Annotated in this window: 52 protein-coding genes, 5 pseudogenes and 2 riboswitches (1 of these 59 only partly in view); of the genes and pseudogenes, 34 read left to right on the top strand and 23 right to left on the bottom strand. The window is 71.0% G+C overall.

The window, feature by feature from the left end; all coding sequences use genetic code 11:
* The 3 genes from P3T34_RS34645 to P3T34_RS34635 form a co-directional block, all read left to right on the top strand.
* A protein-coding gene (locus tag P3T34_RS34645; RefSeq protein WP_280670008.1) for a HAMP domain-containing sensor histidine kinase crosses the window boundary here: on the top strand, positions 1-964 show its 3' portion. It extends 62 nt beyond the left edge of the window; 964 of the gene's 1026 nt are visible here — the last part of the coding sequence; its start codon lies off the left edge, out of view; the stop codon is at positions 962-964.
* A 213-nt stretch (positions 965-1177) separates the two neighbouring features.
* Positions 1178-1414: a hypothetical protein gene (locus P3T34_RS34640; RefSeq protein ID WP_280670007.1), complete on the top strand. Its 237-nt coding sequence runs from the start codon at positions 1178-1180 to the stop codon at positions 1412-1414.
* Complete coding sequence (locus P3T34_RS34635; RefSeq protein ID WP_280670006.1) at positions 1411-1839, top strand: WhiB family transcriptional regulator; 429 nt, start codon at positions 1411-1413, stop codon at positions 1837-1839. Before P3T34_RS34640 ends, P3T34_RS34635 begins: the two co-directional genes overlap by 4 nt.
* A gap of 40 nt (positions 1840-1879) precedes the next feature.
* Here P3T34_RS34635 and P3T34_RS34630 read toward each other — a convergent pair whose 3' ends face one another.
* Positions 1880-2941 carry an IS630 family transposase gene (locus tag P3T34_RS34630; RefSeq protein WP_280670005.1) on the bottom strand — a complete coding sequence of 354 codons (1062 nt, stop codon included), beginning with the start codon at positions 2939-2941 and terminating at the stop codon, positions 1880-1882.
* Positions 2942-3019: 78 nt separating this feature from the next.
* Between P3T34_RS34630 and P3T34_RS34625 the strand changes: the two genes are divergently transcribed.
* Positions 3020-3352, top strand: coding sequence for a hypothetical protein (locus tag P3T34_RS34625; protein ID WP_280670004.1), 333 nt, complete (start codon positions 3020-3022; stop codon positions 3350-3352).
* 788 nt (positions 3353-4140) lie between these two features.
* On the top strand, positions 4141-4560 hold the full coding sequence (locus P3T34_RS34620; RefSeq protein WP_280670003.1) for an RICIN domain-containing protein: 420 nt from the start codon (positions 4141-4143) through the stop codon (positions 4558-4560).
* A 118-nt stretch (positions 4561-4678) separates the two neighbouring features.
* On the opposite strand, the gene P3T34_RS34615 is transcribed toward P3T34_RS34620, so the two are convergent.
* Both P3T34_RS34615 and P3T34_RS34610 read right to left on the bottom strand, forming a co-directional pair.
* Positions 4679-5959, bottom strand: coding sequence for a hypothetical protein (locus P3T34_RS34615; RefSeq protein ID WP_280670002.1), 1281 nt, complete (start codon positions 5957-5959; stop codon positions 4679-4681).
* Between the two features lie 182 nt (positions 5960-6141).
* Complete coding sequence (locus tag P3T34_RS34610) at positions 6142-7482, bottom strand: hypothetical protein (protein WP_280670001.1); 1341 nt, start codon at positions 7480-7482, stop codon at positions 6142-6144.
* A gap of 497 nt (positions 7483-7979) precedes the next feature.
* Here P3T34_RS34610 and P3T34_RS34605 point away from each other — a divergent pair, with 497 nt between their 5' ends.
* The 6 genes and pseudogenes from P3T34_RS34605 to P3T34_RS34580 form a co-directional block, all read left to right on the top strand.
* The gene (locus tag P3T34_RS34605) at positions 7980-8363 is read left to right on the top strand and encodes a hypothetical protein (protein ID WP_280670000.1); all 384 of its coding nucleotides are present in this window, start codon (positions 7980-7982) and stop codon (positions 8361-8363) included.
* Positions 8364-8595: 232 nt separating this feature from the next.
* Positions 8596-9318 carry a response regulator transcription factor gene (locus P3T34_RS34600; RefSeq protein ID WP_280669999.1) on the top strand — a complete coding sequence of 241 codons (723 nt, stop codon included), beginning with the start codon at positions 8596-8598 and terminating at the stop codon, positions 9316-9318.
* On the top strand, positions 9315-10733 hold the full coding sequence (locus tag P3T34_RS34595; RefSeq protein ID WP_280669998.1) for a HAMP domain-containing sensor histidine kinase: 1419 nt from the start codon (positions 9315-9317) through the stop codon (positions 10731-10733). Before P3T34_RS34600 ends, P3T34_RS34595 begins: the two co-directional genes overlap by 4 nt.
* Positions 10734-12386: 1653 nt before the next feature.
* Positions 12387-12920 carry an RICIN domain-containing protein gene (locus tag P3T34_RS34590; RefSeq protein ID WP_280669997.1) on the top strand — a complete coding sequence of 178 codons (534 nt, stop codon included), beginning with the start codon at positions 12387-12389 and terminating at the stop codon, positions 12918-12920.
* Between the two features lie 674 nt (positions 12921-13594).
* The gene (locus P3T34_RS34585; RefSeq protein WP_348534765.1) at positions 13595-15580 is read left to right on the top strand and encodes a putative Ig domain-containing protein; all 1986 of its coding nucleotides are present in this window, start codon (positions 13595-13597) and stop codon (positions 15578-15580) included.
* 30 nt (positions 15581-15610) lie between these two features.
* Positions 15611-15748 (top strand): annotated as a pseudogene (locus P3T34_RS34580) (exodeoxyribonuclease III); the annotation flags it as partial.
* Positions 15749-16026: 278 nt separating this feature from the next.
* Here P3T34_RS34580 and P3T34_RS34575 read toward each other — a convergent pair.
* Positions 16027-16875: a LysR family transcriptional regulator gene (locus P3T34_RS34575; protein ID WP_280669995.1), complete on the bottom strand. Its 849-nt coding sequence runs from the start codon at positions 16873-16875 to the stop codon at positions 16027-16029.
* Positions 16876-16977: 102 nt separating this feature from the next.
* Between P3T34_RS34575 and P3T34_RS34570 the strand changes: the two are divergent.
* Both P3T34_RS34570 and P3T34_RS34565 read left to right on the top strand, forming a co-directional pair.
* Positions 16978-17208, top strand: a pseudogene (locus P3T34_RS34570) (SDR family NAD(P)-dependent oxidoreductase); the annotation flags it as partial.
* Positions 17209-17485: 277 nt separating this feature from the next.
* Positions 17486-18391: an SDR family oxidoreductase gene (locus tag P3T34_RS34565; protein ID WP_280669994.1), complete on the top strand. Its 906-nt coding sequence runs from the start codon at positions 17486-17488 to the stop codon at positions 18389-18391.
* A gap of 217 nt (positions 18392-18608) precedes the next feature.
* Here the strand turns inward: P3T34_RS34565 and P3T34_RS34560 are convergent, their stop codons facing one another.
* Together P3T34_RS34560 and P3T34_RS34555 are read right to left on the bottom strand one after the other, a co-directional pair.
* The gene (locus P3T34_RS34560; RefSeq protein ID WP_280669993.1) at positions 18609-19253 is read right to left on the bottom strand and encodes a response regulator transcription factor; all 645 of its coding nucleotides are present in this window, start codon (positions 19251-19253) and stop codon (positions 18609-18611) included.
* Positions 19238-20590 (bottom strand): sensor histidine kinase, encoded by a 1353-nt coding sequence (locus tag P3T34_RS34555; protein WP_280669992.1) that lies wholly within the window; start codon positions 20588-20590, stop codon positions 19238-19240. The genes P3T34_RS34560 and P3T34_RS34555 overlap by 16 nt, the downstream gene beginning before the upstream one ends.
* A gap of 283 nt (positions 20591-20873) precedes the next feature.
* Between P3T34_RS34555 and P3T34_RS34550 the strand changes: the two genes are divergently transcribed.
* Positions 20874-22217, top strand: a complete 1344-nt coding sequence (locus P3T34_RS34550; RefSeq protein ID WP_280669991.1) for a serine hydrolase domain-containing protein — start codon at positions 20874-20876, stop codon at positions 22215-22217.
* A gap of 47 nt (positions 22218-22264) precedes the next feature.
* Here P3T34_RS34550 and P3T34_RS34545 read toward each other — a convergent pair whose 3' ends face one another.
* The 6 genes from P3T34_RS34545 to P3T34_RS34520 form a co-directional block, all read right to left on the bottom strand.
* Positions 22265-22582, bottom strand: coding sequence for an arylsulfotransferase family protein (locus P3T34_RS34545; protein ID WP_280669990.1), 318 nt, complete (start codon positions 22580-22582; stop codon positions 22265-22267).
* Between the two features lie 226 nt (positions 22583-22808).
* Positions 22809-23009: a hypothetical protein gene (locus P3T34_RS34540; RefSeq protein ID WP_280669989.1), complete on the bottom strand. Its 201-nt coding sequence runs from the start codon at positions 23007-23009 to the stop codon at positions 22809-22811.
* A 149-nt stretch (positions 23010-23158) separates the two neighbouring features.
* Positions 23159-23848, bottom strand: coding sequence for a GNAT family N-acetyltransferase (locus P3T34_RS34535; protein WP_280669988.1), 690 nt, complete (start codon positions 23846-23848; stop codon positions 23159-23161).
* A gap of 74 nt (positions 23849-23922) precedes the next feature.
* Entirely contained in the window at positions 23923-24942 is a 1020-nt protein-coding gene (locus P3T34_RS34530; protein ID WP_280669987.1) for an ABC transporter substrate-binding protein, read from the bottom strand.
* Between the two features lie 87 nt (positions 24943-25029).
* Complete coding sequence (locus tag P3T34_RS34525; protein ID WP_280669986.1) at positions 25030-25887, bottom strand: amino acid ABC transporter ATP-binding protein; 858 nt, start codon at positions 25885-25887, stop codon at positions 25030-25032.
* Positions 25884-26861: an amino acid ABC transporter permease gene (locus tag P3T34_RS34520; RefSeq protein WP_280672564.1), complete on the bottom strand. Its 978-nt coding sequence runs from the start codon at positions 26859-26861 to the stop codon at positions 25884-25886. Before P3T34_RS34520 ends, P3T34_RS34525 begins: the two co-directional genes overlap by 4 nt.
* Positions 26862-27276: 415 nt before the next feature.
* Positions 27277-27384, bottom strand: a riboswitch (SAM riboswitch).
* Positions 27385-27648: 264 nt separating this feature from the next.
* A riboswitch (SAM riboswitch) is annotated at positions 27649-27761 on the top strand.
* Positions 27762-27798: 37 nt separating this feature from the next.
* On the opposite strand from P3T34_RS34520, the gene P3T34_RS34515 reads away from it, so the two are divergent.
* The 7 genes and pseudogenes from P3T34_RS34515 to P3T34_RS40010 all read left to right on the top strand — a co-directional run.
* Positions 27799-27984, top strand: a complete 186-nt coding sequence (locus P3T34_RS34515) for a putative leader peptide (RefSeq protein WP_280669985.1) — start codon at positions 27799-27801, stop codon at positions 27982-27984.
* Positions 27985-28107: 123 nt separating this feature from the next.
* Entirely contained in the window at positions 28108-29313 is a 1206-nt protein-coding gene (locus P3T34_RS34510) for an LLM class flavin-dependent oxidoreductase (RefSeq protein WP_280669984.1), read from the top strand.
* 21 nt (positions 29314-29334) lie between these two features.
* Entirely contained in the window at positions 29335-30714 is a 1380-nt protein-coding gene (locus P3T34_RS34505) for an NtaA/DmoA family FMN-dependent monooxygenase (protein WP_280669983.1), read from the top strand.
* Positions 30711-31394, top strand: a complete 684-nt coding sequence (locus tag P3T34_RS34500; protein ID WP_280669982.1) for an LLM class flavin-dependent oxidoreductase — start codon at positions 30711-30713, stop codon at positions 31392-31394. The genes P3T34_RS34505 and P3T34_RS34500 overlap by 4 nt, the downstream gene beginning before the upstream one ends.
* A 21-nt stretch (positions 31395-31415) precedes the next feature.
* A complete protein-coding gene (locus P3T34_RS34495; protein ID WP_280669981.1) occupies positions 31416-32546 on the top strand; it encodes an LLM class flavin-dependent oxidoreductase in 1131 nt (376 codons plus the stop codon).
* On the top strand, positions 32543-33112 hold the full coding sequence (locus P3T34_RS34490; RefSeq protein ID WP_280669980.1) for a flavin reductase family protein: 570 nt from the start codon (positions 32543-32545) through the stop codon (positions 33110-33112). Before P3T34_RS34495 ends, P3T34_RS34490 begins: the two co-directional genes overlap by 4 nt.
* 316 nt (positions 33113-33428) lie before the next feature.
* A pseudogene (locus tag P3T34_RS40010) lies at positions 33429-33544 on the top strand (citrate/2-methylcitrate synthase); the annotation flags it as partial.
* Here the strand turns inward: P3T34_RS40010 and P3T34_RS34485 are convergent.
* Together P3T34_RS34485 and P3T34_RS34480 are read right to left on the bottom strand one after the other, a co-directional pair.
* Positions 33542-33730: pseudogene (locus P3T34_RS34485) on the bottom strand (response regulator); the annotation flags it as partial. The pseudogenes P3T34_RS40010 and P3T34_RS34485 sit on opposite strands and share 3 nt — an antisense overlap.
* A 25-nt stretch (positions 33731-33755) precedes the next feature.
* Positions 33756-35024, bottom strand: a complete 1269-nt coding sequence (locus tag P3T34_RS34480; RefSeq protein ID WP_280672563.1) for an acetylhydrolase — start codon at positions 35022-35024, stop codon at positions 33756-33758.
* A gap of 523 nt (positions 35025-35547) precedes the next feature.
* On the opposite strand from P3T34_RS34480, the gene tuf reads away from it, so the two are divergent.
* Both tuf and P3T34_RS34470 read left to right on the top strand, forming a co-directional pair.
* Complete coding sequence (tuf, locus tag P3T34_RS34475; protein ID WP_280669979.1) at positions 35548-36729, top strand: elongation factor Tu; 1182 nt, start codon at positions 35548-35550, stop codon at positions 36727-36729.
* 223 nt (positions 36730-36952) lie between these two features.
* Positions 36953-37093: pseudogene (locus tag P3T34_RS34470) on the top strand (exodeoxyribonuclease III); the annotation flags it as partial.
* 85 nt (positions 37094-37178) lie between these two features.
* On the opposite strand, the gene P3T34_RS34465 reads toward P3T34_RS34470, so the two are convergent.
* Entirely contained in the window at positions 37179-37850 is a 672-nt protein-coding gene (locus P3T34_RS34465) for a helix-turn-helix domain-containing protein (protein WP_280669978.1), read from the bottom strand.
* An 85-nt stretch (positions 37851-37935) separates the two neighbouring features.
* On the opposite strand from P3T34_RS34465, the gene P3T34_RS34460 reads away from it, so the two are divergent.
* From P3T34_RS34460 to P3T34_RS34450, 3 genes are all read left to right on the top strand, one after another.
* Positions 37936-38610 (top strand): methyltransferase domain-containing protein, encoded by a 675-nt coding sequence (locus tag P3T34_RS34460; protein ID WP_280669977.1) that lies wholly within the window; start codon positions 37936-37938, stop codon positions 38608-38610.
* Positions 38607-38825 (top strand): hypothetical protein, encoded by a 219-nt coding sequence (locus P3T34_RS34455; protein ID WP_280669976.1) that lies wholly within the window; start codon positions 38607-38609, stop codon positions 38823-38825. The genes P3T34_RS34460 and P3T34_RS34455 overlap by 4 nt, the downstream gene beginning before the upstream one ends.
* A 280-nt stretch (positions 38826-39105) precedes the next feature.
* Positions 39106-39645 (top strand): hypothetical protein, encoded by a 540-nt coding sequence (locus tag P3T34_RS34450; protein ID WP_280669975.1) that lies wholly within the window; start codon positions 39106-39108, stop codon positions 39643-39645.
* Between the two features lie 246 nt (positions 39646-39891).
* Here P3T34_RS34450 and P3T34_RS34445 read toward each other — a convergent pair whose 3' ends face one another.
* From P3T34_RS34445 to P3T34_RS34435, 3 genes are read right to left on the bottom strand one after another with little or no spacing between them, the layout of a single operon-like run.
* Positions 39892-41262 carry an aspartate aminotransferase family protein gene (locus P3T34_RS34445; RefSeq protein WP_280669974.1) on the bottom strand — a complete coding sequence of 457 codons (1371 nt, stop codon included), beginning with the start codon at positions 41260-41262 and terminating at the stop codon, positions 39892-39894.
* A complete protein-coding gene (locus P3T34_RS34440; RefSeq protein ID WP_280669973.1) occupies positions 41259-41918 on the bottom strand; it encodes a cytochrome b N-terminal domain-containing protein in 660 nt (219 codons plus the stop codon). Before P3T34_RS34440 ends, P3T34_RS34445 begins: the two co-directional genes overlap by 4 nt.
* Complete coding sequence (locus tag P3T34_RS34435) at positions 41915-42103, bottom strand: hypothetical protein (protein ID WP_280669972.1); 189 nt, start codon at positions 42101-42103, stop codon at positions 41915-41917. Before P3T34_RS34435 ends, P3T34_RS34440 begins: the two co-directional genes overlap by 4 nt.
* 303 nt (positions 42104-42406) lie before the next feature.
* On the opposite strand from P3T34_RS34435, the gene P3T34_RS34430 reads away from it, so the two are divergent.
* On the top strand, positions 42407-43411 hold the full coding sequence (locus tag P3T34_RS34430) for a hypothetical protein (protein WP_280669971.1): 1005 nt from the start codon (positions 42407-42409) through the stop codon (positions 43409-43411).
* Positions 43412-43435: 24 nt separating this feature from the next.
* Here P3T34_RS34430 and P3T34_RS34425 read toward each other — a convergent pair whose 3' ends face one another.
* The 5 genes from P3T34_RS34425 to P3T34_RS34405 form a co-directional block, all read right to left on the bottom strand.
* Positions 43436-44131, bottom strand: coding sequence for a pyridoxamine 5'-phosphate oxidase family protein (locus P3T34_RS34425; protein WP_280669970.1), 696 nt, complete (start codon positions 44129-44131; stop codon positions 43436-43438).
* Between the two features lie 243 nt (positions 44132-44374).
* On the bottom strand, positions 44375-46693 hold the full coding sequence (locus P3T34_RS34420) for a hypothetical protein (protein ID WP_280669969.1): 2319 nt from the start codon (positions 46691-46693) through the stop codon (positions 44375-44377).
* Positions 46694-46782: 89 nt separating this feature from the next.
* Positions 46783-47823, bottom strand: a complete 1041-nt coding sequence (locus P3T34_RS34415) for an ABC transporter permease (RefSeq protein WP_280669968.1) — start codon at positions 47821-47823, stop codon at positions 46783-46785.
* Complete coding sequence (locus P3T34_RS34410; RefSeq protein WP_280669967.1) at positions 47820-49415, bottom strand: sugar ABC transporter ATP-binding protein; 1596 nt, start codon at positions 49413-49415, stop codon at positions 47820-47822. Before P3T34_RS34410 ends, P3T34_RS34415 begins: the two co-directional genes overlap by 4 nt.
* 4 nt (positions 49416-49419) lie before the next feature.
* Entirely contained in the window at positions 49420-50466 is a 1047-nt protein-coding gene (locus P3T34_RS34405; RefSeq protein WP_280669966.1) for a substrate-binding domain-containing protein, read from the bottom strand.
* A gap of 175 nt (positions 50467-50641) precedes the next feature.
* Here P3T34_RS34405 and P3T34_RS34400 point away from each other — a divergent pair, with 175 nt between their 5' ends.
* From P3T34_RS34400 to P3T34_RS34370, 7 genes are all read left to right on the top strand, one after another.
* Positions 50642-51409, top strand: coding sequence for an SDR family oxidoreductase (locus P3T34_RS34400; RefSeq protein WP_280669965.1), 768 nt, complete (start codon positions 50642-50644; stop codon positions 51407-51409).
* A 61-nt stretch (positions 51410-51470) separates the two neighbouring features.
* The gene (locus P3T34_RS34395) at positions 51471-52187 is read left to right on the top strand and encodes a FadR/GntR family transcriptional regulator (protein WP_280669964.1); all 717 of its coding nucleotides are present in this window, start codon (positions 51471-51473) and stop codon (positions 52185-52187) included.
* The gene (dgoD, locus tag P3T34_RS34390; protein ID WP_280669963.1) at positions 52184-53329 is read left to right on the top strand and encodes a galactonate dehydratase; all 1146 of its coding nucleotides are present in this window, start codon (positions 52184-52186) and stop codon (positions 53327-53329) included. Before P3T34_RS34395 ends, dgoD begins: the two co-directional genes overlap by 4 nt.
* Positions 53323-54186, top strand: coding sequence for a hypothetical protein (locus P3T34_RS34385; RefSeq protein WP_280669962.1), 864 nt, complete (start codon positions 53323-53325; stop codon positions 54184-54186). Before dgoD ends, P3T34_RS34385 begins: the two co-directional genes overlap by 7 nt.
* A 20-nt stretch (positions 54187-54206) precedes the next feature.
* The gene (locus P3T34_RS34380; protein ID WP_280669961.1) at positions 54207-54833 is read left to right on the top strand and encodes a bifunctional 4-hydroxy-2-oxoglutarate aldolase/2-dehydro-3-deoxy-phosphogluconate aldolase; all 627 of its coding nucleotides are present in this window, start codon (positions 54207-54209) and stop codon (positions 54831-54833) included.
* Positions 54830-55795 (top strand): sugar kinase, encoded by a 966-nt coding sequence (locus P3T34_RS34375; RefSeq protein ID WP_280669960.1) that lies wholly within the window; start codon positions 54830-54832, stop codon positions 55793-55795. The genes P3T34_RS34380 and P3T34_RS34375 overlap by 4 nt, the downstream gene beginning before the upstream one ends.
* Positions 55796-55811: 16 nt before the next feature.
* Complete coding sequence (locus P3T34_RS34370) at positions 55812-56684, top strand: SMP-30/gluconolactonase/LRE family protein (RefSeq protein WP_280669959.1); 873 nt, start codon at positions 55812-55814, stop codon at positions 56682-56684.
* Positions 56685-56724: the final 40 nt, after the last annotated feature.

The following is a 56724-nucleotide window of genomic DNA, read 5'->3' as shown; positions in this document are numbered from 1 at the left end:
CCGGAAACCGGGAGCCGGCAACCGCGGGCTGACACGCGAAGCCCGGACGGCCGACAGCGGTGCCCGGCCCGCGAGCCCGGCCCGGCCGATGGAGGGCGAGCCTGCGAAGGCCAGCGCCGACGGCGCACGACCGGCTGAGGCCCGACAACGGGAACAGGCCCTGGAATCGTCCCGACGCGAGCTCATCTCCTGGCTGTCGCACGACCTGCGTGCACCACTGGCCGGGCTGCGCGCGATGGCCGAAGCGCTGGAGGACGGTGTCGCCGAAGACCCGCACCGCTACTACGGCCAGATCCGCACCGAGGTGCTCCGCCTCACCTGCATGGTCGACGACCTCTTCGAGCTCTCCCGCATGCAGACCGGCACGCTGAGCCTCTCACCCTCCCGGGTCTCGGTCTACGACCTGGTCGGCGATGCCATCATCGGCGCCTCCCCCCTGGCCCGCGAGCGCGGCGTGCGGCTGCTGGACGGACAGGTCGAACCGGCCCCCGTCCACGTGGACGACCAGGAGATCGCCAGGGTGTTGGCCAACCTGCTGACCAACGCCATCCGCCACACCCCGGCCGAAGGCGTCGTGGCGGTCGCCGCCCACCGGGAGGCACACGACGTGGTGCTCTCCGTCACGGACGAGTGCGGCGGCATACCGGAACACGAATTGGGGAGGGTGTTCGACCCCGGATGGCGAGGCAGCGGCGCCCGGACTGCGGTCTCGTCCCGTTCCGCCGATGTCGTGAACACCGCCGACGTGGTAGCCGCTTCGTCCATGGACGGCCAGGCCGGGCTGGGCCTGGCGATCGTCCGGGGAATCGTGGAGGCGCATGCCGGGCGAGCCAGCGTACGCAACGTCAGCGGCGGTTGCTGCTTCGAGATCGTCCTGCCGGCGGCCGGCCTCCACGGACAGCTGGGAGACGAGCCACCCGAACGGCACCGGCGACAGGCGCCCGCCAAGAGCATCGGCGGGTAGTCGGAGAGACCGGCGACAGAGATCGACGACGGATCGGTGGCCAAGGTCTCGCCGGCTCCGCGCCGGCCCCGGTCGCGGTCAAGGTCGGCAGCAGCAAGCCGTCACGGGCGGCCGAACGCCTGCGCCGTCGTCAGGTACTCCCCCGAGGCGGTCGACAGATTCGGCCGCCCCACCCGCCCGTCACATCCACTGTGAAGATGAAGGAGCGTCACCATGCGTGTCACGTTCACAGCCCGCAGGAGCGGGTCCCGCGCCCGCCCGGGCGGAGCGCTCCGCCACAGCCCCTGCGCGCACCGGCCCGGCCAGGACACGGCCTGGTCCACCCTCGACGCCGAGGGGCCACAGCGCGACCGATCGACCCGCATCCCGCCCTTCTCCGGCAGTGACGTCGGCACGCGGCCTGGCGACGACCGCCTCCTCACCGTCGTGCTTCCCAAGGCCCTGTCATGACAGCCGGCAGCCGCCCACGCGGCGGTGCGGCCGCCATCGCCCGCTCGAGACGCGATCCGGCCCCGCGCTTCGAGACCAGCGCTGACTCCGCTCGTCTCTTCAATCGAGCCGAGGTCCCGTTTCCGCAGCTGCTCGGCGACGAGCCATGTCGCCGCGATGACGTCGACCCCGAGACCTTCTGGCCCGAAGGCCCGGATGCCGAGGCCCGAACCGCCACCGCGAAGCAACTGTGCGGCGACTGTCGCACCATCACCCGCGGCGAGTGCCTCGCGTGGACGCTCGCCAATCCCACCCTCGCGGGCGGTGCCATCTGGGCCGGACTCACCGCCGACGAACGCCGCACCGAGATCAGCCGCCGCCAGAAGGAACACGCTTCCAAGAACCGGCGGGACCGCTGGTCAAGCCCCGGCGTCATGCCGCTCTAGTGCTGCTCCGCGGAAGTTCATGGAGGGGTGTTCAGACCGATCAGGCCGTCTTGAGTGGGGTGCCGTCGTAGGTCCACTGGTACGGCTTGGCAGTGGTGTTGTGGTTGATCACGAAGCTCTCCAGCTTGTCGATGAGGTCGTCACGGCTGGAGAAGTCGCCATACCGGAGGACTCTGCGGGCCAGGGTGGAGAAGAACAGCTCGACCTGGTTGAGCCAGGAGGCGTGCGGCGGGGTCCAGTGCACGTGCCAGCGCGGGTGGTCGGCCAGCCACTTCTTGGTGTGCTTGGCGGTGTGGGAGGACCCGTTGTCGAGCACGACATGGATGTCCTGGCCTGGGGCGATGACGGCGTCGAGCTGGTCGAGGAAGGCCGTGAAGGTCACCGCGTCGTTGCGGGTGATGATCTCAGTGAGGACCTCGCCGGTGCACACGTCCAGAGCGGCGACCAGGGACGCGGTGCCGTGGCGGCGGTACTCGAACTCGCGGCGTGCTGGCCGGCCCGGGGCGGCGGGCCGGCCGGCATGGCGGCGGGAGCGGGCGGCGATCGCGGTCTTCTCGTCGATGGAGAGCACCACCGCGCCTTCGGGTGGTTTGCGGTACAGGTCACAGATATCGGCGACGCGCTCCCAGAAGTCGGGGGTGTCGCGGCGGGTGAGCCAGCCGCGCACCCGGTGCGGCTTGAGGTCCAAATCCGCCAGGATCCGGCCGACTTGGGAGGGAGAGATCGCGGCGAAGACGGTGCCGGCGACCTTCGCGGCGATGGCCCGGTGCGACCAGGTCGACTCCGGATGCGCAGGCGCGCTGGTGGCCGTGGCCACGACCGCCACACGCACGTGGGAGTCATAGATCCTGGGTCGGCCCGACCGCGCGGCGTCCTTCAGCCCTTCCATGCCCCCGGCCGCGAACCGGCCACGCCATTTGCGCACCGTGTTCACGCTGACCTCCAGCTCGCGCGCGATGGCCCCATTGCTCCCCCCGTCGGCGGCGGCCAGCACGATCCGGGCCCGCAGCGCCGCCCGGACTTGCGACTTCAGCGAGGCCGCCGTGCGAATCAGGCGCTCGCGCACCGTCTCGTCCAGCTCCACCATGACCGCCTCGGTCATCCCCACCGCACCCTCCGCACCCCATGGCCAAGGCGATGATCATGGCGTGTGGGGGCGGCGCCCGGCAGGATGGACCCCGTGCCGAAGAACCCGCCCGAGTCCATGCAGCACCACCTGCGCCAGCGTCTGAGCGCCCGTGCGAGGGAACGCTGGCCCCAGCTCAGCGGCGTCCAGGTTCGCTTCCGCACCGGATTCGCCTATGTCGCGGGCGAGTTGCCCGACGAGGAGGAGCCGCAGCCGTTGTGCCGTCTGCGGTTCAGCGGCGTCCTGCACACCTGGGGTTTCGCCCTCTACCTCGCCAGCAGCGGCAAGTACGAGGACAACTTCCTTCCCACTGGGCTCCCCTTCGGCTCGCCGGAAGAAGCCCTGGACTGTGCCTGCGGCTTCTACCTCGGCGACCCCACGCCCTGATCAACACCCCTCCACGAACTTCCGCGGGGCAGCACTAGGCAGGGACCTTCACCCGCTCGTGGAGCGGTCGTTGACGCGATCACGGCGGGCGCCGCGTCCTCCGGACGCGTCGTTCGCCGCCTCCAGGCCGACAGCCCGGGCTGAACCACCAGATCAACGCATCGGCATGTCGTCCATCGGCACCGTGCGTTCCATTGCCGACGACAAGGAGTCGCGTCATGACAGGTTCACACTTTTGCCCACAATGCGGCCAGCCAGAACCGGAGTTGGAACACCTTTGCGACCACCACGGCGACGCCCGGGCGGACATGGACACCCGTGAACGGCCGTACGTCCCACCCTATGTGGCCGGCCGTAGAGCACCTGATGAGGCCGGGTCCGAGTTCGAGACCGCGATTCTCGCGTTCGACGCAGCCTTCCACGCGACCGAGGCGCCCGAGCCGACCGAGCCGACCGAGGAGGAGACGGCGGACAGCCGCGGCGGGGGTACCCGCCGCCGAATCTCACTGACAGGCGGGGGCCCTCGGCGGCTTCCGTGGGCTGTCGCCAGCGTGACCGCTGTGGCTCTGATCGCAGCGGTGGTATCGGTCCAACTCGTCGCGCTGACTGCGCCGGCCGCTACCGGGCCGGGTGGGACGGCCATCGCCATATCCGACGCTCCCTCCCCCGAGACGGACTTCACCTTGCCTGCGACGATGGCATCCTTCGCCGCGAGCCCCCCGCCGGACGCTCCCACTGGGTCTGCCTCTCCCTCGTGGGCCTCTGCCTCGTCGGCCACACCATCAGCCGTGCCGTCCACACAACCGGCCGGCAGCATGCCCGGCAGTCAGCCGCCACCGACAGCCGTCGACGCCCAGCCCGTCCCAGCCGTGCTGCTCGACTCGGCGTCGGGCCACTGCCTCAACGTCAACAGCGCTGACAACAGTGTGGGAATCTGGTCCTGCGACGGCCGTCCGAGCCAGCAGTGGGTCGCCACTGCCACTGCGGAACTGCGCACTGAGGGCACCGGACTCTGCCTGTCCCCCACCTCGGACACCGTCCACCCCGGTACTCGGGTGATGGTCCGCTCATGCACCGGTTCCGAAAGCCAGAAGTGGACGGCTCAGTCGGACGGAAGCCTGGTCAACACCGCGTCCGGTCTGTGCCTGGATGTGCTCAACGGATACACGAACAACGGCGCTCCGCTGCAGCTGTGGACCTGCGGGTAGCCCGGCCGACCACACGAAGAACGGCGCGAGGGTGTCCAGCTCGGTTGTGACGACCAAGCTGGACACCCTCGCGCCTGCACTGTCTGCTGACGGATTCACCGTGAAGGCCGGGCGAGGGTCACGGTCGAGTTGGGCTGGGGGTGTGCGTGGGCTGGTGGTTCCTCGGCTTGGCGGTCGCGCTCGGCTTGGCGGCCGGTGCCGGTGTGGCCTGCTGGCAGTTGAGGTTGGTGAGGGAGGCGGCGAGGCGCTGGGTGAGGAAGTCGAAGAGGTTCTGGCCGCCCTGCGGGGAGGGGGCGTTGGCGGTGAACTGCTGGTCGAGGTTGATCCGCTGGGCGCCGAAGGTGGCGAGGTTCGTGCAGTAGTCGGTCGGGTCGCCGTTGTCGTTGGGTTGGATGTCGGGCTGGTCGACGCCCTCGCGGTAGAGGTTGGTTTTCGTGGTGCTCTGCTGGCCGTTGTCGAGGACCATCGGGTCGTTGAGGGGGACCATGGCGAGACGGGGACCGAACCCGCCCTGGATGTCGGGGATCTGGTTGGCCTGGAGCTCGTTGAGGGCGATCGAGGTGGTGGTGTGGCCGGGGTCGGCGAGGTCGGGGGCGGTCCAAGGGGTGCAGCCGAGCGCCGGGTCCTCGAAGTTGGTCAGCAGCAGGTTGTCGCTGCCGTTGAGCAGCGCGGTACTGGCCGGCAGCGCGGCGGTGTTGGCGGCGGTGCGCTGCGCGGTGCGGCCGTCTGCGGTGGCCAGGTACTCGGCGGTGACGTTGTCGCTCTGGTCCTGGTCGACCAGGCCGAAGTCACGGGTGGTCAGGCACGGCTTGCCGTCCTTCCCGGTGCCCAGCGGCGGCACGGTCAGTGCCTGGAAGTCGACCTCGGCATTGGCGATTTGGAAGAAGTCGGGGGCGTTGCAGTAGGCGAACTGGCCGAAGGGCTGGCCCGGGGTGCCGCCCACACACTGTGCGGCGCCCGGACCGCCCAGGGTGAGGGTGCCGCCGTTGAAGCCGAACCAGATGCCGACCACGGGGGACAGCGGCATCTTCGGGACGACGGGGGCGACGGCGGGCTGCGTTCCGCTGTCGATGACCAGCGGGTTGTAGACGGAGACCGAGCTGGTGTAGGCGTTGTTGTCGACCACCGTGGCCTGGACGAACACCGACTGGTTGGGGTTGGCCTCGTTGCAGGGCCCCTGCGCGGGGTCGGTGGCCGTCAAGGTGTACGGCGTCGCCAGCCCCTGGGGGCTGAGCGGATTGGCCGGCACGTTCAACGTGCAGTTCTGGTTGGGCTGCGCCGCGGCCGCAGCGCGGGCGGTCTGCGCCGGGGGGCCGGGGGTGACGGCGGCGAAGGAGACCCCGAGCAGCGCCGCGCCGGCGGCGAGGGCGCCACCGAAGGAGAGGCTGAGGGTGGTCATCCGGCGGCGCCGGACGCGGGAGCGGCGTTGACCCGATTTCTGGGGGAGAGACATGACTGGGACCTCTGTTCGGGAGAGTGTCGGGTTCGGTGACGACAGGGCCCACGGGGGACGGGGCGGGCCGGTCGTGACAGCTGATCGGTCGGGTTCGACGCCCTGTTGGGAGCGGGTGGCCTGTCGGCCTACCAGTGGTTACCGAAGACCGTGGCGGAGGGACTCGGCATCGGGACGGTGGTCGGTGCGGCGGTCCGACTCGGGGCGCTGGTCGGCACGGGGGTCCGACTCGGCGTACCGGTCGGCATGGCGGTGGGACTCACGGCGCCGGTCGGCATGGCGGTGGGACTCGAGGCACCCGCTTGCGGGCAGCCGAGGCTGCCGAGCGAAGCGGCCAGGCGCTGGGTGAGGAAGTCGAAGAGGCTACGGCCGGCCTGCGGGGACGGCGCGCTGACGGTGAACTCCTTGTCCAGGATGATGCGTTGGGCGCCGAAGGTGGCGAGGTTCATGCAGTACGCCTTGAGATCGCCCTTCGCGGCACCGCCGACCGTGGGCGGCTCTCCGCCCGCGGGGTAGGGCTCGGTCGCGGCCGCGCTCTGCTGGTTGCCCTCGGCTCCCGTGCGGCTCTTGACGGGAACCAGCGCGATGGGCGAGGGCAGGAAGTTGGCCGCCTGGAGTTCGTCGAGGGCGAGTGCGGTGACCTTGCTACCGGGGTCGGCGAGGTCGGGGACGGTCCACGGGGTGCAGCCGAGCGCCGGGTCCTCGAAGTGGACGAGCAGGAAGTTGTCGCCGGCCCAGAGCGGTGCGACGGCTGCGTGGATCAGGCCTCCGCCGTGCAGCCTGCCGGTGCTGTCGGCCGTCTTCTGAGCCGTCCTGCCGTCCGCGGTCGTCACGTACTCGGTGGTGACGTTGCCGGTGCGGTCGTGTCCGGCCAAGCCCGTGTCGCGGACGGTCGGGCACGGCTCGCCGTCACGGGCGGTGCCCAGCCGTGGCACGGTGAGCCTTCCCGTGTGCTGGGCGGAGGTGGCTGCCGTGAAGAACGCGGGGGCGTTGCAGGAGGCGAACTGGCCGAGCGGCTGCGTCGGGGACGGCCCCGTGCACTTCCCGGCGGCAGTCTGGCCCGTCAGCTTGAGGGCGGTTCCGTTGAAGCTGAACCAGATGCCGACCACCGCGTGCGCCGGCAGCGCGGGGACCACGGGGCGGACAGCCGGCTCGCTTCCCCTGTCGACAACCAGCGGGTTGTAGACGGAGACCGCACCGCTGGCCGGGTCGAGCACGGTGGCCTGGACGAACGCCGCCTGGCCGGCATCGGACTCGCGGCAGGGGCCCTTCGCGGGGTCGGTGGCAGTCAGGGTGTAGGCAGCGGCCAGGCCGCGAGCGGTGAGCGGGTCCGCGGGCACCGCCAGGGTGCAGTTCGGGTTGGCCTGGGGGCTCGGCGGGGCGACGGGAACGGTGTCAGCGAAGGAGACGCTGAGCAGGGACGCGCCGACGGCGAGGATGCCGCCGACGGCGAGACTGGCTCTGGTCACCCGGCGACGCCCGGCCGGCGAGTGATGTTTGCCTGACTTTCGAATCATGCGAATTCCTCTGTTAGAGGGGCGACTGCCTGGAACGCCCGGCATAAGGCGAGGCGCTCGGCCACGATTGGCGGCTGGCTGGTCGCTGCTGGTGCGGGCGGCGGAACCGCGGGAGAATTCCGTTCGCGGTTCGGAAAGGATCGCCGACGACACCGAATGTACGGGCTCTCCGGGGCTGAAAACCCATGCCGTGAAAGCCCCTAACCAACACATAAGGTTCCACTCATCGACGGCACCGAGCCGGTGGCGAAGCGGGACCTGAGGGCCTCCTTAGCGGCGGCGAAAGTTTCCGGGCCGTGGTTCTCCACGAGATCGGCTCGGCCTAGGCTCGGGCTCACCCGGCCGTCGGGAGGGACCGAGCCCGGCCCTCCACCGGAATCCACCCGACAGCGCCGCCCGCCTTTGGCGCCGTGCTCCCATGGCCCGCCTGACACCGTGAGGATGATCCCGTGAACGATCTGACCAAGCCGTCGCTCCTGGCCGGCACTGATGGGGGCGCCGAACTCCGCCTCGTACTTCAGCTGGACTGGAGCGACGTCGCTGAACTAGGCCGCGTGGCAAGCACGTTGGCCGCTACGCTGCAACGCCCCGTCAGCCTCGACGAGGCGGCGAGCCATCAGCTGAGCAGGCGCCCGGAGGCCACCCGGTCCCGGCGCGAAGTCGACTCCGACAAGGACGCCCCGGTCAAGAGCACCCCGGTGGTGATTCCGGTCCGCGCAGCCGTCGAGCAACCCCGCCAGGCCATCGGTGCCGCAGGGCAGCCGACCGGGCCCGCGTCGGCGGCCGAGTACGCCGCGCAGGCAGCCCGACACGCGACGCCGGCCCCGGCGTGAGCCGCCCACGCACCCGGACGACATCACTGATCGTATGAGTGACACAGCGCCGAAACCGCTACGAGCAGGATCCCTTCATGAACCCCTAAGGTTCCGCTGAGCTTGCATCCGATGCTTCCCGGACGCCGGACCGGTCGGCCCGGGGCCGCGAGCGCCACGACCGGCGCGACCCCGACGCCGCCGTGAACGGGTCGGCCGGTCCTACCGACTGGAGACCGCTACGGTGTGCGCCATGACCTCCGTCCTCGTCGTCGAAGACGACCCCGCGATTCGAACTTCCCTGATAGAGGTCCTGACCGGCCATGGAATTCTGGTGCGTAGCTCTCCCGACGGCTTCGGCGCGCTGCGCGAGATCACCCAGTGGCAGCCGGACGCGGTCGTGCTCGACCTGGGCCTGCCCGACCTGGACGGCGCCGACGCGCTCCGGATGATCCGCGGCCTGTCCCAGGTCCCGGTCGTGGTGGCCACCGCCCGCGACGACGAGTCGGAGATCATCAAACTGCTCAATGCTGGAGCCGACGACTACCTGGTCAAGCCCTTCTCCGGCGGGCAACTCGTCGCCCGCCTGACAGCCGTGCTGCGACGCTCCGCCACTGCCACCAGCCTGCCCGGCGACGTCGGTGCGCCGGGCGGTGCACGCGATCCGGGCTATGCCCTTATGGTCACCGGCGAGTTGCGGATCGACCCGCTGGCGCGAACCGTCCATCTCGCCGGCCGGGAAGTGGGACTGACGCGCCGCGAGTTCGACCTGCTGGCCTTCCTGGCCCGGAACGCCGGACGGGTCGTCTCCAAGCGACAGCTCCTCGCCGAGGTGTGGCGCCAACCGTACGTGGAGGAGCAGACCGTCGACGTGCACCTGTCCTGCCTGCGCCGAAAGCTGGGCGAACGGGCGTCCCGGCCCCGCTATCTGCACACCGTGCGGGGCGTCGGCGTGAAGCTGGTATCGCCCTCATGAGAGCCACCCTCGCCATGGTGGCACTGGTGGCGACCTCCATGGTCGCTGTCGCCTTCCTGGTCCCCCTCGCCCTGCTACTGCGCACCCAGGTGCAGACCCAGGCAACCGTTGTCGCCGAACAGCGGGCCGCGGCGGCGGTACCCGCCCTGGCACTCTCCGCCCGGCCCACGGACCTGGAACGCGTCGTCGCCCGGTTGGACACGACCAAGGGGCTCGCCATCCATCTGCCGGACGGCCAGGACATCGGAACCGCCCGCGCCACGTCAGCGATGGTTGACCGGGCCGTCCGCGATCGGGAGCCCGTGACCGGTGACGTCCCCGGCGGATGGGAGTACCTGCAACCCGTACTCCTGGACCAGGACCGGGTGGCCGTCGTCGAGGAGTTCGTCCCGCAGGCCGAGCTGAGCCGTGGGGTGACCAGAGCCTGGATCGTCATGTCCGTGCTGGCCGCGTCGCTGGTGCTCGGCTCCGTCCTGGTGGCCGACCGGCTCGCGGCTCGCGTGGTGCGCGCCTCCCGCCGGCTCTCCGATGCCTCGGCCGCGCTCGGCGCCGGTGAACTGGATGTCCGCGTGGAGCCGACGGGACCCCCGGAGCTCCACGCCGCCGGCCTGGCCTTCAACAGCATGGCCGACCACATCACACAACTCCTCGCGACAGAACGTGAGTTGGTCGCCGACCTGTCCCACCGGCTGCGGACTCCACTGACGGCGCTGCAGCTCGCGGCCGAACGGATCGGCCCGGTCCAGGGCGCGCCCCGGATGACCTCCGCGATCCGCCATCTGGAGTCCGAACTGGACTCGATCATTCTCGCCGCCCGGACCCCACTGTCCACCAGGTCGATGAGCGCCGACCGCGGCTCGGGGCCGCTGGAGGCCGGGGCCGCCCGTCCCGGTCAGCGGTCCAACGAGGCGTGCCAGGTTTCCGACCTGGCCAGACACCGGGTCGGTTTCTGGTCGGTGCTGGCCGAGCAACAGGGCCGGCTGTGCACGTTCGAGACGACCGACGAACCGACGCCCGTACGATTGCGGGAGGACGACCTCACCGCCGTCGTCGACGCCTTGGTGGGCAACGTCTTCCGGCACACGCCCCAGCGGGCCGGCTTCGCGGTGAGCGTGCAGCGGACGGCACAGAGTGTGGTCCTGGTGGTCGAGGACGCCGGACCCGGTATCGAGGACCCGGCAGGCGCGCTGTCCCGCGGCGTCAGCACCGGCGGGTCCACCGGTCTCGGGCTGGACATCGCCCGCAGTGCCGCGGAATCGACCCGAGGCCATGTGCGGGTGCTGCGCAGCGAGTTGGGAGGGGCACGGGTGGAGGTGGAACTCGGCCTGGCCTCGGATCCGCGCCGCACCCTCGGGGGGCGCTGGCGCCGCCGGCACCGGCGGGCCGCGGAGACCGTCCTCAGCCAGCAGGCCTGAGCCCCTGCCGGACGAGCAGCCGGGCGCGGGCTGCCGCGCCCCCGTGGCCACGCCTTCACGCTACTCGCCCGGGGCGCGTGGCGGCCGGGCACCGGTGGTGGAAGAGTCGCTTATCATCTCTCGATAAAAATCGAGTTCATGCCAACGATTGCAGACAGAAGCAGTCACAATCAGCGCAGCAATAATCATGCTGACAATATGTCAGCTAGATATCTGGTCATTCATCATAAATGCGCACTGGTAGGGTCTTGACTCCAGGTGACCGGCCGGACCAGTATCCTCTACCGACGGGTAGGGTGCTGATCACAGGAGATAACGACAGTCACGTGACAGGGCGCTGGACGATCCCGGCACGGAGCCAGTACTCATGGCGGGAATTTCCCACGGGCATCTTTCCGATGCAGCGCACACTCGCGGGGCCTGGTCCGCGACACGTGTACCGAAGCGCCTCACCCCGCTCTCTGTGTTGCCCATTCGACTGTGTAACCCCAGGGTGATGCGCGAGGAGAAGAGATGTCAGACACGGTGGCCACAGCACCCACGGACGCCGAACTCGCATGCCGTATCCGTGATGGACACGCGCGGGACCGATCCGCGGTCGCGGAGATCACCGGCCGCCACCGCGCCGCCGTTCTTGCCTATGCCCGCCAGTGCTGCAAGGAGCACCAAGCCGCGGAGAGGCTCACGGACGAGGCCTTCGCACGGACGCTGGCAGCCGTCCGCGCCGGGAACGGACCCACGGAAGGTTGGCGCCCGTACCTGCTGGCGGCGACGCGCAGAGCCGCCGCCGGCTGGGCCGGCACCGAGCATGGCTCGACCCTGTCCGCCGGCTTCACCGCATGGCTCACGACCCTGCCCCACCCGAATCCTGCGGATCCCTCAGCCCAGGCGGCGGCTGAGTCGGACTCACTCATGGTCCGGGCCTTCCAGAGCCTCCCGCAGTCCCAGCAGGCCGACCTGTGGCGCTGCATCGAAGAGGTGACCGCGTCGTCGGACTCCCCGCAGTCGTACCCGTCGGCAACGCCGCTTGCCAGGATCGAGCCGCGTCCCGAGGCAGCCGCCCGACGCCGTCTCCACGATGCCTACCTCCAGACGCACATTGCACGGGCTCGCAACCGGTCCTGCCGGCATCTGGCCGTCCGGATGGCCGACGGCGTACGACGCTCTCCCGAAAGCGAGACGAAGGACGTCGATCGCCATCTCAGCCGCTGCGACAGCTGCGCGGTTGCCCATACGGAACTCACCGCCATCCACACCTGGCAGCGCCCCGTCCTCCTTCGTGCGCTACTCCTGTGGTCGGGCGAGCCGTCGTCGGACCCGCCTGCCGTGACCTCTCCGCCGCCGCAGGACACCACAGCTCCTTCCGCACTGCGTACGCGTGCGCGCAGACCACGAGCGCTCCGGCAGCGCGCGGGCGAGGCACGGACCGGCGGCCGGCGTGCTCTGGCGTACTCCGTCGCAATCGGCATCGGGGCAACAGCGGCGCTCGCGGTCGCCGCCGTCGTCCTCGACACAGTCGAAGCCGCCGGAGCGCACTCGGCCCCGACCGAGACCGCAATCGTCCCTTTCGCCGCACCCTCGGTATCGACCACGAGCCAGGCGTCCACGTCGGTCGGGACGGCCACCTCGGCGCCAGTCAGGCTGGCTGGCGCCGTGCCGACCGTCCTGGTATCGGCCACCTCGCACGCCCCCCTGCCCGCCGCAGCGGTCACCCCCGCACCGTCGCCCAGCGGACCGGTCGGTCTCCGGCTCATCAACCTGAGTACGGGACTCTGCGTAGGCATCGCCGATCCGACCTCCTTCGCCCTCCTGCTCCAGCCGTGCACGGCCGACGGCTCCCAGGGCTGGGAGCGCCTGCCGGCCGGCCAGGACACGTACCAGCTCCGCAACACCGGCACGGGAACCTGCCTCGACGGGACCACCGGCGGCGGAAACGTCGTCACGGTCCTTCTCCAGTCCTGCCGATCCGGCCCCGACCGGGCAGCACAGCTATGGAGGTTCGCCCCGGGCTCCGGCCCCGGAACGTTCCGACTGTGGCTGCTTCCACCGGTGCCGTCGAGCGACTACTCCGCGCACCTGCTCGGCCCGCAGGACTGGCCGCCCAGCGATCCGCCGCACGCGGGATCGGTCATCGTGCAACTTCCCAACTACTACAACTCAGACAGCTTTCTCTTCACCATGGGATGAGAGCGGGCCCTCGACGGGATCTGCTCCTGGGCCCGTTGACCGACCCCGGCGAGAGTGCCTCTCGCCGGGGTCGGCCGTTCACCCGACAGCGGACACGGCCACCCTTGTGACATCCGGAGCACCGGGAGGTTTGACCGGCCTGCGAGTCGAGGGCGCGCTTGGCGGTGCACGACCACACCCTCGCACCTGCTAGTCGGAGCGCCCTGCGCCAAAATTCGGCTCGGAGCCCCCGAGCCGGCATCCTGTCGCACGCCGACGCCGGTCGCAAGCGGTTGCCCGCGATGTCGAAGGCGCGGGTTAGCTGTTCCTTAGGGCTTCCTACTGCTGACTGCTATACGGCTTTTGACCGTTTCGGCACCCCTATGATCGGCCCATCAGACCCGATGACCCACCAGATCCAGGTCGTCCGCACTTCTCCCCGCTGCCGGAACAGGATGCCGCGTCGTCGGCCGACACACCGCCACACCGACGCCCGACCAAATCCGTTCCGCACGTCCGACAGGAGACTCAGTTTGTCGCACTCTCAGCAGCACCCGGCCAGGCGCTCCCGCCGGCGCTCCACTCTCAAGCGCAGGATTCGCGTGGCGGGGATCGCCTCCTCGATAGCCGGTCTGCTCGCCGGCGGCGCCATCGCGCTCAACTCGGCCGGTGCGGCGGTCATCTCCACGCCGTCCGTGCACGTCGACGCGGCCACCGCCCAGCACTACCGCGAGTCCTGCCCGCCCGCCTCCCCGGGCCACTACTCCTGCAACGCCCTGGTTCGTACCGACCTCAAGCCGCAACTGGCCCGACCTGACGCCACCCGCAACGCGGCCGTGCCCGGCTACGGCCCGAGCGACCTGCAGTCCGCCTACAACCTCACCTCCGCCGCCGCCACCGCCGGCAGCAGCGGTCAGACGGTCGCCATCATCGACGCCTACGACGACCCCACCGCCGACAGCGACCTCGCCGTCTACCGCAAGCAGTTCGGCCTACCCGCCTGCACCACGGCCGACGGCTGCTTCAGCAAGGTCGGCCAGAACGGCCAGACCTCCCAACTGCCCGTGCCGGCACCCGCGAACAACGACTGGACCGGCGAAGAGTCGCTCGACGTCGACATGGTCTCGGCCATCTGCCCGAACTGCCACATCCTCCTGGTCGAGGCGAACTCCCCGAACGACACCGACCTCGGCGCCTCCGTCAACGCGGCCGTCCGACTCGGCGCCAAATACGTCTCCAACAGCTATGGCGGCCCCGAGTCGCCGAGTGAGACCACCGAGGACAGCCAGTACTACAACCACCCCGGCGTAGCGATCACCGCCTCCTCCGGTGACTCCGGCTTCGGCGTCGAGTACCCGGCCGCGTCCCAGTACGTGACCGCCGTCGGCGGCACCGCGCTGAACCGGGCGAACAACGCGCGCGGCTGGAGCGAGTCGGTCTGGTCGACCTCCCCCTCCGAGGGCGCGGGCTCCGGCTGCTCCGCCTTCGACCCCAAGCCGTCCTGGCAGAGCGACAAGGGCTGCGCCAAGCGCACCGTCGCGGACGTCGCCGCCGTCGCCGACCCGGCCACCGGCGTCGCCAGCTACGACACCTCCAACGGCAACGGCGGCTGGAACGTCGAGGGCGGCACCTCCGTCGCCGCCCCGATCATCGCCGCCGTCTACGCCCTGGCCGGCACCCCGGCCCCCGGCGCAACCCCCGCCGCCTACCCCTACGCGCACGCCGCCGCCCTCAACGACGTCACCAACGGCGCCACCGCAACCTGCTCCCCCGGCTACCTGTGCACCGCAGGCCCCGGCTACGACGGCCCGACCGGGCTCGGCACACCCAACGGCACCAGCGCCTTCACCGGCGGCGCCGGCCCCGGCGGCGGGAGCACGGGCACAGGCGGCACCGGGGGTGCAGGCGGCGGAAGCACCGCCCCGTCGGGCCACGGAGTGACGGTGACGAACCCCGGCAGCCAGGTCACCACCACCGGCACTCCGGTCTCGCTCCAGATCACCGCGGTGGACGCCACAACCGGCCAGACGCCGAGCTACCGCGCCACCGGCCTGCCCGCCGGACTGACGATCTCCAGCACCGGCCTGATCTCGGGCACCCCGACCACCGCCGGCACCTCCCACGTTACCGTCACCGCAACCGACCGCAACGGTGCCAGCGGCAGCAGCACCTTCACCTGGACCGTCAACAGCGCCACCAGCGCCTGCACCGCAAGCCAACTGCTCGGCAACCCGGGCTTCGAGAGCGGCTCCAACACAGCCCCCTGGAAGAGCACCCCCGGAGTGATCAACAACCAGGCGGCCGCCCAGCCCAGCCACTCCGGCTCCTGGGACGCCTGGCTCGACGGCTACGGCCAAGCCGCCACCGACAACCTGTGGCAGACCGTCACCATCCCCGCCGGCTGCCACAAGGCCACCCTGTCGTACTGGCTGCACGTGGAAACCGCCAAGCGCACGCAGCAGGCGGCCGACACCCTCCAGATCGAGGTGGCCGGCCGCACCGGCACCAGCACCGTGGCCACCTACTCCAACACCAACGCTCACAAGGGCTACCAGCAGTACTCAGCCGACCTCTCCGCCTGGGCCGGCCAGACCGTCACCCTGAAATTCGTCGGGACCGAGGACAACTCCCCACAGCTGACCAGCTTCGTCCTCGACGACACGGCGCTCCGCACCTCCTGACGCCACCGCACACATCAGCCTCTGCGACCCGGAAAGCGGATCGACTATCTGATGGCCAGTCAGAACCTCGCGGCCACATGCACGTCGGCCCACGTCGAGCGGGCCGCCACCCACGCCGAGCGCTGGAGCGACCACGCCCCGGTGACAGCCGTCTTCGACCTCGGGTGAACAGACTCTCCAACCCATCATCCGCACGTCGGATGGATGCATAACCGGCCTGTAGGCAGGGCCAGTTGATTGACATCACGGCGGCCCGGTGCGAGCGCCTCCGCTCACACCAGGCCGCCGTCGTGCTCCACGAGCGCCGCCCCCGCCGAAGATCCTCAGTGGCCGCCGGCCCCATGCTTCCTCCGGCCCCATCCCCGCGATCGGGTCCAGCACCGGCCCAGCCCAGCAGATGGGCCAGGACGTAGCCGGTGAAGGCGAAGCCGGTGACGAAGAACCCGTTAGAGAAGCGCCGCAGTGCGGACGAGGTCGGCGACGGCTACGGACCGGCTGTGCGGCGGCCAGGCGATGACGGTCGTGATCGACGGCGCGTCCAGCACCGGCACAGCAGCCAGGTCACCCCCGAGCTGAGCTCGGCACGACTCCGGCGCGATCATGGCAGCACGGCCCAGCGAGATCAGCTGGAGCAACTGCAGGTGGTCACGAACCTTCGGACCAGCACCCTCCGGATACGTCCCGTCCGCACACGGCCACCGCGGCATCGGCAGCCCGGGCAAGGCGGAGACCTCTGCCATGTGCACGCCGGACCGCCCGGCCAGGTCGTGCCAGGCTGGCAGGACCACGACCTGCCCCTCCGTGGACAGCTCCTCGGTGTCGAACCCGGCCGTCGAGTCGAAGGGCCGGTGCAGCAGCGCCACATCGGCCCGGCCGTCCCGCAGCAGCTGCTCCTGCTCCCCGATCCCGCACAGCAGCAGATCCACATCCACCGCACCGGGCTCCGCCGCGTAGGCGTCCAGCAGCTTCGCCAGAAACTCGCTCGACGCACCCGCCTTCGTCGCAAGAACCACACCGGCATGGCCCGATGCAGCGCGCGCGGCCCGACGGGTACGGCGCCCCGCGGCCTCTACCGCGTCCAACGCCACCCGCGCCTCCCGCAGCAGCACCGCCCCGGCCTCCGTCAGAGTGACCGCGCGGCTGCTCCGCTCCAGCAGCACCGCGCCCAGGCGCCGCTCCAGCTGGCCGATCGCCCGCGACAACGGTGGCTGCGCGATCCCCAGCCGCTCCGCCGCTCTGCCGAAATGCAGTTCCTCGGCGACAGCAACGAAATACCGCAACTCGCGCGTCTCCATGCCCGCAGAATACCGAGGCCCACCGGCATCGATACCCGCACGGTATCGCCACCCACCCGATCGGTGTTGGCGGGCTTCGCCGCGCTCGAACACGATTGACGCATGAGTGGACAGAAGACCGCGCTGGTGACCGGCGCGAACAAAGGTATCGGGTACGAGATCGCGGCCGGACTGGGCGCCCTCGGCTGGAAGGTCGGGGTCGGCGCCCGGAACGAGGAGCGCCGCGAGGCCGCCGTTGCGAAGCTGCTCGAGGCCGGCGCGGACGCGTTCGGCGTACCGCTCGATGTGACCGACGACACGAGCGTGGCCGCCGCCGCCCGGCTGATCGAGGAAGCCCCGATCCGGCTCGCGACCCTGCCCGACGACGGCCCGAGGGGCAGGTTCTTCGACGACGCGGGAGAGGTGCCCTGGTGACGGGCCCTGCGGCCCTCACCATCGCACCAGGCCCGTCCGGCTGTGCGCCGGACGGGCTCCCCCCGGCACGACGCACCGCCGCCGGCACGGCTGCGGTGAACCCCAGGCAAAACGACCAGGTGTGAGCAGCATGGGAAAGAAAGTAAGGCTGTCAGTGGGAGACCTCGACGCCATCGACGACCACGGGAGGAACCCCATGCGCATCTTCGTGACCGGCGCGTCCGGCTGGGTTGGCTCCGCCGTCGTACCCGAACTGCTGGAGGCGGGCCACGAGGTGGTCGGGCTCGCCCGCTCCGACGCCTCGGCCGACGCCTTGAAGGCGGCGGGCGCCGAGGTCCACCGGGGCTCGCTCGACGACCTGGACGCCCTGCGCGCCGCCGCTGCCGCGTCCGACGGCGTCATCCATCTCGCCTTCAAGCACGAGGAGATGTTCTCCGGGAACTTCGCGACGGCGACGGATGCGGACCGTCGCGCAGTCGATGCGTTCAGGGACGCCCTGGCAGGCTCCGGCCGGCCGCTGGTCATCGCCTCCGGCCTAGCCGGGCTCCGGCCCGGCCGGGCCGCGACGGAGGACGACGTGCCGGACGCCGCGCTCGGCGGCGAGCGCATCCGCACGGCGCAGGCGGCCCTCGCCCTCGCGGAGCGGGCAGTGCGCTCCTCCTCGGTGCGCCTCCCGCCGACGGTGCACGGTGACGGCGACCGCGGCTTCGTCCCGAACCTGGTCCGCACGGCCCGCAGGCACGGCGTCTCCGGTTACATCGGCGACGGCGCCAACCAGTGGCCCGCCGTGCACCGGCTGGACGCCGCCCGGCTGTTCCGTCTCGCGGCGGAGGGCGCCCCGGCAGGGTCGGTGCTGCACGGCATCGCGGAGGAAGGCGTGCCGACCCGGGCCCTCGCCGAGGCGATCGGCCGGGGCCTCGGCGTGCCGACCGTGTCCATCGCCCCCGACGAAGCCGAGAAGCACTTCGGATGGCTCGCCAACCTCTTCGGCCTGGACCTACCGGCATCCAGCACCCGCACGCGAAAACTGCTCGGATGGCAGCCGACGCGCCAGAGTCTCGTCGAGGACCTGAACGAGGGCCATTACTTCAGCGGAGACTGACCCACCTGCCGGTTACCCCGCGGTGGCCCGAGTCCTGGGCAACTGCGCCACCGCAGCCGGCAAGACCGACGCCTTCCTCGGCGAACGCTACCGACAGGAGCGCGTTGCCCTGCGCGGTCAGTTCCACGATGGAGGAGCGCCGGTTGGCGGGGTGGGGTCTGCGCTGGACGTGGCCGGCCTTCTCGATCCGGTCGACGGCCTGGCTGAAGGAGGTTCATCAGCCTTCCAAGTAGGCGAGGACTGCCAGGATCCGGCGATTGTCGTCCTCGGACGGTTCGAGTCCGAGTTTGGCGAAGATGTTGTAGCTGTGTTTGCTGACGGTCTTCTCGGTGACGAACATCCGGCTGGCGATGGCGGCGTTGGAGCGGCCCTGGGCTATCAGTGAGAGGACCTCGTGCTCACGCGGGGTCAGTTCCAGCAGGAGCGGGTCGGCCGAGCGGTGGGTGAGGAGGGCGGTGACCACGTCGGGGTCCATGACCGTGCTGCCGGCGGCGACCTGCTTCACGTTCGCGACGAACTGGCCGACGTCCAGCACCCGGTCCTTCAGCAGATAGCCCACCGCCCCGGCGCGGTCCGACATCAACTCCCGGGCGTAGAGCTGCTCGACGTACTGCGAGAGCACCATGACGGGCAGGCCGGGGAGCTGCTTGCGTGCGTCGATCACGGCGCGCAGGCCCTCGTCGGTGAACGTCGGGGGCAGTCGCACGTCGACGATCGCGACATCGGGCCGGTGGGTCGTCAGCGCTCGGATCAGGGAGGGGCCGTTGTCAACGGCTTCCACCACCTCGAAGCCGTTGACCTGGAAGATCCTGATCAGGCCCTCTCGGAGCAGGGCGAGGTCCTCGGCTATGACGATGCGCACGGCAGCGACATCCTTATCTCGGTGGGTCCGCCGGGCGGACTGTCGACGGTCAGGGTGCCGTCGAAGGCGTCCAGGCGGCGGGCGATTCCACGCAGGCCGGTGCCGGCGTCGATGGCAGCGCCACCGCGGCCGTCGTCGGACACCCGCATGGTGAGGAGTCCCGCGGTGGCGCGGGGGTGGGGCTTGAACTCGACGGTGATCCGGATGTGCTGGGCCTGGGCGTGTTTGATGGCGTTCGACAGGGCCTCGGCGACGGCGAAGTAGGCCGCGGACTCGACCGGTGCGGGCAGCCGTCCGGGCAGGCGGGTCACCACCGTGGTCGGTATCGGGTTGAGCAGCGCCAGGGCCTGCAGGGCGCCGTCCAGGCCTCGGTCGGCGAGCACCGGCGGATGGATGCCGCGCACCAGGTCGCGCAGTTCGGCCAGGGCGCTGGTGGTCGACTCGCGGGCCTCCTCCAGGAGTTGCCGGGCGGCGTGCGGATCGTCGAGCATCAATTGCTGGGCAAGGCCAAGGCTCATGCCCAGCGACACCAGTCGGGCCTGCGCGCCGTCGTGCAGGTCCCGTTCGATCCGGCGCAGTTCGCCGGCCTGGGTGTCGACGGTCTCGGCCCGCGAGGCGGCCAGTTGCGCGACGCGGGCCCGCAGTTGTGCCTGCGCGGTGGGCGCCAACAGGGAGCGGATCACCCAGGCGTCGAGGTTCGCCAGCCGCTCGGCGGTGGCGTACCAGAGCAGCAGGAGGACCGGGCCGAGCGGGACCAGCGCGAATGACTCCTGGACGCTGTGCAGCCGGAAGCCGTTGCCCAAGGGCGTGCGGAACACCTGAGGCGGCGTCAGCTCGTACAGCAGGGGATAGATCAGGTAGAAGACGCCGCCGAGGAAGAGCACGAAGGAGAGCCCGTAGGTGAACCACCCGGTGATCGAGTTGGCCACCAGCCAGGCCCAGTCCCGCCAGCTGGCCGGGTCGCGCAGGATCGCCCACAGCCGCACCAGCCAACCGCCGTCGGGTGGCGGCAGGTAGGGCCGCGCGACAGGTTCACCGAGCCGGTCGGCGGCCCACCGGCGGTGCAGGTCGGCGAACCAGCGGACCAGGGCGGTGGAGAGCAGGGTCAGCGGGATGCCGACGCCGAGCGCGACGACCGTCACCGAGGTGATCCAGAGCGTGAGCAGGCCGGCGCCCAGGACCGCGCCGAGCAGCAGCACCAGCGACCAGCCGACCAGGCTCACCCGCAGCGCGAGGCCGGAACGCGGCGCCGGACCGGAGCGCGGGGCGGTGGGCGCGGGACGCTCCCCGGATGGCGGGGTGCCGCCGGGGGCGGGGCGCTCGCTGGAGTGACTCATCACGCTCCATCATCGTGCATCGGTGCCGCGTCGATCGCCAGGCTGGTCGCCCGGCCGACCGACGCCAGGTCGCGACCGCCGGCCGGGTCTCGATGATGACCGGCCGGCCGAGGTCCGCGCAGTGGGGTTTCCTCCACCCCCGTAGTGGGCCCAGCACCCGTGTTCTTCGCCCGCGCCTTCGGGAGGCTGGATTCGTCGGGAAGGCGTGGTGCGGCAGGTCCCATGTGGATGCGGTCCTCGGCCGACCCGATCGCCTCAGGTCTCACGCTCAGGAGGGCACCTCATGACCGGACGCACGCCGTCCCAGCACCACTACCAGCACCGTCGGCAGGCGGGTTTGACGCTCGTCCTGGCCGCGGCCCTGACCGGCACACTCGCCGCCTGCGGGGCGTCCGCCGCACCACCGGGAGCCGCCCACGCGCCGATCGGGAGCCCCAGCGCGGTGGCAGCCCGGGAGGCCCGGCTGACCGGGCTCGCCCAGCAGGACGTGGACGCCGGAGCTCCCGGAGTGATCGTCCGGGTCGACGACGGCAACGGGCCGGTGATCGAGATCGCCCGGCAGGCGCCGTGGACCAGGGCCGACCACGCGCTCGCCGCGAGCGACGCGTTCCGGATGGGCTCCAACACCAAGACGATGGTCGCCACCGTGGTCCTCCAACTGGTCGCCGAACAGCGGCTCCAGCTCACCGACCCGGTCGAGAAGTGGCTGCCCGGCCTGATCCCGAACGGGTCCGCGATCACCCTGCGGATGCTGCTCGACCACACCAGCGGCCTGTTCAACTACGCGAACGATCCCAACGTCCTGAAGGCGTTCACCGGCCAGGACACCAGGCCGTGGACTCCCGGGGAGCTGATCGGCGCAGCCGTCCGCCACGACCCGCTCTTCGCGCCCGGCGCGCAGTACTCCTACAGCAACACCAACTACGTCGCGCTCGGCCTGGTCGCCGAGAAGGCGTCAGGACAGAGCCTGGGCGAACTGATCCAGCAGCGGATCGCCGGGCCGTTGCACCTGGCGAACACCTACCTCGTCACCGGCTCCGGCGAGCCGAAAAGCCCCGCTCTCGCGCACGGCTACGAGCCCGATGCCGCCCAGCTCGCTCCGGTGCTGCCGCCCGGCACGCCCGCCGGCACGGCGTTCGCCGGTCCTGCCCGGCCCGCCGGCTACGTCGACACCACCTGGATCAACCCCAGCACGGAGTGGGCGGCGGGCAGCATGGTCTCCACCGCGCAGGACTGGGCCCGCTTCGACACCGCACTGATGTCCGGCAAGCTCCTGGCGCCCGCCCAGCTCAAGGAGATGCAGACCACCGTCGCGGAGGAGAGCGGCAATCCGAACCGGTACGGGCTCGGTCTGGAGCAGGTGGTCACCCCCTGCGGCACCGTCTGGGGCCACGTCGGCCAGGTCCCCGGCTACTCCAGCGAGGACTACACCGACGCCACCGGCCACCGCACGGTCTCGGTCTTCACCACCACCATCTTCGGCCTGGCCTCGCCGAAGACCGGCCCCGCCGACCAGGCCCTGGTGAACGCCGCAGTGTGCACCATGCTCGACCAGCCGATCCCCAGCACGTCCGCGTCCCCTGCCAGTGTCCAGAACCTCGATTCACCCGTCGCCGAGACCCCTTGACCCGGCGAGCGGTGTCCAGCAGCCACACGCCCCGAGGCCCCGGCTCCTCACAGCCAGGGGATCTCGGAGGCCGCATACCGGTAAGCGCGGAAGACCGCGTTCTGGGCGCCACTCGAGGACTCCATCCCGACGCCCTGGCCGAAGGAGCCGAAGTACGGGACGACGTACTCGCAGACCACCTCGCCGCCCGCCGTGACCTCGAAGATGCGGCCGAACGACCCTTCCGCGACCAGGGTGTTGCCGTTGGGCAGCCGCTGGGCGCTGGACATGTAGGGGCTGTAGAAGTTCTGTGGCGGGTCGTCGCGGTACTCCCAGACGACCGACCGGCTTGCTCGGTCGACCTCGATCACCCGGGATGCCCTCAACCGACCTCCGCCGCCCCTCGCCCGGGTCCCGTTCCAGCCGAGGAGACACCCGTGTCCATCGACACCGACGCACTGCCACCACCCGCCGCCGTTCCCGCGCCCCAGCTGTTCGCCGTCGCCGCACGCAACGGCCGACGCCGCCGCGTACCCCGCTGGGTACGGCGCTCGGTCGTACCGATCCTCCTGCTCGCTCTGTGGCAACTGCTCGGCTCGACCCGAAGACCGGCTACCGGCTCCAGGGGCCGCCCGCACTGCTTCCCCGGTACTTCGACGCGGCCTCCGTCGGAGGCAGGCCGTAGTGCTCGCGGAGCGTGCGACCGGTGTACTCGTCCGGCAGGCCAGCGGGCAACTGCTCGTCCAAGGCAAGCCGTTCGGCTTCTATCCCGAGCAGTGCGGCGTGCTGGCCACGCGCGTACTTGCGTTCCATGGCAGGTCGGCTCCGATGGCGAATCGTGCCCTGCCGGGCCCGGACCGGCCCTGGAACGGGCAGTGGCCCACGCTCAGCCCGCAGTGGCGACCACGATCGCGGCGACGACCTCCGCACGGCGCTGCGGGCCCGAGGCGCGCCCCACCGCGTCAGCCCTCGCCGCCGCCCGGGGTGCGGACGAGGAGGAACGCCGTGTGCCGACGCAGGGTGAAGCCGATGGACTCGTAGAGCCGGATGGCGTTGGTGTTCGACGCGGCCGCGTGCAGGAACGGTGTGTCCCCGCGTTCCCGGATGCCTGCCGCCACGGCGCGGACCAGGCGGGTGGCCAGGCCGCGGCCGCGGTGGTCCGGGTCGGTACAGACGGCGCTGATCTCCGTCCAGCCGGGCGGGCGCAGGCGTTCGCCGGCCATGGCGATGAGCTTTCCGCCCTGTCGAAGGCCCAGATAGGCGCCGAGTTCGACGGTTCGGGGCAGGAACGGGCCAGGCTGGGTGCGGGCGACCAGGTCGAGGACTTCGGGTACGTCGTCGGGGCCGAGTCGGACGGCCTCCGGCGCGGGTTCGGCCCGCAACGCGGTGTCGACCAGTTGCACGCCCTGCCCGGACTCCATGAGCTGCCACCCGTCCGGCGGTGTGGTCGCGCCGCTGACCGGGGTGACCGCACCCGGTCCGACCAGGGCTGCGAGGTCCTCCCAGGCGCGGGGGTCGGTCGGGTCGGCGAGGGCGGTGAACGGGGAGACGTCCGTGGGGTAGCGGGCGGCACGACCGATGCGTTCGGCCAACCGGGAGTGCGGGCCGACGAGCGCTGCCCAGGCGGGGTTGTCGAGGATGTGCGGTGCCATAGGGCTGTGCGGCTGCGGTGGGTGGACGCTGGTGGACACGGTGACGCGGGTTTCCATTCCTCGTGGCCGGATGGTCAGGAGTTGCTGAGCGGCAGGCCCGGCGGGTTGACCTGCGCGCTGGTTACCGCCTCGTTGGACAGGTTCCAGGCAGCCAGCCACTTCGCGTACTGCCCGTTCTCGATCAGGTAGTTGATCGCGTCCGCGACCGGCTTGGCGAGCCCGCTGTCCTTCTTCGCGGTCGCGGCGATCAGCCCCTGAAGCGTCGCGCCCGCCCCCGAGAAGGTGCCCGCGTTGCGGACCGGGTTGCTGGTCCTGGCGTCCTGGGTGATCTGGTAGGCGATACCGGGGTTGGGGCCGAAGTAGGCGTCGATCTTCCCGCCGCTCAGCGCCAGGTAGGTGCTGTTGGTGTCCGGGAAGTACTTGATGGTGAGTTGCTTGCCCGCCGCCTGGAGCTTGGTCTGCCACTCAAGGAGGATCTTCTCCTGGTTGGTGCCGGCGCCGACCGCGACGGTCTTGCCGGCCAGGGTCGTGTAGTCGCCGTTGAAGTTCCAGGTGCTGCTCTTGAGGACTTCGAAGGCGAGGTTGTCCTGGCGGTAGGAGGCGAAGTCGTACTTCTTCTTGCGCTCCTCGGTGTCGGTGATGTTCGAGAAGCCGACATCGGTCTTGCCGCTGTCGATGCCCACGAACAGGTTGTCCCAGGTCGCGTTGTTGACGACCGGCTTGAGCCCGAGGACCGCCGCCACCAGCCGGCCGAGGTCGGGCTCGGATCCGGTGAGGGTCTTCTGGTCGCTGCCGACGTACGCCAGCGGCGGGAAACCGGCTGGCAGTGCTCCGATGCCGATCACCAACTGGCCGGACTTGGTCACCGAAGCGGGCAGTTCGGAGCGGATGGAGGCGACCTCGGAGACCTTGATGTCGGTCTGCGTCGCGGCGCCGTTGGACAACGCGCCCACCGTGACGGCGCCGCTGGCGGCGTCACCGGACGCGACGGAGGTCGAGGTGCTGCTTCCGCAGGCGGCGAGGCCGACGGCGAGGGTGGCGACGGCAGTGCCGGCGGACAGGTTGCGGACGAGTCTGCTGCGGAGGCTGGGCATGGTTCTTCCTTGCTCTGCGGGTGTGCCCGAGTGGGCGGTGGATCCGGTGACGGCTGACGGTGACGCGTGCCGCTGACGCCGGAGCGGTCAGAGGACCTTGCTCAGGAACTCCCTGGTGCGCGGATGCCGCGGGTGATCCAGCACCTGGTCGGGCGGGCCCTGTTCGAGGATCCGGCCGCCGTCGATGAAGACGATGCGGTCGGCGACCTCGCGGGCGAAGCCGATCTCGTGGGTGACGATGACAAGGGTGCTGCCGCTGGTCGCCAGGTCCTTGATGACGGCCAGCACCTCGCCGACCAGTTCCGGGTCCAGCGCGGAGGTGGGTTCGTCGAAGAGGATGACGCCCGGCCGCAGCGCGAGGGCGCGGGCGATCGCCACCCGCTGCTGCTGTCCGCCGGACAACTGCCGGGGATAGGCACCGGTCTTGTCGGCCAGCCCCACCCGGCCGAGCAGGGTGCGCGCCAGCTTCTGCGCCTCCGGCTTGCGCAGTAGGCCGGTCGCCGCCGGGGCGGCGGCCACGTTGTCCAGCACGGTCAGATGCGGGAAGAGGTTGAAGTTCTGGAAGACGAAGCCGATCCGGCTGCGCTGGGCGAGGATCACCCGCTCGCTCAGTTCCTTCAGGCGTTCCCCGTGCCGGCGCACGCCGATCAGTTCGCCGTTGAGGCTGACATGGCCGACATCGGGCTTCTCCAGGTGGTTGATCACCCGAAGCAGCGTGGACTTGCCCGAGCCGGACGGCCCGATGACGACCGTGACCTCACCGGCCGCCACCGTCAGGTCGATCCCGTCGAGGACCCGGTGGGCGCCGTACCACTTGTGCAGGTCGCGCACCTCGACCGCGGCGGGTCGGACGTCCGCTTCCGTCAGCGTCTCCGCGCCGGTCAACGCCTGCGACCCGGCCTCGCTCTCAACGGCCCCCGGGGACTTCGGAGTCAGGGTGCTCATATCGCCATCTCCCTCTGAACACGCGTCCGCAGGGCGGACAGGGCGACGCGCAACCGCTGCAACGGGGTCGGCGGAAGAGTCCGCAGCGCGCCGCGCGAGTAGTGGCGCTCCACGTAGAACTGGACGATCGAGATCACGCTGGTAAGGATCACGTACCAGACGGTGGCGACCAGCAGCAACGGGATGATGTCGCCGGGGTAGGTGCTGCCCATGCTCTGGACGGAGCCGAACAGGTCGAGCAGTGAGACGTAGAAGACCAGCGAGGTGCTCTTCACCAGACCGATCAGCTGGTTGACATAGGAAGGGATGACAGCCCGCAGCGCCTGCGGGAAGACGATCCGGGCGAACTGGTAGCGCCTCGGCAGTCCGAGGGCGGCGGCCGCCTCGTGCTGGCCCTGGTCAACGGAGAGGATGCCGGCCCGCACCACCTCGGCGGCGTAGGCGGCCTCGTTGAGGCTCAGCCCGACGACCGCCACCACGACGTCCGTGGCCAGCTTCGACTCGTCAAAGTGCAGGAAGGCGGGGCCGAATGGCACCCCGAGGCTCAAAGTTCGGTACAGCGCACTGAAGTTGTAGAGGAAGAGCAGGACCACGATCAGTGGCACCGAGCGGAACAGCCAGATGTAGACCCAGCTGATCGCCCGGAGCACCGGGCTGCGGGAGAGCCTTGCGAGCGCGAGCAGGACACCGCCCACCAGCCCGAGCACGGCACTGTACGCCGTCACCTCCAGGGTGATGAATAGGCCGTCGGTGATCACCGGACGTACGAACCAGTACTGGAAGCGGCCCCACTCGTAGAACGGATTGGTCACCAACCCGTGCGCGATCTGGGCGACCAGCACCGCGACGATCGCACTGGTGATCCAGCGGCCCGGATGCCGCAGCGGTATGACCCGCTGTGCCGAGAAGGGACGGGCAGCCCGCGCGGGATCGACCGCTGCGTCGGCGGGGTCGACCGGCGCGGGGGAGAGCATCGGGGGCAGGTCCGTCGCGGGCGGATACGTCGTGCCTGGTGGCACGGCGGGGAGCAGGGACTCACTCATTCAGGGACTCCAGCGAATGCCTTTGCCGCGCCCGCGCCGGGAGTGGTCGCGCAGCGGGGCGAGGACCACCTGCGGGGCGTGCCGGAGCGCGCCGCATCGCGGACGGTGTGGACGAGGGGAGCACACCGGGAAAGGCATGCGTCAGGAAGCCATCAGGCAAAGAGCCTCAGGCAGAAGTGGTCAGGCCTGACAGAGGGCGCTGCTGGAGGCGGGACACAGTGCGCTGCTGACCCGGCGAAGATCGATGTGGCGGCTCAGGAACGCCGCGGCACGGCCGTGGCGGCGCCATGCGGCCATCCCCGGACCTGCGTACATCGCCGTCACCTTCGCCAATCTGCCCCAGCGGGCCTCGCGCTTACCGATCGTCGTTCGGTCCGGTCGTCACCTGGGGCACCCCGCCGCGTGGGAGGGTTGCCGTGCAGCGAGCCAGGGCTTTTCGCTGACACTCATGACCGTTCTGGTGGGCAAAAGTTAGGCGCACTCCGCGAGGAATGTCAACGCCTGACCGGGGTCTGAGATCAGGGGTGGGCCGGCGCGCTCGGCCAGGGCCGTGGCACGGCGTCCACTCCTCCTACGGTTCATCCAACTTCCCTGAGGAGCAAGCGGGTTCAGCGGCGCTTCTGTCGCCTGGTCAGCCCGACGGGAACACCGGCGGCGCAGTCGGTGTTGATCTTTACAGGATTGTGCCGGACCCGGATAGCGGGTTACGGTTCACCCAGGTCATGAGTGTCAGCGTCAAGCCCTGGCTCGCTGCACGGCAACCCTCCCACGCGGCGGGGTGCTCCAGGTGACGACCCGGCGGAGCCGAAGACGGTGCCGTAAGCGCGAGTTCGAGCCGGTGCGGCCGATCGGGACGGAGGCGACGACAGTGCGGGACACCCTCAAGCGGTCTGCGGCCCTCACCCTGAAGGTCGTCGCGGTGAAGGCCCAGTGCCGGGTCACCACCACGTACTCGCGGCGTCACATCGATCTGCAGCGCGTCGCCACCGCGCTGTGTCCGGCGAACGCGAACGCCCCCGTGCGGATCGCCTCCGCGCCGCGCAGCGCCGCCTAGCCCGCTCTCGCCGGACCTCGAACCCGAACACCGAAGCTCCCCGGTCCCGTTACCGGAGGCGCCGCCGTTCGGCGTGTCGCGTCGTCCCAGCCGAGACACCCATCCGAAGGAAGCGGTACACCCATGCCCGAATCCCGCGCAGCCCTACACCTGGCCGTCGCCCTGGACGGCGCCGGCTGGCACCCCGCAGCCTGGCGCGAGCCCGATGCCCGGCCGCACGAACTGTTCACCGCGCCCTATTGGGCCGACCTGGTCACCGAAGCCGAGCGAGGCCTGCTGGACCTGGTGACCATCGAGGACTCCCTGGGCCTGCAGTCCTCCCACCCCACCGAGCCGGACGAGCGGACCGACCACGTGCGCGGTCGGCTGGACGCGGTGCTGGTCGCCGCCCGGATCGCGCCGCTGACCCGCCACATCGGACTGCTCCCGACCGCAGTGGTCACCCATACCGAGCCGTTCCACCTTTCCAAGGCGATCGCCACCCTCGACTTCGTGAGCACCGGACGCGCCGGGGTCCAGGTCAAGGTGGACGGCCGAGCCGACCAGGCGGCGCACTTCGGACGCCGTACGGTGCCGCGCCTGCGGATCGAGGACCTCGCCGCACCGGCGGGGCAGGCACTGCTCCGGGAGCTCTTCGCCGAGGCCGACGACTACGTCGAGGTGCTGCGCCGGCTGTGGGACAGCTGGGAGGACGACGCCGAGATCCGCGACGTCGCCACGGGCCGCTTCGTCGACCGCGCCAAGCTGCACTACATCGACTTCGAGGGTGGCAGGTTCAGCGTGCGGGGGCCCTCCATCACACCGCGTCCGCCGCAGGGGCAGCCCGTCGTCGCCGCACTGGCGCACGCCACCGTGCCGTACGAACTGGTGGCCCGCTCGGCGGACCTCGGCTTCGTCACCCCGCGCGACGCCGGGCACGCCCGGTCGATCGTCGCCGAGATCCGCGACGCCCAGTCCGCCGCGGGCCGCGCCGACGAGACGGTGCACGTTTTCGGCGATCTGCTGGTCTTCCTCGACGACGTCCCCGGCGCCGCCGCCGACCGCAAGGCCCGCCTCGACCAGTGCGCCGGTTCCGAGTACACCAGCGACGCACTCGCCTTCACCGGCACCCCGGCCGAACTCGCCGACCTCCTACAGGAGTTGCACCAGACTGGACTCACCGGCTTCCGGCTGCGGCCCGCCACCCTGCCGTACGACCTGGAGCAGATCACCCGCCGCCTGGTGCCCGAACTCCAGCGCCGCGGCGCCTTCCGCACCGCGTACCAGGCGCCCTCCCTGCGCGGACTGCTCCGCCTGCCGCGCCCTGCCAACCGCTACGCCGCCGTCTGAGCTGGAAGGACCGCACCCGCCATGAGCAGCAGGCCCGTCAAGCAGATCCATCTCGCCGCACACTTCCCCGGGGTGAACAACACCACCGTGTGGAGCGATCCGGCCGCCGGCAGCCAGATCGACTTCAGCTCCTTCGTCCACCTTGCCCGCACGGCCGAGCGTGCCAAGTTCGACTTCCTGTTCCTCGCCGAAGGGCTGCGCCTGCGTGAGCAGAACGGGGAGATCTACGACCTGGACGTCGTGGGACGGCCGGACACGTTCACCGTCCTGGCCGCACTGGCCGCCGTCACCGACCGGCTCGGCCTCGCCGGAACCATCAACTCCACCTTCAACGAACCCTACGAGGTGGCACGGCAGTTCGCCTCCTTGGACCACCTGTCGGCCGGGCGCGCGGCCTGGAACGTCGTCACCTCCTGGGACGAGTTCACGGGCCAGAACTTCCGGCGCGGCGGGTTTCTGGCGGAGGAGGACCGCTACGAGCGCGCCAAACAGTTCCTGGCCGCGACCTGGGAGCTGTTCGACTCCTGGCGGGGCGACGAGATCGTGGCGGACAAGGAGTCCAACGTCTTCCTCAGGGAGCCGAGGGCAGGGCAATTCGACCACCATGTAAGCCAGTTCGACATCACCGGGCAGTTCAACGTCCCGCGCAGCCCGCAGGGCCGCCCGGTGGTCTTCCAGGCGGGCGACTCCGAGGAGGGCCGGGAGTTCGCCGCCTCGGCCGCCGACGCCATCTTCAGCCGGCACGGCACCCTGGAGGCCGGCCAGGCCTTCTACGCCGACGTCAAGCGGCGGCTGGCCCGCTACGGCCGTTCCCACGACGAGCTGAAGATCCTGCCCGCCGTCACCTTCGTGCTGGGCGCCACCGACGCCGAGGCGCAGGAGAAAGCGGATCTGATCCGCCGTCAGCAGGTCAGCGGCCAGACCGCGATCAAGCTCCTGGAGCAGCTGTGGAACCGCGACCTCAGCGCCTACGACCCCGACGGGCCGCTGCCGGCAGTGGATCCGCTCCTCGGCGAGCACACCATCGCCCGCGGCCGCGCCTCGGTGCGGATGCACCGCGACCCACTGGCCGTCGCCGCGCAGTGGCGCGCCCTGGCCGAGGCCAAGAACCTCTCGATCCGGGAGCTGGTCATCGAGGTGACCGGCCGGCAGTCCTTCATCGGCACCCCGGTGCACGTCGCCGCCGCGCTGAACGAGTTCGTGCAGTCCGACGGCAGCGACGGGTTCATCCTCGCGCCGCACCTGACGCCGGGCGGGCTGGACGAGTTCGCCGACACCGTCGTACCGCTGCTCCAGGAGCGGGGCGTGTTCCGCACCGAGTACGCGGGTGACACGCTGCGCGACCACCTCGGGCTCGGCGAAGCGCGCCCGGCCCGCACCCACGTGGCGGGGGCATCGTGAAGTTCCTGGCCATCACCCTGATCGTGCACGCCCCGGATCCGGTGACCGGCGTGCGGAAGTCGACCCAGGAGCGCTTCCGGGAGGTGATCGACAACGCGCTGCGCGCCGAGGAGCTGGGCTTCGACGGCTTCGGCGTCGGCGAGCGCCACGAGCGGCCGTTCATCTCGTCCGCCCCGTCGGTGGTGCTCAGTCACATCGCCGCCCTCACCAAGCAGATCCGGCTGTTCACCGCGGTGACCACGCTGAGCCTGCTCGACCCGGTGCGCGCCTACGAGGACTACGCGACCCTCGACCACCTCTCCCAGGGCCGGCTGGAGCTGATCATCGGCAAGGGCAACGGCACGGCCCAGCGCGAACTGTTCCAGGTCACCCCCGACGACCAGTGGGACCGCAACGCCGAGTCCTACGAACTGTTCCGACACATCTGGCGACAGGACAAGGTGACCTACTCACCGCGCTTCCGCCCGGAGCTGACCGAGGCCGAGGTCTGGCCCCGGCCGCTCCAGCAGCCCATCCGGGTCTGGCACGGCAGCGCGACCAGCCGCGAGTCTGTAGACCTCGCCGCCCGCTACGGCGACCCGCTCTTCTCCGCCAACGTCACCAACCCGATCGAGCCCTACGCCGAACTCGTCCGCTACTTCCGGCAGCGGTCGCAGCGCCGGACCCGACCGCGTCCGTAACCCCCTGACAAGGACCTCGCCATGGCCAACACCCCGCTCACGGTTCTCGACCTCGTACCCATCTCCTCCGGATCCAACGCGATCCGGGCTCTGCACAACAGCATCGATCTGGCCCAGCAGGCCGAACAACTCGGGTACGCGCGCTACTGGTTCGCCGAGCACCACCTCAACCCCGGTGTCGCGGGCACCTCCCCCGCCGTCGTCCTCGCACTCACCGCGTCCGCGACCTCGACGATCCGGCTCGGGGCCGGCGCCGTCCAGCTCGGGCACCGCACCGCCCTGTCCACCGTCGAGGAGTTCGGCCTGCTCGACGCCCTGCACCCCGGCCGGTTCGACCTCGGCCTGGGCCGCTCCGGCGGCCGGCCCGCGCCGAGCAGCCGACAGCCCGCCCTGGTGGGCGCGACGCCCGTCGCCGGCGGCCGCACGCCGGGCGGCCTGCTGATCCCGGCGCGGTTCTCCTTCGAGCACCTCCTGCGCTCCCCGCGGTTCGCCCTGCACAAGAAGCTGCTCCACCAGCCGGGCGCCGACTCACAACCCTACGATGAGCAGATAGCCGACATCCTCGCCCTGCTGGCGGGCAGCTACGTCTCCGCGGACGGGGTCGAGGCGCACGTCGTGCCCGGTGAAGGGGCCGACATCCAGGTCTGGATCCTGGGCAGCAGCGCCGGGATCAGTGCCGAGGTCGCCGGTACGAACGGCCTGCGCTTCGCCGCGAACTACCACGTCAGCCCGGCCACAGTCCTGGAGGCCGCCGAGAGCTACCGCGCGGCCTTCACCCCCTCCGCCGAGCTGGACCGGCCCCACGTCAGCGTCTCCGCCGACATCGTCGTCGCCGAGGACGAGTCCACCGCACGGGAGTTGGCCACCGGCTACGGACTTTGGGTACGCAGCATCCGCAGCGGCGAGGGCGCGATCCAGTTCCCCACGCCCGACGAGGCCCGTGCCCACGCCTGGACCGAGGAGGACTGGACGCTGGTCGCGGACCGCACCGACACCCAGTTCGTCGGCTCACCACGCCAGGTCGCCGACCAGCTGGAGGCGCTTCGCGACGCCACCGGCGCCGACGAACTGATCATCACGACCATCACCCACCAGCACCAGGACCGGGTCCGCTCCTACGCGCTGCTGGCCGAGGAATGGGCCCGGCGATGACCACGACCCGTCCGCACCACCGCAGTGGGCACCGCCCGGGCCCGGACCGTGTCCTGACGCCGGACCCGTCCCCGGGGCGGTCCTTGCGGCCGGACGAGCTTCGGCGGGCGTTCGGCACGTTCCCGACGGGAGTCACCGCCCTCGCCGCTCTGGCCGACGGGACGCCGGTCGGCCTCGCCGCCAGCTCGTTCACCTCCGTCTCCCTGGACCCGCCGCTGGTCTCGGTCTGCGTAGCGCACACCTCGACCACCTGGCCCCTGCTGCGCGACCGCACCCGGATCGGCGTCAGCGTGCTCGGCGCCCACCAGGACAGCGCCTGCCGACAGCTCGCGGCCCGCGACGGCGACCGCTTCGCGGGCCTCGACTGGAGTGCCACCCCCGAGGGCGCCGTCCTGGTCACGGGCTCGAGCGCCTGGTTCGACTGCAGCATCGACCGGCTCGTCCGGGCAGGCGACCACGACATCGTCCTGCTCCGAATCCACGAGCTGGACACCGACCATGCGGTGGCGCCGCTGGTCTTCCACGCCGGCCGGTTCCGCCGGCTCGCCTCCGAGGAGCCGACATGACCGTCCAGTACCCTCAGGCCCTCCCGACGACCACTGGGCGAACTTCGTCCGCCAGTGGGAGCAGTGGCACACCGAACACGAGCGGGCACTGGCCGATCCGCACGGCTTCCTCGCGGTCACCAGCCTGCGCTGGCTGAACGCCGACCCGACCCGCTTCCCGGACGCGCCCGGAACGTGGTCCAGCACCGAGGACGGCGTCACCGTCGACCTCGACGACGGCGAGGAACTGACCGTCCAGAGCACCGTGGTGCACGACAGGTACCACTTCGGGGTCATCGCGGAACGGGCGAGCGTCCTCGCCGAACAGCGCGGCTTCTGCGGCGTCCCGCGCGAGATGTTCACCCCGACCTTCGGGGAGCCCGGATCGTCGGCTGGTGCGCCAACATCCTGGAGCAGGCCGAGGACAGTAAGATCATCCGCCCCGCCGCCCAGGGCGGGAACCGAACGCTTCAGCAGGAAGCCGCAGGCGCCGGGGCGGAGCGCGGTGTGGACGGAGTCGTCCAGATCGAAGGTGGTCACGACGACCACCCGCAGCGGGTCGGCGACCTCCGTCCCGGCCAGCCGACGGGTGACCTCCAGCCCGTCCAGCCTGGGCATCCGGAGGTCGGTGAGGACCACGTCGGGGCGCCGCGGTCCCGGGCACTCACGGGAGGAACGTCACCGCTGGGAAGGCCGGGGAAGGCCCGTCGAGCAGGTGCCCCCGACGGTGGCCGCGCAGGTGCTCGTCGAAGAACGCGAGCGGGTATGCCTGCTGGATCTTCACCCCCTCGTCGGGATCGAGGGTGCCGATCGTGCCCTGGAGCTGCTGCCCGCTCCACCCGAGCAGCTTCGCCACCCGTGGGAACAGCGCCTCGTTGTCGCCGTACGACACGTGGACGGCACCCTGGGCCTGGATGTTCAGCCGCCAGCCCCGCAGGAGCGACCAGAACTGGGCGGCGGCCGGATCCTGGGCCCGGGTGAACACAGCGGTCATCATCATGAACGGCCGATCCAGCTCCCCGGAGAGCGGCGGATTCATCTCCATCGGGCCGTCCAGGCTCAGTCCGGCCCGGATGCGCTCGTCCTCAAGCGTCGCGCAGGCGGCGGCGGACCCGCCCTTCGACCAGCCGAACGCGCCCATGCGGTGGGGGTCGAGGCCGCCGAGCAGCCCGGCCGGCAGCTCCCGCCGATCGACGTCCGGATTGCACCCGGCGGCGAGCTGCTCGACGCAGTCGAGGAGGAAGCGGAGGTCTGCGGCGAAGTCCCTCGGTGCGGTGGGGGCCTTCGGATCGCCACTCGGAACGGCAATCCGGCCGTCGGGGAACTCCGCGTAGGTGTCGTAGGTGTGAGCCACCGTCACGACCGCGTATCCGTGGCTGGCAAGCTCTTGGACCATGGTCGTGTGGTCGCCCTGGTGGCTGTGCGCGCCGTGCGCATACACCAGGACGGGCAGCCGCCGGCCCGACCGCAGCACCGGAGCACCCACGTGGCCGGAGGTGAACGGCGCCAGGTCGGCCAAGGCGCTGAACCCCACGTCGGCGAGGAACGCCGTCAGCGCGCCGGCCGGCATCCAGGGCGCCACCGGGTACCGCTCGACGTCCCGGGCGGGGTACCAGACGGTGGCCATCAGCTCGCGGAAGTGCCCGGGGCCCGCGATGTCGTCCGGGCGCGACCGGTCGACGAGGTGCAGCTGGACCGTGCCCACCGGGTACGGCCCGGTGGGCACGGGCAGCGTAAGCCGCGCCGGGGCGGGGGCGGGGGTGGGCGCGGGGGTGGGGGTGGGCGCGGGGGCGGGCGAGCCCGGAGCGGCCGGGGCGCCCGGGTCCGCCCACGCGGGGCCGGCGACGGCGGCAAGCGGCACGGCAGCCCCGGCGGCCAGCGCGGCTCCCAGCATGTGGCGGCGCGTCATGGCCTTCCGACCGGTGAACGGCATGGTGGTCACGGCCCCTCCTTTATGACGGATCGTCAATCGTGCCGCTACGGCCAGTCCGTGGGCACAGCGCTCCTTCCCGTAACTGATCAGCGGCGGTCGACTCCGACATGCATCATCACTCCCCTGTGCTGGCAATGTGACTTGACATCAGCTCGCACAGTAGCCACATCAGCCGCTCGGTGATCCTCAGTCGGGGAAAAGATCGGGCCACCCCATCGATCGTTCCGATGAGCCACAGCCGAAGGACACACGCACCAGCGACGGCCCGGCCCGCTGCCGGGTCGCGGAAAACCCGTGGCGTCCCGCCTCGCCGTGCGGGCAGGATGGTCCGCATGTTCCAGTACGCCATCGCCGAGTTGCCCGCAGTCGCGGGCGCGATGGCTGCTGCCCTGGCAGTCGCAGCCGCATTCGACGGCGCACGAAGCTGACCTTCCCCGGGATGTCCCGGAGCCTCGGACGGGGAAGGTCGGCCCGTCGCTGAGGTTCCGTCACCATGCATTCGACTCGCAGGGAAGATCCCGCCATGGCCAAGCAGGCCTTCGTGCGCACCAAGCCGCACCTCAACATCGGCACCATAGGTCACGTCGACCACGGCAAGACCACCCTCACCGCCGCCATCACCAAGGTCCTCGCCGAGCGCGGCGGCGGCACATTCGTCCCCTTCGACCGGATCGACCGTGCCCCGGAGGAGGCCGCCCGCGGCATCACCATCAACATCGCCCACGTCGAGTACGAGACGGCCACCCGCCACTACGCCCACGTGGACATGCCCGGCCACGCCGACTTCGTGAAGAACATGATCACCGGCGCCGCCCAGCTGGACGGCGCGATCCTGGTCGTCTCCGCGCAGGACGGTGTGATGCCGCAGACCTCCGAGCACGTGCTGCTGGCCCGTCAGGTCGGCGTCGAGCACGTCGTCGTCGCGCTCAACAAGGCCGACGCCGGCGACCCCGAACTGCTGGAGCTGGTCGAGTTGGAGGTCCGCGAGCTGCTGACCACCCACGGCTACGAGGGCGGCGGGCTGCCCGTCGTCCGGGTGTCCGGGCTGCGGGCGCTGGAGGGCGACCCGCAGTGGTCGGCGGCCCTGCTGGAACTGCTGGACGCGGTGGACGAGTACGTCCCGACTCCCGTGCGGTACACGGACGCGCCGTTCCTGCTGCCGATCGAGAACGTGCTGACCATCACCGGTCGCGGCACGGTCGTGACCGGCGCGGTCGAGCGCGGCCGGGTGCGGATGGGCGACCGGGTGGAGGTCCTCGGCTACGGCTCGGACCTGGAGTCCGTCGTCACCGGCGTCGAGACCTTCGGGCGGACGATGGAGTGCGCGGAGGCGGGCGACAACGTCGCGCTGCTGCTGCGCGGCGTGCAGCGCGGGCAGATCCGGCGCGGTCAGGTCGTCGCCGCGGTCGGCAGCGCCTCGGTGCACACCCGCTTCACCGCTCGGGTGCACCTGCTGTCGACGGCGGAGGGCGGCCGCCGCACGCCGATCACCAGCGGCTACCGCCCGCAGTTCTACCTGCGGACGGGCGACGTGGTCGGCGACGTCGAGCTGCGCGAGGGCACCTCGGTGGCGCGGCCGGGTGACACCGTCGACGTTACGGTGACGCTCGGCCAGCCCGTACCGCTGGAGCCCGGCCTCGGCTTCGCCGTCCGCGAGGGCGGCCGGACCGTCGCCGCGGGCACGGTACAGACCGTCTCCGAGTAACCGCCCTGCAACTGGCCAGACTTGAGTCTCAACCCCGCCGAGACCACTTCTCGACGGGGTTGAGACTCAGGCTGACCCGACAAAACGGGACGGCTCACCCAAGGCTGACAGAGAGGGGGAAGGACTGCGGCACTACTCATCATCAGCGTCTCCAGGTCGGGTCACCGACGGCACGAGAGCTCAGTGTGCCTGACCTGGGAAGATGCCTGGAAAAGATGCGTCGACCCGCTGGCGGATCGACTACCTGATGGCCAGTCAGAATCTCGCGTCCACGTGCATCTCGGCCCACGTCGAGCGGGCCGCGACCCACGCCGAGCGCTGGTCCGACCACGCGCCCGTGACAGCCGTCTTCGACTTCGGGTGAGCTGACTCTCCGCGCGCACCCGATCGCCGTTGTGCTCCGCGAGCGGGTGCGGTGCACCTGTGGCGTGCGGGCGGTCGCTGGCCGTTCAGGCGAGCGGGTGCTGCGCTGACGGTTGTGCCGCCGACGGTTGTGCCGCGGCTGGAATGAGGAGCCCTGCGGCCATGGCGGCGATCGCGGCGTCCAGGCGGTTGCGCGCGTCCTCGGGCATGGCGGCCAGCCGCAGCGGGCGGGCGGAGATCAGCGAGACCAGCAGCCACGCGGCTGCGCCGGGGTCCGCGTCCGCACGGATGTCCCCCGTCACCTGGCCGTGGCGCAGCGCGTCGGCGAGCGCGTCGGCGATTCGGCGCACCGCGGCCTGGCCGGCCTGCGCGACAGCCGGCTCGGCGGCGGGGGCCACCGAGTCGGCGAACAGGACGCCGAGCGAGCCCTGGGCGTGCAGCTGGTCGAGGTGGGCGGGCGAGAGCACCTCGGCCACCAGGGCGGCGACGGGGGTCCCGGTGGCCACCGCGTCGGCGAGTTCGGCGCAGATCCGGGTGGCGGTGAGGTCGACCACGGCGGCGAACAGGGCCGCCTTGGAGCCGAAGTTCTGGAAGACGACCGGCTCGGTGACGCCGACCCGGGCGGCGACCTCGGAGACTTTGCCGCGCTGGTAGCCGCGTTCGGCGAACACCCCGATCGCGGCGGCCAGGATCGAGGCGCGCCGGTCCTCGGCGCTGAGGCGGGTGCGGCGCGGCGTGGTGGGCGTAGGCGAGGTCACCCCGTCATCGTAAACGGCCTTGCCAAGGAAACTTAGTGACGACTAAGGTCAGTGTTCTTAGTCGTCACTAAGTTAGGAGAACGGCATGGGACTGGCACGCCTGCTGCACGGAGATCCGCAGGCCGACACCGACGGCATCACCATCGCCCACGGCCCGGGCTACGAGCTCTTCGGGAACGTCGCCTTCGGCGGCCGCCGCAACCACGTCTTCACCCGGCTCGCCGAGATCAGCGGCGCCCGCCCCGGCGACCGCGCCCTCGACCTCGGTTGCGGGACCGGCTACCTCACCCAGCGCATGGCCAGGGTCGTCTCCCCCACAGGCACCGCGCTCGGCCTCGACCCGTCCGCCCAAGTCGTCGAACACGCCCGCAAGCTGGCCGCGAAGCAGCCCAACTGCACCTTCGAGCGCGGGATCGCCGAACAGCTCGACGCCGGCGACGACTCGTTCGACGTCGTGGTCAGCAGCCTGATGGTCCATCATCTGCCCGCACCCGTACGCCCGCAGGCGGTGGCCGAGATGTACCGGGTACTGCGCCCGGGTGGACGCCTGATGATCGCCGACTTCCGGCCCCCCAAGGGTCGCGTCGGCCGCCACCTGGTCGGCGCCGTCACCGGACCCGCGATGGAGAACAACCCGATCGACCTGCTGGAGGGACTGGTCCGCGACGCCCGATTCGACGAGGTCAGCGCCGGGGACCTGTACCCGTGGATCCGCTACGTGACCGCGGCCAAGCCCGCCACCCGGGGGGCCGCCCGATGAACCGTCAGCCCGCCGGCCTACGCGCGGTCCGGCTCGCCGCGATCCCGCTGGCCGTGGTCGGCCTCGGCCTGCACCTGTGGCTCGGCACCAAGGTCGGCCTCGCCATCGCCGCCGCCGGCCTGCTGGCCCACCTCGCCGCCGGCCTGCTCGGCCGCCGCTGGCTGCGCCGACGCGACGGCGCCGGATCCGCCCGCGTGACCGGCCACCAGCACTGACCGCCTCGGGCCGACCACCGCCGACCACCGCGCCGCGAGCGGCGGCCCAGGGCCGCCGTGGATCCGGGCCCGCATGAGCACCCGGATCCACGGCGGTGCCCCGCAGCTGCTACGCCATCGACCCGGAGCCCTCGGACGTGGATCACGCAGTCCACCAGGTCAAGGATTGAGTGGTGCAGTCACACGAAAGGGTTCTTCAGCAGGATTCGCCAGGCCCCATCCGATCGGTGGTCTACCCTACGAACGTGCCGCCCGCTGCCGATGTTTGAGGAGGAGTCCTGTGTCATCGCCCTGTGACCCCGAGTTCGCTTCTGTCGGCGATGTGAGCGCAGCGCTGATGGTGATCGACTCCCGACTCAAAGCCGTCTACGACGGCAAGACCGAGACGGAGCCCGAACAGCAGCAGCTGATCGACCAGTTCGCCGCCTCCTTGGGCCCTACGGGGGCCGATGCGCTGCTGGACGGCGCGTGCACGCTCATTTACATGTTTATGAGCTGGCTGCGGGCGGCCTGTGAGGACCACGACGAGGACGTCATCGAGTACGTGGTGCCCAACCTCGTGGCCACGATGCGCATGATGCCCAAGACCTTCCGTCCCGAGACCATCCCCACCATGGCCGGCCTGCTCGTCGCCGCAGGCACCGGCCTGAGCCCCAATCTCTGGCGCGCGCAGTACGGTTACTGGACCAAGGCCGAGATGAATCCTCTGGAAGCCACGGCCGTCCTGCTCGCGGACCAGATCAACCGGATGGCCGGCGACGACCACGACTTCGCCACCCGCTTGATCACCGAGACCCTGTCCATGTCGGACCAGGGCTGATGACTTGACGGGAGTCGGCGACGTCTTCAGATGGCCGATCACGGCAGTGCGGTGGTGTCGGGCTCGTCGCGGGCGATGCCGTCCCAGACCGCCGTCCTCCGTGGCGATCTTCACGGATGGTGATCGTCGCGGAACCGTACGCACCCGCGCAAAGCGGCGTCACCCGAACGGGTAAGGCATATCGGAAGGCCGTCGACCTGGGAGGAATCCCAGGTCGACGGCCCTTTCCGGTGGGGTGGGAGCTGGTCAGCGGAGTGTGGCGAAGGCTTCGTCGATCGCTGTGCAGGTGGCCTCGACGTCCTGGTCGGTCAGCGCGGCGGAGATGAACCAGCAGGCCAGTCCGTACGCGTTGATGTGGATGCCGCGTTCGAGCAGGGCGTACTGGAACGCGTCGTAGCGACGCTGGTCCAGCGTGAGGGTGTCGCGGTACTGCTTGGTCGGGGTGCCGTCGGCGGAGAACACCACCTGGAACATCGCACCGACGCCCTGTACCGCGCACGGGACGCCATGGTCGTGTGCGGACCGCTGAACGGCTTCCATGATGCGTCGGCCGGCCGAGTCGATCCGGTTGATGACCGCCGGGTCGGAGAGCCGGGTGAGGGTGACCAGGGCGGCGGTGGCGCAGAGCGGGGACCCGTTGTAGGTGCCGCCGTGCTTGACGCGGTTGGCAGCGACCTCGCCCATGATGTCCGCCCGTCCGGCGAAGGCGGCGATGGGCAGCCCGCCACCGAGTGCCTTGGAGTAGACCGCCAGGTCGGGCACGACGCCGAAGAGGTCCTGCGCGCCGCCGGGGCCGGTGCGGAATCCGGTGCAGACCTCGTCGAAGACCAGGACGAGCCCGCGCCGGGTGCACTCCTCGCGCAGTGTCTCCAGATAGCCGGGCGCCGGCATGGTGCAGGCGTTGTTGGCGACGATCGGCTCGCAGATCACCGCCGCGATGTCGCCGCGATGTGCGTCCAGTACCGAGCGGAGCGCCTCTGCGTCGTTCCACGGGCAGACCACCACGTCGTCCACCACGCCTGCGGGGATTCCAGGGGAGTGCGGCACTGCCGTGGGAGAGCCGTAGGGGCCCACCTCCGCACTGGAAGGCCGGTTGGAGATCGCGAGCGTGTCCACCCAACCGTGGTAGTGGCCCTCGAACTTCAGGATCTTGGAGCGTCCGGTGAAGCCGCGGGCCGCCCGGATCGCGCCCTGGACCGCCTCCGAGCCGGAGTTGGCATAGCGCACCAGGTCGGCACAGGGGACCATCTGCTTGATCAGTTCGGCCAGTTCGACCTCTGGACGGTTGCAGGTCCCGAACATCGTGCCGGTTGCCAGGACGGCGCCCAGCTCCCGGGCCATGGTGGGATCGGCGTGGCCGATGACGGCGCTGCCGTAGGAGATCAGAAAGTCCACGTACTCGTTGCCGTCGGCGTCCCAGATGTGCGCCCCGGAGCCGCGTTCGATGTAGAGGGGGTGCGGCCGCGAGCCGGTGGAGGTCATCCGGGAGGACGAACTGATGCCGCCGGCAAGGGACTTCTTCGCCCGCGCGATGGTGAACTCCTTGAGCAGGTCGTACGGGCGAGTGGGGAACGCGGCGGACTCGGGCTCCGCCGCACGGCGGGAGAGCGGTTTCACGGCCGCCCCTGGACGGCGCCCGGTTCCGGGAGCGCGGCGTCGATCGGCGGCACGATCCCGCGGCGACGGACCAGCAGGACGTGCAGGCCGGTCAGCGCGCCCAGGGCGAGGGGCAGCAGCACGATGTGCCACATGAGCATCTGGCCGAAGTCCAGGACGTTGAACCAGGCACCGATGCCGACCGCGTTGAGGCCGTCCTTGGCCTGCCCGGAGATCCACTGCGAGTCGAAGTTCTGCTGCGTCAGATAGCCGGTGAAGGCGGCGCCGACCGAGGCGAGGAAGCAGACCGCCCCGGTCATCCACGTCATCGCCCGCCGACCGCGCCAAGCGGCCATGAAGAACTTGCCCCACAGGTGGATCACCATGAAGAACATGAACAGCTCCACACCCCACAGGTGCAGACTGTTGACGTACTTCCCGACGCCGGAGACGTGCCACCAGCCGGGGCCGTCCAGGGCGAGCAGGCATCCGGTGGCGACCACCACGACCAGCGCCGACACGGTGAGCACGCCGAAGACGTAGATCCACGAGGCCATGTACGCGGGCTGGGTGTCGGGCAGCAGCTTCTCCGGCGGGAGGGTGCGGACGGCGTACCGGCGTACCGCCCCGGTCCACCCGCCGGGGCGGACGTCCCTTGACGTCGCGGGGTCGCTCACCTGCGCCCCCGCCCCTTCGGGAACGGCAGCAGCACCGCCGCGACGAAGACCAGCACCATCAGGCCGACGACGACCAGGTTCGCCACCGAGATCTGCACCACGCCCCAATGGACGTAATGCCCGGTGTGGTTGAGATCCACGGGCGCTGCGAGCACTCGCTCCGCAGACGCCGCTGCCACCGCCATGGTCGGCCCCTTTCCTGGGCAGGTACGGCGTCAGTCTCGCCCGGCCTCAGGGGAACGGCACGCCGGTGCGGAGCCGAACGGCCGAGCCGCAGCTCGGCCGGTCCAGGATCGCTGCGGCGACCCGACAGGCTGACCCTGAATGCGTGGCACCTTCTCACCATGGCCGCCACCGCAGAGCCCGCGTGCCGTAGGACGGCGCCGGAGGGACCATGGGACTGACAAGAGCACCGACGGTGGGATGAGCTGCGCCGGCCGGGCCGACTCCTGGACGGACGACCTCGCGCGGGCAAGGAGCGAGCGACCATGACCATGCAAGCCCTCACCCCCGACGAACTGCGCCTGCTGGCCGAGGCCGGCGGAGCGGCGCCGTCGCTGCACAACAGCCAGCCGTGGCTCTTCCGACCAACCTCCGACGCGCGGGGCCTGTGCCTGTCCGCCGATCCGCAGCGGGCCGTACCCCTCACCGACCCCGACGGCCGGGCCCTGCACATCTCGCTGGGCGCGGCCCTGTTCAACCTGCGTCTCGCCGCCCTCCACCTCGGACGGGAGCCGTCGGTACGACTGCTTCCCGACGGAGGCGACCCGCACCTGGCCGCCGTTCTGGACCTCTCCCAGCCCGCCGCCGACCCACAGCCCTACGGCCGGGACCTCTATCCGGCGATCACGCAGCGCCACTCCAGCCGTCAGCCGTTCGCCAACCGCGACGTCCCCGAGACGGTGCTCGGCGAGCTGATGGCGGCGGCCCTCGACGAGGGCGTGGCGCTGTCCCCGCTGGAGGAGGACGGAGTGCGTCGGGTCCTGTCACTGACCGCCCAGGCCGAACGGCGAACGGACGCCGACCTGGCCCGGATGGCCGAGACCCGCAGCTGGCTGCGGCTGGAGCAGCCCGCAACGGACGGCATCCCGCAGGCCGCGCTCGGCCCGCAGGACCACGAGGCCCACATGCCCATGCGCAGCTACACCGGCCGCCCATCGAGGGACGCCGCACAGTCCCAGCGCTTCGAGGCACTGCCCCAGCTGGCCACCCTCACCACCCATGCCGACCTGCCGGCCGACTGGCTTCGCGCCGGCCAGGCGATGGAGCGCGTGTGGCTGCTGGCCACCGTCGAAGGTGTCCGCGTCTCGGTGTTGCACCAGGCCGTCGAGTGGCCCGACACCCGCTGGGGTCTGCGCGACCCGGCCGAGGGCCCCGGTCACGTCCAGCTCGTCCTGCGCCTGGGCTACGGGCCGCCCGGATCATCCACGCCCCGCCGCCCGGTCGCGCAGACGCTGGACCTGAGCACCCTCCGGAACATGCCGGTGGGCTGAGCGGCCCCGACGGCTCTGACCCGCTCAGACCGGGCGAATGATCCGGCCGGTGACGCGGGTCGGGTTGATCCGGACCCAGAGGTCACGCCTGCCACCCGCCCAGGGCTCCGCCGCGGACTGCTCCATCAGGCGCTGGACTGCTGCGGGCTCGGTGATGTGCTCGACCGTCCCGACGACCACGACACTCCACCCCCGGCTGTGGGCCTCATCGATCTGGTCCACCTCGAAGGCCACCTCGCCGCCCGGCTCGGCCGCGGTCACGGTGCCGGGGGCCGTGCGGTAGACGACAGTTCCGCCGAGGACGGTGTAGTTGACCGGGACGATGGCGGGCCCGTCGGGCGTGCACAGCGCCAAGCGGCCGATCCCGTGTGTGCCGAGCCGGTCGCGGGACTCCTCGGGACCCAGTTTCCACAGCGCCTGCCCGGATGCCGCGTCGCCCTGCCCGGGCGGGCCGTCACCGCCGCCGTCCAGCAGTTCCCGTGGCGTCGTCTCCAGAGCTGCCGCCAGTCGGTGCACACCGTCGCTGTCGAAGTCGCCGCCGAGCTCCTCCAGAAGCTGAAGGTAGCGCGGCGCCATGTCAGCCCGTCTCGCCAGCTGCTCGTGGGTGAGTCCGAGCTGTCGGCGGCGCTGCGCCACCCGCTGGGCGAACCCGCCCTGGCGGCCCGCAGTCGAACCGCCGGACCCGCCGGACCCGCCGGACGGCGTGGTGTCCTCGCTCACGACCGATCACCTCCTCCCATCGAGCATGACACCGGCGGCGCAGAGAGGCTGTCCGGGGCAACCGTGAGCGACACCGCGGCGTCGGCCTGGCGGCGACAGCCGGTCCGGCCCACCGCGGAAGGGCGGCCCACCATCAGCATCGGAGTTCCGCGCCTGGGGTGGCCCCGCGCGGGCGGCCAAGCGGACGCCGCGTCCGGCACCGGAGGACACCGGTGCCGGACGCGGCGGACGGACGACGGGATGTCAGACGTGCCCGGAGCCTGCGGGGGTGCTCGTCAGCGCCAGCGTGCTGTCCAGCTTCTGCCAGTTGCCGGACGGTCCGGCACCGACGCGGTACCACTGCCACAGGCTGTTGTCGGCGCCGCGGGCGTAGACGTTGGCGCGGCCCGCGACCTCGGCCGCAGTCGGAGCGCCGGTGATGACCTGGCCGCCGAGGCTGTACCAGCTGCTGGTCCAGCCGCCGCCGGCCGTCCAGTTGAGTTCGCCGACCGTGCCGCCGGTCTGCGCGGCGAATACGTCGATCTGACCGGGGGCGGCGCTGGCCGCGGTGGGGGACGACGTCAGCGTGCCGCCGAGGCTCGTCCAGTCGGTCCAGGCACCGCTGACGTAGCTCCTCTGCCACAGAGCGTTGTCAGTGCCGCGGACGAAGACGTCGACGCGGTTCAGCGATGCCACTGCGGCTGGGGTTCCGGTGAACGTGCCGGGGCCGGTGGCGGTGTTCGGGCCGCCCAGGTCGGTCCAGTTGGGCGTCCACCCGACGTTCGGGCTGTTGGCCGAACCGGAGGCGGGGACCTGCTGGTAGGTCTTCTGCCACAGGGCGCCGTCAGTGCCGCGGACGAACACGTCGATGCGGTCCTGCCCCAGGCTCGCCGCGGCCGGGCTGGCCGACAGGGTGCCGCCGAGGCTGACCCAGGCGCCCCAGGCGCCGTCGGTGTAGCTGTCCTCCCACAGGGCGTTGTCGCCGCCCCGGACGAAGACGTCGGTGCCGGACGGCGAGGACACCACCGCCGGGTCGCCCTGCATCGAGCCGGGGCCGGTGGAGCCGGCGACGCCCAGCGACAGGGACTGCCACGCCGACCACGAACTGCCGTTCCAGTTCTTCTGGTTCAGGCCCGAGGCGTCGGCGGCGAACACCGTCTCCGGCTGCTGCTCAGTGCCGCCGGTCAGCTTCAGCATCACCGACTGGTGGGCGGCCAGGGTGAAGGACAGGGAGCCGGTCTGGCTCAAGGTGCCCAGTCCGGCGCCGGAGTACAGGTTCTGCACCGACGGGCTGCCCAGCAGATCCAGGCCCTGCGTCGTGAACGAGTACGTCGTGGCCGAGGTGCCGGTGTTCAGCAGCAGTACGGCTCGGCTCCCGGACGCCGCGAGCTGCTTGGACCACACCTGGACGGCGCCGTTGGTGAGGACCTTCTGGCCCTGGTGGTCGGCGCTGTCCTGGTCGACGCCGATGACGGCCGGGTTGCCGATGATGCCGGCGACGGCCGGGGTGAGGTTCGCGACGTCGGTCGACAGCACGAGCGGCGCGCCTTGAATGGCCCACATGCCGAAGTAGGACTGCTGCTCGTCAGGGGTGAGCCCGTAGAGCGTGCCGCCGTTGGACTGCTGCTGACCGGTGGTCGGGTTGTCGCCGAAGCCGGGCCCGATGAGCAGGTAGTCCGGGTCGTTGTACTGTCCCGCAGCTTCGTTGCTGGGGTGGTCGTTCAACGAGAAGTTGTTCTGCACGTTGTCGAAGTTGATCCAGGAGGAGCCGCCGTTGGACGGGGTCCCGTAGCCGTTCGCGAAGCTGATGTCGCGTCCGGTGCGCCAGGTGCGCCCGGCCGCGCCGCCCCAGACCGACGGGTTGTCCGGGCCGCCCTGCCCCCATTCGCAGATCTCCAGGGCCATCGGGTGCGACACCCCGCCCGTGGTCTTGGCGCCGGCCATCAGGCTGCCCCAGGCCTCGTAGTCGGCCATGGTCGAGCCGTAGGCCGACGGCACGCCGCCGCAGTGGTCGACCTTGGCCCAGTCGAAGCCCCACGTGGCGAAGGTCGTGACGTCGGCGGCCTCGTGGCCGCCGCTGCCGTTCTGGCCGCCGCAGCCGGTGGTCCCCGTGTCGGTGTAGATGCCGGCGTTCAGCCCGAGCGAGTGGATGTAGCCGGTGAGGTCGCTCATCGAGTTGAGAGTCACGGACGGCACAGTGGTGCCGTTGGACAGGGTGAGCGACTTGGTCCGATAGCCCGACAGGAAGGTCGAGTTGGGGACGATGTTCCCGTTGGCGTCGCGGCCGGCGGACCCGTTGGTCCACCAGCCGCCGTCCATGCCGACGTTCTTGTAGCCGAGGTCGGCCATGCTCTGATGGCCGCCCGAGCCGTTGAGCGGAAGATTGGCGTTCGGCGTGGCGAGACTGGCGGCCTCGTCGGCGATGTTCTGCGAGTCGTAGTTGTTGTTGAAGAAGTACCAGGAGTTCCAGCCCATCGGCGCCGTCGCGGTGCCGAAGACGCCGGGCGGGACCATCGCCGCGGCGGGCGGGGCGGAGACGGTACTCAGCGCCGTCAGTGAGACCGCGGCTACGGCGAGGCTCAAGGCGGCTCTTGCCGTGCGTGCGGTGCGCGTGTGAGGGGACATGCAGTCACGCTCCCTGGGAGTGGGGGTGGGGGTGCAGCAGGAGCTGGTTACGCAGGCAGCCCGACGGCGCGTTCGCCCGCTCGGCGCTGCTGGATGACGACGGCGGCGACCAGCAGGCTGCCCTGGGCGACGTTCTGCCAGAAGGCGTTGATGCCCTGGACGGTGAGGCCGTTCTGGAGGGCGCCGAGCAGGGCGACGGCGAGGAGGGTGCCGCCGATGCCACCCCTGCCGCCCTTGAGGGCGCAGCCGCCGAGGGCGGCGGCGGTGATGGACTGGAGTTCGAGGCCTTCGCTGCCGGAGACGGGCTGGCCGGAGCCGGTGCGGGCGGTGAGCAGAACGCCGGCGGCGGCGGCGACCATGCCGCTGAGTGCGTAGACGGCGATGAGGTACTTGTTGAGGTTGATGCCGGCCAGTCGGGCGGCGGTGTCGTTGCCGCCGATGGCGAAGATATTGCGGCCGATGTCGGTGTACTTCAGTAGGACGTGGACGGCTGCTGCGACGAGGAGCAGCAGCCAGACCATGACGGGCAGGCCGGCGATCTTTCCGCGGCTCAGGAAGACGAACAGGCTGTCGTTGAGGACGTAGCCCTGCGCGGCGCCGTTGGAGATCAGCTGCGCGATGCCCTTGTAGGCCGCCAGGCCCGCCAGGGTGGCGATGGTCGCGTTGACCCGGCCGTAGATGATGATGGCGCCGTTGAGCATGCCGATCACGGCACCGATGGCGATGGCGGCACCGATCCCGAGGAGGGCGTTCGAGCCGGTCGCGGTGAAGACCATGGCACTGGTGACGGACGCGAGGCCGGCCTGTGAGCCGACGGAGATGTCGAGCGCGCCGCAGATGATCACGACGGTCTGGACGACCGCGAGGAGGCCGGAGATGGTGACGGCTTCGGCGATGACCTGGATGTTGTCCCAGCTGAGGTAGTTGGGGTTGAGCGACCCGAACAGGGCGAGCACGAGGGCCATGGCGCCGATCAGGGCCAGGTTCTGGCCGCCCGCCTTGGCCAGCCAGGTGCGTGCGGTGGCGGCCGGGGTCGGTCGGTCACCGAGGTCGTCGGGCTCTCGGTCGACGGAAAGGGCGGTCGTCATCGGGTGCCTCCGGGGGCCGGGCCGGTTCCGGTGCGAGGTGCCGTGGTGGTCTCGTGCGGAAGGTCGAGGGTGAGGTCGTCGGCCATGGCGAGGGCGAGGATCGCCTCTTCGGTGGCCTGGGTGTGGTCGAGGTGACCGGTGACGCGGCCGTTCTGCATGACGAGGACGCGATCGGCGAGGCCGAGGACCTCCGGGAGCTCGGAGGAGATCACCAGGATGGCGGTGCCTGCTCGGGCGAGGTCGGCGATGATCTGGTAGATCTCGGCCTTGGCGCCGATGTCGACGCCGCGGGTGGGCTCGTCGAGGATCAGCAGGGCGGGCCCCAGGGCGAGCCAGCGGGCAAGGACGACCTTCTGCTGGTTGCCGCCTGACAGGGTCCGGACCTCGGACTCGATGGAGGGGGCGCGCACGCGCAGGCGGTCCGCGTACTCCTGGGCGAGTGCCTTCTCCCGGCCGCGGTTGACGAACCGCCAGCGGCGCAGCCGGCCGAGGCTCACCAGCGAGGTGTTGTCGCGGATGGTGCGCTGGAGGAACAGGGCCTGGGCCTTGCGCTCCTCGGGGGCGAGGCCGATTCCGCAGCGGATCGCGTCGCGTGGTCCGCGCAGGCGCACCACGCTTCCGTCGACGCGGATGGTTCCGGAGCGCACGGGTGTGTCGCCGGCCAGCGCGAGGGCGAGTTCGGAGCGTCCGGCGCCGATGAGTCCGGCCAGGGCGACGACCTCGCCGGCTCTCACCTGCAGACTCACGTCGTGGACGTCGTCGGTGGTGAGGTTGTCGACCTGGAGGACGACGCGGTCGGTGGCGACGTGCTGGCGTGCGAAGAGAGTGGACAGGTCGCGGCCGACCATGAGGCGCACGACTTCGCCCTCGTCGGTGGTCCTGGCATCGACGGTGCCGGCGACGGTGCCGTCGCGTAGGACGGCGATCCGGTCGGCGAGCCGGAAGATCTCCTTCATGCGGTGGGACACGTAGATGACCGCGATGCCCGCGTCGCGCAGTCGGCCGATGAGGGCGAACAGGGCGTCGACCTCGTGGTCGGACAGGGAGGAGGTGGGCTCGTCGAAGGCGATGGCCCGCGCTGCTGTGTCGCCGGTCAGCGCGCGCAGGATCTCCACCAGCTGCCGCTGTGCGGCGGTGAGTTGGTACCCGAGCAGGTCGGGGTCGAGGACCTTGTCGAAGCCGAGGCGTTCGAGGTCGGCGGTGATCCGGCGGCGCAGTTCGGCTCGGTCGAGTCGCCGGCCCGCGCGTCGGGGCAGGGAGCCCGCGTAGACGTTCTCGGCGACGGAGACATGCGGGATGATCTCCGGCTCCTGCGGGATGATGCGGATTCCGGCCCGTCGGGCGTCGATCGGCGAGTCGAGGTCGAGGACCTGGCCGTCCAGCAGGACGCGGCCCTCGGTGGGCTGGTGGTCGCCGGTGAGAATGCGCAGGAGGGTGGACTTGCCGGCGCCGTTCTCGCCCATGAGGGCGGTGACCTGACCGGGTGGGAAGTGCAGGGTGACGTCTCGCAGAGCCTGGACGGGGCCGAATCGCTTGGTGATCGCTTCGGCCGCCAGCCCGGCCCCGGACGCTGCTGCGCTGGGAACGGTCATCTGCTCAGCTGCACTTCACGCCGGCGGACTGCCAGGTGGTGGCGTCGACCATGGTGGTGGGGGCGAAGGCCTCCTGCGGGAAGGGCTTGCCGTTCTTGAGCTTGTCGTACATCGTCTGGACGGCGAGCGCGCCAATGTCGCGTCCGTTGATGAACAGGGAGGCCTTCATGCCCGACGGCGTGCCGGCGCCCCAGTCCTTGCAGGCCAGATAGGCGCCGAGGCCGACACCGTCGATGTTGTCGGGGGTGACGCCCGCGTTCTGCAAGGCCGTCACGCCGCCCTGCACGTTCTCGTCGTTGCAGCCCCAGATGACCCAGTGCTTGACGCCCGGGTTGGCGGTCAGCGTTGCCGCGACCTTGTCCTGGGCGCCGGTCGGAGTGTTGTCGGTGGCCACGTCGATGTTCTGCACGTCGGCGCCGGCACCGCTGTTGAAGGCGTCCTTGGCGGCCTTCACGCGGTCACCGCAGACGGTGACGTCCTGCTGCCAGGCCGAGATGATCCGGGTGTCGGCGGCGTTCCAGCCGGCCTTCTTGAACTCCTCGGCGGCGCGCTTGCCGACCTCGGCACCCATCTGCTGCCCGGAGAAGCCGATCCGCGGGACCAGGTCGGCCGGGGCGCAGTTGGCCGGGGTCGGGCCGTTGGCACAGACCTGGTCGTCGGAGGTGAGCAGCGCGACATTGGCGTCCTTGGCCATCTGCACGACCTGCGGACCCACCGCCGGGTCGGGGACGACGACGATCAGGCCGTTGCTCTTCTGCGCGATCGCGGACTGGACGTCGCTGACGGTCTGGTTGGCGTCGTTGCCCAGGTTGACCACCTTCAGGTCGATGCCCAGAGCGGCGGCCTTCGCCTTCGCGCCGTTGGCCTCATCGACGAAGTACTGCTGGTCGCCCTGCTTCTGCAGATAGGTCAGGGAGATCTTCCCGCTGACCGGAGCGACCGACGCCGTGCCGGCGGCACCGGAGGTCTGACCGGTCGAACACGCCGTCAGGCCGAGAACGACGGCTGCGCCCAGGACAGCGGCAGCGCCACGGGTGCGTGCAGTGAACATGTCGAGCTCCAAGAAGGGGGTTCTTCGGGAGTGAAGAAGAGGTGGGTGGTCCGGAACTGTGACGGCCTCCGCCCGCTCGGCGTCTCGCCTGTCGTCCTGGGCTCGAATCTTGGGACCCGGCAACCAGCACTGTCAAGATATTTGCATAATTAATCACAAGCGCTACGGTGGCGTTGTGACTGAGCAGATCTGTCGAAGATTCCAGGGCCGTGTCGCCCTGATCACCGGTGCCGCCAGCGGCATCGGCGCCGCCACCGCGCGGCGGCTGGCCGCCGAGGGTGCGTCCGTCGTCGCCGTCGACATCGCCGATCCGGCCGGCCGGGCCGTTGTCGAGGCGATCACCGAGGAGGGCGGGCAGGCCGAGTACCGGCACGGCGACGTGACCTCCGCCGCGATGTGGGACGAGTTGGCCGCGCACGTGCACAGCCGCTACGGACGGCTGGACGTGCTGCACAGCAACGCCTACGCCGTGGTGGTCAAACCCGCCCACGAGCTGACCGAAGTCGAGTGGGACACCCAGCTCGCGGTCACCCTCAAGGCCTCCTGGCTGGCGATCCGCGCCTTCGCCGGGACCCTGCGCGACAGCGACGGCTCGGTGGTGCTCACCTCCTCGGTGCACGCGCTGGTCGGCCTGCCGGGGCACCCGGCGTACGCCGCCGCCAAGGGCGCCCTGTGTGCGATGGGCCGTCAACTCGCCGTCGAGTACGGCCCGCAGGTGCGGGTCAACACCGTCGTCCCCGGGCCGATCATGACCGCGGCCTGGGACCGGGTGGACGATGCGAGCCGGGCCGACAGCGTCGCCGAGACGGTCACCAAGCGCTTCGGCCGGCCCGAGGAGGTCGCGGCGGCCGTGGCCTTCCTCGCCTCCTCGGACGCCTCCTACATCACCGGTACGAACCTGGTGGTGGACGGCGGCTGGTCCGTCGTCAAAGCATCCTCGTGAGCACGTACATGATCGACGCGCCGGCCACCGGGCCGCGCGGAGCAACGGAAAGGGAGCCGTCATGAACAACCCGGTACGGGGCCTGCACGGGCAGGCGGTCGACATGATCGGCGAGCGGATCATCCGCGGCAGGTACGCCCCGGGCGACTCGCTCTACCCCGACCAGATCGAGCAGGAACTCGGCGTCAGCAAGACCGTCGTGCGTGAGGCGCTGCGGGTCCTGGCGTCCAAGGGACTGATCGACTCCCGCCAGAAGCGCGGCACCTTCGTACGACCGCGCGCCGACTGGAACCTGCTGGACAGCGACCTACTGCGCTGGCAGGGCCTGGGGATCCCCGACGCGACCTTCCTCGACAACCTCGGCGAGGTCCGCAGCATCGTCGAGCCGGCCGGGGCCAGGCTGGCCGCCGAACGCCGTGACGAGGCCGACCTCGCCGCGCTCTCCGACGCGCTCGAACGGATGGCAGCCGCCGGCAGCGACGCCGATGCCGTGGTCGAAGCCGACCTGGCGTTCCACCGCGCACTACTGGCCGCCGCCCACAACGAGCTCCTCACCCGGATGGAAGTGGTGATCGAGGCCGGCCTGCGGGTGCGCGACCACATCGTGCACGGCGCCGACCACTGGGCCGATGCCGTCCCCGCCCACCGGGCGGTGCTGGACGCCGTACGCGCCCGGGAGCCGGAGGCGGCCGCCCGCGCCGTCCACGACCTGCTCGACCAGGCCGCCGCCGACCTCCACCACCTCATTGACGACAGCAACCCGGGGGAAACCGGATGAAGATCACATCGCTGGAGACGTTCCTCGTCGCACCGCGCTGGCTGTTCCTGCGTGTCGCCACCGACGAGGGCATCACCGGCTGGGGCGAACCCGTCGTGGAGGGCCGCGCCGAAACCGTGCAGGCGGCCGTCCACGAACTCGCCGACTACCTGGTCGGCGAGGACCCGCTGCGCATCGAGCACCACTGGCAGGTCCTGACCAAGGGCGGCTTCTACCGCGGTGGCCCGGTGCTCTCCAGCGCTGTTGCCGGTATCGACCAGGCGCTCTGGGACATCGCGGGCAAGACCCACGGCGTTCCGGTCCACCAGCTGCTCGGCGGCCACGTCCGCGACCGGGTGCGGATGTACGCGTGGATCGGCGGTGACAGCCCCGCAGATGTCGCCGAACTCGCCCAGGCCCAGGTCGACGCCGGCTTCACCGCCGTCAAGATGAACGGCTGCGCGCAGCTGCGCCCGATCGACACCCCCGCCCAGACCCAGGCCGTCATCGACCGCGTCGCCGCCGTCCGCGAGGTCCTGGGCAACGACCGGGACGTGGCGATCGACTTCCACGGCCGGATGTCCAGCGCCATGTCCCGCCGACTTCTGCCCCTGCTTGAGCCGCTGCACCCGATGTTCGTCGAAGAGCCCGTCCTCCCCGAACACGCCCGCGACCTGCGCCGAATCGTCGACTCCACCACCGTGCCACTGGCCGTGGGTGAACGGCTGTACTCCCGCTGGGACTTCCGCGACGTCCTCGCCACCGGCATCGCCGTCGCGCAACCGGACGTATCGCACGCCGGCGGCATCTCCGAGGTCCGCCGCATCGCCGCCCTCGCCGAGGCTCACGACGTCACGATGGCGCCGCACTGCCCGCTCGGCCCGATCGCCCTCGCCGCCAGCCTCCAACTCGCTTTCGCCATGCCGAACTTCCTCATCCAGGAACAGAGCCTCGGCATCCACTACAACCAGGGCAACGACCTGCTGGACTATCTGCTCGACCCCGAGCCGTTCCGCTTCACCGACGGCCACGCCGCGCGGCCGACAGGTCCAGGACTGGGCATCGAGATCGACGAGAACGCCGTACGCCGCGCCGCCGAAAGCGGCCACCGCTGGCGCAACCCCGTCTGGCACCACCAGGACGGGTCGTTCGCCGAATGGTGACCGACCTGCCGCTGACCGACCTGCCGTTGACCGACCTGCCGCTGACCCTCCGCACCGACCCGGCCCACGGCGGCCGGTGGACCTCTCTGCGGGCCGGCGAGCGCGAATGGCTCTGGCGCCGCCCCGACCCGGCCCGCGCCATCGCCCGTCCCGGCGACCCGTTCGTCGACGCCGGCGGCCTGGAGGAGTGCGTCCCCACCGTGCGCGGCACCCCTGACCACGGCGACGCCTGGTCCCGGCCCTGGCGGCGCGACGGCGACACCGACCTCGTGGAGTGCCCCGACTTCGTGCTGCGCCGACGTATCGAGAGCGGGCCAGCCGCGCTGCGCGCCGTCTACGAGCTGCACGCCGACCCCGGCTACCGCTTGCTGTGGGCAGCCCACGCACTGCTCGACGTCACACCGAAAGCCCGCCTGACCGCGCCTGATGCCACACCCACCCGGCTCTTCCCCGAGGCGGCCGAACTGCTGCAGCAGCCCTGGCCCGCCGGCGCCCACCACGTCACCGGACCATGGCCGGCGCCCCATGGCCTGCGCCTGGACCACCTCGGCCCCGACGACGGCACCGCGGTCGGCGCGATCCTCACCGACTGCGCGAGCGTGACGGTCACCGACGGCCCCGACACGCTCACCTTCTCCCTGCACGCCGACGCCGACATCCCCGTCTCCGTCGCCCTCTGGCGCAACCTGCGCGGCTTCCCGGCATCCGCCCCCTACCGGAGCATCGGCGTCGAGCCCATGCTCGGATCGGTCTTCGACCTCGCCGAGGCCGGGCCCGGCGACGCCGCGACGGTGCCACCCGGCGGCACGCTGCACTGGGAACTGACGGTCACCGCGATCAGCACCCCCACCCCCTGACCGACAAGGGCCCCACTCCCGTGAACCTGACCGAACTGCCGTACCGGACACTGGCCATCGTGCGCGGCACCGACCGCGACGCGGCGCTGCGCACCGTCCTCACCCTCGCCGAGGAGGGCATCACCGCAGCCGAGGTGTCCCTCACCACCCCCGACGCCCTCTGGGTGATCACCCGGGCCCGCCGCGAACTCGGTCCCCGGGCCACCCTCGGCGCCGGCACCGTCCTGACCGGCGAGGACGCCGCCCGCGCCGCCGACGCCGGCGCGAGCTTCCTCGTCACTCCGGGCCTCGGCAAAGACCTGCGCCGCAGCCCCAGCCACGAACTCCCTCTGCTGATAGGCGCGCTGACACCCAGTGAGGTGATCGCCGCGAACGAGAACGGCGCGCTCGCCGTCAAGCTGTTCCCTGCCTCCCTGGGCGGCCCCGGCTACCTGAAGGCCCTGCGCGACCCCTTCCCCACCGTGCCGTTCGTGCCCGTCGGCGGCATCGACGCCGCCGCGGCGCTCGCCTACCTCGCCGCGGGCGCGGTCGCCGTCGGCGTCGGCTCACCGCTGGTCGGCGACGCCGCCGACGGCGGAGACCTGGACGCGCTGCGCGAGCGCGTCGCCCGCTGGCGCACCGCCCTGACCGAGGAGGTCGCGGCATGACCGGCAGGTCACCGCTCGATGTCGTCACCGTCGGCGAGACCATGGCCGCGCTGCGCGCCACCGGCCCGGTCAGGCTCGGCGCACCGATGCAGCTGTCCGTCGCGGGCGCCGAGGCCAACGTGGCGATCGGCCTGGCCAGGCTCGGACACCGCACCGGCTGGGTCGGACGGGTCGGCGACGACGAGTTCGGCGCACTCGTCCTGCGCACGCTGCGCGCGGAACAGGTCGACGTCAGCCACGCGCGACTCGACACCGACGGCCGACCGACCGGCCTGCTGGCCCGTGAGGACCGGATCGCCGACCTGGTCAGCGTCGCCTACTACCGCGCCGGATCGGCCGGATCGGCCCTTCGGTCCTCGGACGTCCTGCCTGCCCTGAACCCCGGTGTCCGCATCCTCCACCTGACCGGGATCACCCCCGCCCTGAGCGCCGACGCGGCCGAGGCCGCGCGCGCGGCGGCCGCCAGGGCCGGCGAACTCGGCATCACCGTCTGCCTCGACGTCAACTACCGTGCCCGCCTGTGGTCACCGGCCGAGGCGCGCAACGCCCTGCTGCCACTGGCCCGGCTGGCCGATGTGCTGGTCGCCTCCGCCGACGAACTGCACCTGGTCTCCGAAGACCCGTCCCTGCCCGAGCAGGACGCGATCGCCGAGCTGCTCGCGCAGGGACGCCGCGAGGTGGTACTCACCAGAGGCGGCGACGGCGCGAGCGCCACCACGGCGCACGGGACCGTCAACACGCCCGCCCGCCGGGTGCCCGTGGTCGACGTGGTCGGGGCCGGCGACGCCTTCGTCGCGGGCTACCTCTCCGGCCTGCTCGACGGACTCGACGTCGAAGGCCGCCTCCACCGGGCCACCACCACCGGCGCCTTCGCCGTCGCCAGCCGCGGCGACTGGGAAGGCCTGCCCACCCGCCGCGACCTCGCCCTCCTCGACCAACCCGCCGGCACCACCCTTCGCTAGCCTTCCGGGAGTTCCCATGACCGAGTCCCACCAGATCGAGGTGTGGGCCGCCGGCGACCACGAACTCGGCGAAGGCGCCCGCTGGATCGACGGACGACTCGTCTACGTCGACATCCTCGCCGGCCGCCTCCTCGAAGTCGCCGACCTCCCCGGCCCGCGAACTCCACGCGAAATCACCCGCCTCGACATCCCGCTGGGGGCCGTCGCCCCGGTCAGCGGACGCCCCGGCCACTGGATCGCCGCCGCCGGCACCGGCATCGCCCTACTCGACCCCGACGGCGGCGTCGACTGGCTCGCCCGCCCCGAAGACCGATCCCTCGTCCCCACCAGGATGAACGACGGCGCCTGCGACCCGCACGGCCGCTTCTGGGCATGCAGCATGGCCTACGACGCCACCCCGGGCGCCGGCTCCCTCTACCGCACCGACCCCGACGGCTCCGTCCACCGCGTCCTGGACGGCATGACCGTCGTCAACGGCCCCGCCTTCAACAGCACGGGAGACCTCCTCTACGTCGCCGATTCCGCCGCCGGCGTCATCCACCGCTGCACCCTCGACCCCGACGGCAACCCCACCGGCCGCGAGGAGTTCACCCGCCTCGCAGCCGGCGGCTCCCCCGACGGGATGACCACGGACGCCGACGGCTGCCTCTGGGTCGCCATCTGGGGACACGGCACCGTGCACCGCTACCACCCCGACGGCACCCAGCTGGCCACCCTGCACCTGCCCACCCCCCAACCCACCTCCGTCTGCCTCACCCCGACCGGCGGACGCCTCCTCATCACCACCGCCCGCCACGGCCTCACCAACCCCGGCAGTCAGGACGGATCCGTGCTGAGCCTCCCCGTCGAGGCCACGGCCCCGCCCGCCTGGGCCTACCAACCGCAGTAACTCGGGTGACTGCCTGGCACATCGGTTCGACGGCGTCAGC

It is taken from the genome of Kitasatospora sp. MAP12-44 (assembly GCF_029892095.1).
Classification (GTDB): domain Bacteria; phylum Actinomycetota; class Actinomycetes; order Streptomycetales; family Streptomycetaceae; genus Kitasatospora.
Note: the sequence above shows the minus strand (reverse complement) of the source record. Positions and strands in the feature narration are given on the sequence as shown.

Excerpts from the sequence above, each read along its gene's own strand:
- P3T34_RS34550 (WP_280669991.1), top strand. The coding sequence starts at position 20,874 with ATGACCGGACGCACGCCGTCCCAGCACCACTACCAGCACCGTCGGCAG.
- P3T34_RS34370 (WP_280669959.1), top strand. The coding sequence starts at position 55,812 with ATGACCGAGTCCCACCAGATCGAGGTGTGGGCCGCCGGCGACCACGAA.
- P3T34_RS34460 (WP_280669977.1), top strand. The coding sequence starts at position 37,936 with ATGGGACTGGCACGCCTGCTGCACGGAGATCCGCAGGCCGACACCGAC.
- P3T34_RS34375 (WP_280669960.1), top strand. The coding sequence starts at position 54,830 with ATGACCGGCAGGTCACCGCTCGATGTCGTCACCGTCGGCGAGACCATG.
- P3T34_RS34435 (WP_280669972.1), bottom strand. The coding sequence starts at position 42,103 with ATGGCGGTGGCAGCGGCGTCTGCGGAGCGAGTGCTCGCAGCGCCCGTG.
- P3T34_RS34410 (WP_280669967.1), bottom strand. The coding sequence starts at position 49,415 with ATGACCGTTCCCAGCGCAGCAGCGTCCGGGGCCGGGCTGGCGGCCGAA.
- P3T34_RS34395 (WP_280669964.1), top strand. The coding sequence starts at position 51,471 with ATGAACAACCCGGTACGGGGCCTGCACGGGCAGGCGGTCGACATGATC.
- P3T34_RS34575 (WP_280669995.1), bottom strand. The coding sequence starts at position 16,875 with ATGGAGACGCGCGAGTTGCGGTATTTCGTTGCTGTCGCCGAGGAACTG.
- P3T34_RS34385 (WP_280669962.1), top strand. The coding sequence starts at position 53,323 with ATGGTGACCGACCTGCCGCTGACCGACCTGCCGTTGACCGACCTGCCG.
- P3T34_RS34565 (WP_280669994.1), top strand. The coding sequence starts at position 17,486 with ATGCGCATCTTCGTGACCGGCGCGTCCGGCTGGGTTGGCTCCGCCGTC.
- P3T34_RS34405 (WP_280669966.1), bottom strand. The coding sequence starts at position 50,466 with ATGTTCACTGCACGCACCCGTGGCGCTGCCGCTGTCCTGGGCGCAGCC.
- P3T34_RS34430 (WP_280669971.1), top strand. The coding sequence starts at position 42,407 with ATGACCATGCAAGCCCTCACCCCCGACGAACTGCGCCTGCTGGCCGAG.
- P3T34_RS34495 (WP_280669981.1), top strand. The coding sequence starts at position 31,416 with ATGGCCAACACCCCGCTCACGGTTCTCGACCTCGTACCCATCTCCTCC.
- P3T34_RS34635 (WP_280670006.1), top strand. The coding sequence starts at position 1,411 with ATGACAGCCGGCAGCCGCCCACGCGGCGGTGCGGCCGCCATCGCCCGC.
- P3T34_RS34535 (WP_280669988.1), bottom strand. The coding sequence starts at position 23,848 with ATGGCACCGCACATCCTCGACAACCCCGCCTGGGCAGCGCTCGTCGGC.
- P3T34_RS34480 (WP_280672563.1), bottom strand. The coding sequence starts at position 35,024 with ATGCCGTTCACCGGTCGGAAGGCCATGACGCGCCGCCACATGCTGGGA.
- P3T34_RS34415 (WP_280669968.1), bottom strand. The coding sequence starts at position 47,823 with ATGACGACCGCCCTTTCCGTCGACCGAGAGCCCGACGACCTCGGTGAC.
- P3T34_RS34640 (WP_280670007.1), top strand. The coding sequence starts at position 1,178 with ATGCGTGTCACGTTCACAGCCCGCAGGAGCGGGTCCCGCGCCCGCCCG.
- P3T34_RS34555 (WP_280669992.1), bottom strand. The coding sequence starts at position 20,590 with ATGAGTCACTCCAGCGAGCGCCCCGCCCCCGGCGGCACCCCGCCATCC.
- tuf (WP_280669979.1), top strand. The coding sequence starts at position 35,548 with ATGGCCAAGCAGGCCTTCGTGCGCACCAAGCCGCACCTCAACATCGGC.
- P3T34_RS34530 (WP_280669987.1), bottom strand. The coding sequence starts at position 24,942 with ATGCCCAGCCTCCGCAGCAGACTCGTCCGCAACCTGTCCGCCGGCACT.
- P3T34_RS34505 (WP_280669983.1), top strand. The coding sequence starts at position 29,335 with ATGAGCAGCAGGCCCGTCAAGCAGATCCATCTCGCCGCACACTTCCCC.
- dgoD (WP_280669963.1), top strand. The coding sequence starts at position 52,184 with ATGAAGATCACATCGCTGGAGACGTTCCTCGTCGCACCGCGCTGGCTG.
- P3T34_RS34520 (WP_280672564.1), bottom strand. The coding sequence starts at position 26,861 with ATGCTCTCCCCCGCGCCGGTCGACCCCGCCGACGCAGCGGTCGATCCC.
- P3T34_RS34525 (WP_280669986.1), bottom strand. The coding sequence starts at position 25,887 with ATGAGCACCCTGACTCCGAAGTCCCCGGGGGCCGTTGAGAGCGAGGCC.
- P3T34_RS34490 (WP_280669980.1), top strand. The coding sequence starts at position 32,543 with ATGACCACGACCCGTCCGCACCACCGCAGTGGGCACCGCCCGGGCCCG.
- P3T34_RS34455 (WP_280669976.1), top strand. The coding sequence starts at position 38,607 with ATGAACCGTCAGCCCGCCGGCCTACGCGCGGTCCGGCTCGCCGCGATC.
- P3T34_RS34600 (WP_280669999.1), top strand. The coding sequence starts at position 8,596 with ATGACCTCCGTCCTCGTCGTCGAAGACGACCCCGCGATTCGAACTTCC.
- P3T34_RS34595 (WP_280669998.1), top strand. The coding sequence starts at position 9,315 with ATGAGAGCCACCCTCGCCATGGTGGCACTGGTGGCGACCTCCATGGTC.
- P3T34_RS34510 (WP_280669984.1), top strand. The coding sequence starts at position 28,108 with ATGCCCGAATCCCGCGCAGCCCTACACCTGGCCGTCGCCCTGGACGGC.
- P3T34_RS34540 (WP_280669989.1), bottom strand. The coding sequence starts at position 23,009 with ATGGAACGCAAGTACGCGCGTGGCCAGCACGCCGCACTGCTCGGGATA.
- P3T34_RS34630 (WP_280670005.1), bottom strand. The coding sequence starts at position 2,941 with ATGACCGAGGCGGTCATGGTGGAGCTGGACGAGACGGTGCGCGAGCGC.
- P3T34_RS34615 (WP_280670002.1), bottom strand. The coding sequence starts at position 5,959 with ATGACCACCCTCAGCCTCTCCTTCGGTGGCGCCCTCGCCGCCGGCGCG.